This window comes from Methanolobus sp. (assembly GCF_016278365.1).
Taxonomy (GTDB): Archaea; Halobacteriota; Methanosarcinia; order Methanosarcinales; family Methanosarcinaceae; genus Methanolobus.
Map to the genome: position 1 here is coordinate 1 of NZ_JADQBZ010000008.1, position 56,988 is coordinate 56,988.

At 43.3% G+C, this 56,988-nt stretch carries 62 protein-coding genes and 1 tRNA gene (1 of these 63 only partly in view); 32 read left to right on the top strand and 31 right to left on the bottom strand.

Going from position 1 to position 56,988, the window contains the following annotated elements:
- Positions 1-164 precede the first annotated feature (164 nt).
- The 4 genes from QZZ22_RS08635 to eif1A all read right to left on the bottom strand — a co-directional run bounded on the left by QZZ22_RS08635 (position 165) and on the right by eif1A (position 4,426).
- A complete protein-coding gene (locus tag QZZ22_RS08635) occupies positions 165-1,067 on the bottom strand; it encodes a permease (protein ID WP_292464108.1) in 903 nt (300 codons plus the stop codon).
- The gene (locus tag QZZ22_RS08640; protein WP_292464110.1) at positions 1,060-2,073 is read right to left on the bottom strand and encodes a DUF362 domain-containing protein; all 1,014 of its coding nucleotides are present in this window, start codon (positions 2,071-2,073) and stop codon (positions 1,060-1,062) included. Before QZZ22_RS08640 ends, QZZ22_RS08635 begins: the two co-directional genes overlap by 8 nt.
- 204 nt (positions 2,074-2,277) lie before the next feature.
- Complete coding sequence (locus tag QZZ22_RS08645) at positions 2,278-2,853, bottom strand: TetR/AcrR family transcriptional regulator (protein WP_292464111.1); 576 nt, start codon at positions 2,851-2,853, stop codon at positions 2,278-2,280.
- Between the two features lie 1,225 nt (positions 2,854-4,078).
- Positions 4,079-4,426: a translation initiation factor eIF-1A gene (gene eif1A, locus QZZ22_RS08650; protein ID WP_292464789.1), complete on the bottom strand. Its 348-nt coding sequence runs from the start codon at positions 4,424-4,426 to the stop codon at positions 4,079-4,081.
- 517 nt (positions 4,427-4,943) lie between these two features.
- On the opposite strand from eif1A, the gene QZZ22_RS08655 reads away from it, so the two are divergent.
- The 3 genes from QZZ22_RS08655 (at position 4,944) to tnpB (ending at position 6,506) form a co-directional block, all read left to right on the top strand.
- The gene (locus tag QZZ22_RS08655; protein WP_292464112.1) at positions 4,944-5,081 is read left to right on the top strand and encodes a hypothetical protein; all 138 of its coding nucleotides are present in this window, start codon (positions 4,944-4,946) and stop codon (positions 5,079-5,081) included.
- A 14-nt stretch (positions 5,082-5,095) separates the two neighbouring features.
- The gene (locus tag QZZ22_RS08660; protein WP_292464113.1) at positions 5,096-5,242 is read left to right on the top strand and encodes a hypothetical protein; all 147 of its coding nucleotides are present in this window, start codon (positions 5,096-5,098) and stop codon (positions 5,240-5,242) included.
- A 151-nt stretch (positions 5,243-5,393) separates the two neighbouring features.
- The gene (gene tnpB, locus QZZ22_RS08665; protein ID WP_292464114.1) at positions 5,394-6,506 is read left to right on the top strand and encodes an IS200/IS605 family element RNA-guided endonuclease TnpB; all 1,113 of its coding nucleotides are present in this window, start codon (positions 5,394-5,396) and stop codon (positions 6,504-6,506) included.
- Between the two features lie 255 nt (positions 6,507-6,761).
- Here tnpB and QZZ22_RS08670 read toward each other — a convergent pair whose 3' ends face one another.
- The 7 genes from QZZ22_RS08670 to QZZ22_RS08700 form a co-directional block, all read right to left on the bottom strand.
- A complete protein-coding gene (locus QZZ22_RS08670) occupies positions 6,762-7,232 on the bottom strand; it encodes a YbhB/YbcL family Raf kinase inhibitor-like protein (RefSeq protein WP_292464116.1) in 471 nt (156 codons plus the stop codon).
- A 15-nt stretch (positions 7,233-7,247) separates the two neighbouring features.
- Positions 7,248-7,883 (bottom strand): phosphoribosyltransferase, encoded by a 636-nt coding sequence (locus QZZ22_RS08675; RefSeq protein ID WP_292464117.1) that lies wholly within the window; start codon positions 7,881-7,883, stop codon positions 7,248-7,250.
- A 32-nt stretch (positions 7,884-7,915) separates the two neighbouring features.
- Complete coding sequence (locus tag QZZ22_RS08680) at positions 7,916-8,614, bottom strand: SDR family oxidoreductase (protein WP_292464118.1); 699 nt, start codon at positions 8,612-8,614, stop codon at positions 7,916-7,918.
- A 27-nt stretch (positions 8,615-8,641) separates the two neighbouring features.
- Positions 8,642-8,995 (bottom strand): cupredoxin family copper-binding protein, encoded by a 354-nt coding sequence (locus tag QZZ22_RS08685; protein WP_292464120.1) that lies wholly within the window; start codon positions 8,993-8,995, stop codon positions 8,642-8,644.
- Between the two features lie 96 nt (positions 8,996-9,091).
- Positions 9,092-9,901: a plastocyanin/azurin family copper-binding protein gene (locus tag QZZ22_RS08690; protein WP_292464121.1), complete on the bottom strand. Its 810-nt coding sequence runs from the start codon at positions 9,899-9,901 to the stop codon at positions 9,092-9,094.
- Positions 9,902-10,073: 172 nt separating this feature from the next.
- Positions 10,074-10,253: a hypothetical protein gene (locus QZZ22_RS08695; RefSeq protein ID WP_292464122.1), complete on the bottom strand. Its 180-nt coding sequence runs from the start codon at positions 10,251-10,253 to the stop codon at positions 10,074-10,076.
- 411 nt (positions 10,254-10,664) lie between these two features.
- Entirely contained in the window at positions 10,665-11,285 is a 621-nt protein-coding gene (locus tag QZZ22_RS08700; RefSeq protein ID WP_292464123.1) for a CTP--2,3-di-O-geranylgeranyl-sn-glycero-1-phosphate cytidyltransferase, read from the bottom strand.
- Positions 11,286-11,532: 247 nt separating this feature from the next.
- Here QZZ22_RS08700 and QZZ22_RS08705 point away from each other — a divergent pair, with 247 nt between their 5' ends.
- Positions 11,533-12,903: an MBL fold metallo-hydrolase gene (locus QZZ22_RS08705; RefSeq protein ID WP_292464124.1), complete on the top strand. Its 1,371-nt coding sequence runs from the start codon at positions 11,533-11,535 to the stop codon at positions 12,901-12,903.
- A gap of 50 nt (positions 12,904-12,953) precedes the next feature.
- On the opposite strand, the gene QZZ22_RS08710 is transcribed toward QZZ22_RS08705, so the two are convergent.
- The gene (locus QZZ22_RS08710) at positions 12,954-14,126 is read right to left on the bottom strand and encodes a type III PLP-dependent enzyme (RefSeq protein WP_292464125.1); all 1,173 of its coding nucleotides are present in this window, start codon (positions 14,124-14,126) and stop codon (positions 12,954-12,956) included.
- Between the two features lie 614 nt (positions 14,127-14,740).
- Here QZZ22_RS08710 and QZZ22_RS08715 point away from each other — a divergent pair.
- Both QZZ22_RS08715 and thrC read left to right on the top strand, forming a co-directional pair.
- Positions 14,741-15,460, top strand: coding sequence for an endonuclease NucS domain-containing protein (locus tag QZZ22_RS08715; protein WP_292464127.1), 720 nt, complete (start codon positions 14,741-14,743; stop codon positions 15,458-15,460).
- Between the two features lie 151 nt (positions 15,461-15,611).
- Entirely contained in the window at positions 15,612-16,955 is a 1,344-nt protein-coding gene (gene thrC / locus QZZ22_RS08720; protein WP_292464128.1) for a threonine synthase, read from the top strand.
- Between the two features lie 47 nt (positions 16,956-17,002).
- Here thrC and QZZ22_RS08725 read toward each other — a convergent pair whose 3' ends face one another.
- The 4 genes from QZZ22_RS08725 to QZZ22_RS08740 form a co-directional block, all read right to left on the bottom strand.
- Positions 17,003-17,662 (bottom strand): LysE family transporter, encoded by a 660-nt coding sequence (locus QZZ22_RS08725; protein WP_292464130.1) that lies wholly within the window; start codon positions 17,660-17,662, stop codon positions 17,003-17,005.
- A gap of 160 nt (positions 17,663-17,822) precedes the next feature.
- Positions 17,823-18,695 (bottom strand): ATP phosphoribosyltransferase, encoded by an 873-nt coding sequence (gene hisG, locus QZZ22_RS08730; protein ID WP_292464131.1) that lies wholly within the window; start codon positions 18,693-18,695, stop codon positions 17,823-17,825.
- A gap of 504 nt (positions 18,696-19,199) precedes the next feature.
- Complete coding sequence (locus QZZ22_RS08735; protein ID WP_292464132.1) at positions 19,200-20,651, bottom strand: dicarboxylate/amino acid:cation symporter; 1,452 nt, start codon at positions 20,649-20,651, stop codon at positions 19,200-19,202.
- Positions 20,652-20,728: 77 nt separating this feature from the next.
- Complete coding sequence (locus QZZ22_RS08740) at positions 20,729-21,139, bottom strand: hypothetical protein (RefSeq protein WP_292464133.1); 411 nt, start codon at positions 21,137-21,139, stop codon at positions 20,729-20,731.
- Between the two features lie 205 nt (positions 21,140-21,344).
- Here QZZ22_RS08740 and QZZ22_RS08745 point away from each other — a divergent pair, with 205 nt between their 5' ends.
- Positions 21,345-21,719: a potassium channel family protein gene (locus tag QZZ22_RS08745; protein ID WP_292464134.1), complete on the top strand. Its 375-nt coding sequence runs from the start codon at positions 21,345-21,347 to the stop codon at positions 21,717-21,719.
- Between the two features lie 70 nt (positions 21,720-21,789).
- Positions 21,790-22,092, top strand: a complete 303-nt coding sequence (locus tag QZZ22_RS08750) for a carboxymuconolactone decarboxylase family protein (RefSeq protein WP_292464135.1) — start codon at positions 21,790-21,792, stop codon at positions 22,090-22,092.
- Positions 22,093-22,142: 50 nt separating this feature from the next.
- Here QZZ22_RS08750 and QZZ22_RS08755 read toward each other — a convergent pair whose 3' ends face one another.
- From QZZ22_RS08755 to QZZ22_RS08765, 3 genes are all read right to left on the bottom strand, one after another.
- Positions 22,143-23,252 carry a methylcobamide:CoM methyltransferase MtbA gene (locus QZZ22_RS08755; RefSeq protein ID WP_292464136.1) on the bottom strand — a complete coding sequence of 370 codons (1,110 nt, stop codon included), beginning with the start codon at positions 23,250-23,252 and terminating at the stop codon, positions 22,143-22,145.
- A gap of 124 nt (positions 23,253-23,376) precedes the next feature.
- A complete protein-coding gene (locus QZZ22_RS08760) occupies positions 23,377-23,979 on the bottom strand; it encodes a Maf family nucleotide pyrophosphatase (protein WP_292464137.1) in 603 nt (200 codons plus the stop codon).
- 88 nt (positions 23,980-24,067) lie between these two features.
- The gene (locus tag QZZ22_RS08765; RefSeq protein ID WP_292464138.1) at positions 24,068-25,153 is read right to left on the bottom strand and encodes a hypothetical protein; all 1,086 of its coding nucleotides are present in this window, start codon (positions 25,151-25,153) and stop codon (positions 24,068-24,070) included.
- Between the two features lie 335 nt (positions 25,154-25,488).
- Between QZZ22_RS08765 and QZZ22_RS08770 the strand changes: the two genes are divergently transcribed.
- The 4 genes from QZZ22_RS08770 (at position 25,489) to QZZ22_RS08785 (ending at position 32,899) form a co-directional block, all read left to right on the top strand.
- Positions 25,489-29,121: a methyl-accepting chemotaxis protein gene (locus QZZ22_RS08770; RefSeq protein WP_292464139.1), complete on the top strand. Its 3,633-nt coding sequence runs from the start codon at positions 25,489-25,491 to the stop codon at positions 29,119-29,121.
- 875 nt (positions 29,122-29,996) lie between these two features.
- Entirely contained in the window at positions 29,997-31,241 is a 1,245-nt protein-coding gene (locus QZZ22_RS08775) for a hypothetical protein (protein ID WP_292464140.1), read from the top strand.
- 719 nt (positions 31,242-31,960) lie between these two features.
- Positions 31,961-32,524, top strand: coding sequence for a toll/interleukin-1 receptor domain-containing protein (locus tag QZZ22_RS08780; protein WP_292464141.1), 564 nt, complete (start codon positions 31,961-31,963; stop codon positions 32,522-32,524).
- Between the two features lie 87 nt (positions 32,525-32,611).
- The gene (locus QZZ22_RS08785) at positions 32,612-32,899 is read left to right on the top strand and encodes a sugar-specific transcriptional regulator TrmB (RefSeq protein WP_292464143.1); all 288 of its coding nucleotides are present in this window, start codon (positions 32,612-32,614) and stop codon (positions 32,897-32,899) included.
- Positions 32,900-32,903: 4 nt separating this feature from the next.
- Here QZZ22_RS08785 and QZZ22_RS08790 read toward each other — a convergent pair whose 3' ends face one another.
- Positions 32,904-33,449 (bottom strand): carbonate dehydratase, encoded by a 546-nt coding sequence (locus QZZ22_RS08790; RefSeq protein WP_292464144.1) that lies wholly within the window; start codon positions 33,447-33,449, stop codon positions 32,904-32,906.
- Positions 33,450-33,815: 366 nt separating this feature from the next.
- On the opposite strand from QZZ22_RS08790, the gene msrA reads away from it, so the two are divergent.
- Entirely contained in the window at positions 33,816-34,421 is a 606-nt protein-coding gene (gene msrA / locus QZZ22_RS08795; RefSeq protein WP_342765095.1) for a peptide-methionine (S)-S-oxide reductase MsrA, read from the top strand.
- 243 nt (positions 34,422-34,664) lie between these two features.
- Positions 34,665-35,921: a hypothetical protein gene (locus QZZ22_RS08800; RefSeq protein WP_292464146.1), complete on the top strand. Its 1,257-nt coding sequence runs from the start codon at positions 34,665-34,667 to the stop codon at positions 35,919-35,921.
- Positions 35,922-35,992: 71 nt separating this feature from the next.
- On the opposite strand, the gene QZZ22_RS08805 is transcribed toward QZZ22_RS08800, so the two are convergent.
- The 6 genes from QZZ22_RS08805 to QZZ22_RS08830 form a co-directional block, all read right to left on the bottom strand.
- The gene (locus QZZ22_RS08805; RefSeq protein WP_292464148.1) at positions 35,993-36,628 is read right to left on the bottom strand and encodes an iron-sulfur cluster assembly scaffold protein; all 636 of its coding nucleotides are present in this window, start codon (positions 36,626-36,628) and stop codon (positions 35,993-35,995) included.
- A gap of 44 nt (positions 36,629-36,672) precedes the next feature.
- Positions 36,673-37,845: a cysteine desulfurase family protein gene (locus QZZ22_RS08810; protein WP_292464149.1), complete on the bottom strand. Its 1,173-nt coding sequence runs from the start codon at positions 37,843-37,845 to the stop codon at positions 36,673-36,675.
- 34 nt (positions 37,846-37,879) lie between these two features.
- Positions 37,880-38,299, bottom strand: coding sequence for a DsrE/DsrF/DrsH-like family protein (locus tag QZZ22_RS08815; RefSeq protein ID WP_292464152.1), 420 nt, complete (start codon positions 38,297-38,299; stop codon positions 37,880-37,882).
- 10 nt (positions 38,300-38,309) lie between these two features.
- The gene (locus QZZ22_RS08820) at positions 38,310-38,531 is read right to left on the bottom strand and encodes a sulfurtransferase TusA family protein (protein ID WP_292464153.1); all 222 of its coding nucleotides are present in this window, start codon (positions 38,529-38,531) and stop codon (positions 38,310-38,312) included.
- Between the two features lie 177 nt (positions 38,532-38,708).
- Positions 38,709-40,157 carry an alkaline phosphatase family protein gene (locus tag QZZ22_RS08825; RefSeq protein ID WP_292464154.1) on the bottom strand — a complete coding sequence of 483 codons (1,449 nt, stop codon included), beginning with the start codon at positions 40,155-40,157 and terminating at the stop codon, positions 38,709-38,711.
- Positions 40,158-40,315: 158 nt separating this feature from the next.
- Positions 40,316-40,639, bottom strand: coding sequence for a hypothetical protein (locus QZZ22_RS08830; RefSeq protein WP_292464155.1), 324 nt, complete (start codon positions 40,637-40,639; stop codon positions 40,316-40,318).
- 399 nt (positions 40,640-41,038) lie between these two features.
- On the opposite strand from QZZ22_RS08830, the gene QZZ22_RS08835 reads away from it, so the two are divergent.
- Both QZZ22_RS08835 and QZZ22_RS08840 read left to right on the top strand, forming a co-directional pair.
- Positions 41,039-41,275: a hypothetical protein gene (locus QZZ22_RS08835; protein ID WP_292464156.1), complete on the top strand. Its 237-nt coding sequence runs from the start codon at positions 41,039-41,041 to the stop codon at positions 41,273-41,275.
- Positions 41,275-41,538: a type II toxin-antitoxin system RelE/ParE family toxin gene (locus tag QZZ22_RS08840; RefSeq protein ID WP_292464158.1), complete on the top strand. Its 264-nt coding sequence runs from the start codon at positions 41,275-41,277 to the stop codon at positions 41,536-41,538. The genes QZZ22_RS08835 and QZZ22_RS08840 overlap by 1 nt, the downstream gene beginning before the upstream one ends.
- A gap of 69 nt (positions 41,539-41,607) precedes the next feature.
- On the opposite strand, the gene QZZ22_RS08845 is transcribed toward QZZ22_RS08840, so the two are convergent.
- From QZZ22_RS08845 to QZZ22_RS08855, 3 genes are all read right to left on the bottom strand, one after another.
- The gene (locus QZZ22_RS08845) at positions 41,608-42,399 is read right to left on the bottom strand and encodes a hypothetical protein (protein ID WP_292464160.1); all 792 of its coding nucleotides are present in this window, start codon (positions 42,397-42,399) and stop codon (positions 41,608-41,610) included.
- Positions 42,396-42,785, bottom strand: coding sequence for an RHS repeat protein (locus tag QZZ22_RS08850; RefSeq protein WP_292464162.1), 390 nt, complete (start codon positions 42,783-42,785; stop codon positions 42,396-42,398). The genes QZZ22_RS08845 and QZZ22_RS08850 overlap by 4 nt, the downstream gene beginning before the upstream one ends.
- Before the next feature lie 216 nt (positions 42,786-43,001).
- Positions 43,002-44,132 carry an MFS transporter gene (locus QZZ22_RS08855; RefSeq protein WP_292464163.1) on the bottom strand — a complete coding sequence of 377 codons (1,131 nt, stop codon included), beginning with the start codon at positions 44,130-44,132 and terminating at the stop codon, positions 43,002-43,004.
- A gap of 841 nt (positions 44,133-44,973) precedes the next feature.
- On the opposite strand from QZZ22_RS08855, the gene QZZ22_RS08860 reads away from it, so the two are divergent.
- From QZZ22_RS08860 to QZZ22_RS08915, 12 genes are all read left to right on the top strand, one after another.
- The gene (locus tag QZZ22_RS08860; RefSeq protein ID WP_292464164.1) at positions 44,974-46,110 is read left to right on the top strand and encodes a hypothetical protein; all 1,137 of its coding nucleotides are present in this window, start codon (positions 44,974-44,976) and stop codon (positions 46,108-46,110) included.
- A 39-nt stretch (positions 46,111-46,149) separates the two neighbouring features.
- Entirely contained in the window at positions 46,150-46,389 is a 240-nt protein-coding gene (locus QZZ22_RS08865) for a hypothetical protein (protein ID WP_292464165.1), read from the top strand.
- On the top strand, positions 46,383-46,694 hold the full coding sequence (locus QZZ22_RS08870) for a hypothetical protein (protein ID WP_292464166.1): 312 nt from the start codon (positions 46,383-46,385) through the stop codon (positions 46,692-46,694). The genes QZZ22_RS08865 and QZZ22_RS08870 overlap by 7 nt, the downstream gene beginning before the upstream one ends.
- Positions 46,691-46,831: a hypothetical protein gene (locus QZZ22_RS08875; RefSeq protein WP_292464167.1), complete on the top strand. Its 141-nt coding sequence runs from the start codon at positions 46,691-46,693 to the stop codon at positions 46,829-46,831. Before QZZ22_RS08870 ends, QZZ22_RS08875 begins: the two co-directional genes overlap by 4 nt.
- Positions 46,828-47,409 carry an AAA family ATPase gene (locus QZZ22_RS08880; protein ID WP_292464168.1) on the top strand — a complete coding sequence of 194 codons (582 nt, stop codon included), beginning with the start codon at positions 46,828-46,830 and terminating at the stop codon, positions 47,407-47,409. The genes QZZ22_RS08875 and QZZ22_RS08880 overlap by 4 nt, the downstream gene beginning before the upstream one ends.
- Before the next feature lie 619 nt (positions 47,410-48,028).
- A complete protein-coding gene (locus QZZ22_RS08885) occupies positions 48,029-48,283 on the top strand; it encodes a hypothetical protein (RefSeq protein ID WP_292464169.1) in 255 nt (84 codons plus the stop codon).
- Positions 48,283-48,825, top strand: a complete 543-nt coding sequence (locus QZZ22_RS08890) for a hypothetical protein (RefSeq protein ID WP_292464170.1) — start codon at positions 48,283-48,285, stop codon at positions 48,823-48,825. Before QZZ22_RS08885 ends, QZZ22_RS08890 begins: the two co-directional genes overlap by 1 nt.
- A gap of 108 nt (positions 48,826-48,933) precedes the next feature.
- Complete coding sequence (locus tag QZZ22_RS08895) at positions 48,934-49,326, top strand: hypothetical protein (protein ID WP_292464171.1); 393 nt, start codon at positions 48,934-48,936, stop codon at positions 49,324-49,326.
- Positions 49,323-50,069, top strand: a complete 747-nt coding sequence (locus QZZ22_RS08900) for a hypothetical protein (protein WP_292464172.1) — start codon at positions 49,323-49,325, stop codon at positions 50,067-50,069. The genes QZZ22_RS08895 and QZZ22_RS08900 overlap by 4 nt, the downstream gene beginning before the upstream one ends.
- On the top strand, positions 50,069-50,683 hold the full coding sequence (locus QZZ22_RS08905; protein ID WP_292464173.1) for a hypothetical protein: 615 nt from the start codon (positions 50,069-50,071) through the stop codon (positions 50,681-50,683). The genes QZZ22_RS08900 and QZZ22_RS08905 overlap by 1 nt, the downstream gene beginning before the upstream one ends.
- Positions 50,684-50,695: 12 nt before the next feature.
- A complete protein-coding gene (locus tag QZZ22_RS08910; protein ID WP_292464174.1) occupies positions 50,696-51,055 on the top strand; it encodes a hypothetical protein in 360 nt (119 codons plus the stop codon).
- Entirely contained in the window at positions 51,039-51,215 is a 177-nt protein-coding gene (locus QZZ22_RS08915) for a hypothetical protein (protein WP_292464175.1), read from the top strand. Before QZZ22_RS08910 ends, QZZ22_RS08915 begins: the two co-directional genes overlap by 17 nt.
- 1,446 nt (positions 51,216-52,661) lie before the next feature.
- Here QZZ22_RS08915 and QZZ22_RS08920 read toward each other — a convergent pair.
- Positions 52,662-53,159, bottom strand: a complete 498-nt coding sequence (locus QZZ22_RS08920; protein ID WP_292464176.1) for a hypothetical protein — start codon at positions 53,157-53,159, stop codon at positions 52,662-52,664.
- Positions 53,160-53,314: 155 nt separating this feature from the next.
- On the opposite strand from QZZ22_RS08920, the gene QZZ22_RS08925 reads away from it, so the two are divergent.
- From QZZ22_RS08925 to QZZ22_RS08935, 3 genes are all read left to right on the top strand, one after another.
- A complete protein-coding gene (locus tag QZZ22_RS08925) occupies positions 53,315-53,641 on the top strand; it encodes a DUF2551 domain-containing protein (protein ID WP_292464791.1) in 327 nt (108 codons plus the stop codon).
- A gap of 12 nt (positions 53,642-53,653) precedes the next feature.
- The gene (locus QZZ22_RS08930; protein WP_292464177.1) at positions 53,654-54,055 is read left to right on the top strand and encodes a hypothetical protein; all 402 of its coding nucleotides are present in this window, start codon (positions 53,654-53,656) and stop codon (positions 54,053-54,055) included.
- A 67-nt stretch (positions 54,056-54,122) separates the two neighbouring features.
- Positions 54,123-54,195: transfer RNA gene (locus QZZ22_RS08935), tRNA-Gln, on the top strand.
- A 376-nt stretch (positions 54,196-54,571) separates the two neighbouring features.
- On the opposite strand, the gene QZZ22_RS08940 is transcribed toward QZZ22_RS08935, so the two are convergent.
- Positions 54,572-56,041 (bottom strand): MFS transporter, encoded by a 1,470-nt coding sequence (locus QZZ22_RS08940; protein WP_292464794.1) that lies wholly within the window; start codon positions 56,039-56,041, stop codon positions 54,572-54,574.
- Positions 56,042-56,337: 296 nt separating this feature from the next.
- Here QZZ22_RS08940 and QZZ22_RS08945 point away from each other — a divergent pair, with 296 nt between their 5' ends.
- A protein-coding gene (locus QZZ22_RS08945) for an AI-2E family transporter (protein ID WP_292464178.1) crosses the window boundary here: on the top strand, positions 56,338-56,988 show its 5' portion. Its footprint extends 411 nt past the window's final position; 651 of the gene's 1,062 nt are visible here — the first part of the coding sequence; it begins with the start codon at positions 56,338-56,340; its stop codon lies off the right edge, out of view.

Here is a 56,988-nt window from a genome sequence, read left to right on the forward strand (position 1 = left end):
AAAGCCGGGTGTATGTTTATGAACAAAATAATGCCAATACCCGATAGAAGCAAAAGCAAGAATGTGTGTAACACGATCCTTCTGAGTTTGAACTTTTTTGCCCTTTCACCTAGAAGAACACCAATTTTTCTAAACGCCATTATAGCTCCACTAATACTATATAGTTATAGAGAATAATCTATAATCAGTCCTGTTGTAATTGCAAACACTATCGTATATACAAGAAAGATACTGAATTGCCGGGAACCAAGAACAATTTTTACGGCACCAAGATTTGTGATCTTTGTTGCGGGCCCGGTTATCATAAATGCTGCAGCAGCACCCAGGCTCATGCCATGGCGCAGCCATTCCAGAAGCAAAGGAATTGTCCCTCCACCACATACGTATAAAGGCACACCTATCGTTGCTGCCATTAATACTCCAAATCCTTGCTGGCTTCCAAAAATGCCAGCAAATGCATCTGGGGATACATAACGCTGGAAAAGTGCTGCTAGCACGATACCAAGGAAAAAGTAGCCTCCGGTTGCCTTGATATTTCTCCATATATTCTTTAGCAGGCGCATTAGCACATTGGGATCTGTGTCTCTGGTTCCAGGTAGGACAAGCATTGAGAAATTGAAAAATCCCTTGTCCCGGAAAAAGAACCTTACACAGAGACCGGCCAGTATCCCGCAAACGATACATGAAACTAAACGTATGATAAATGCTGTTCTGCCAAGTGCGGCGCTGTAAATGAGCAACTGAGGATTCAGTAAAATGGAACTCATCATGAACGCAGCCAGCCAGTCATCCCTCATTCCTTTTTCAGAGAATGAAGCTGCGATGGGGATGGTCCCATACATACAAAGGGGAGAAGCGATTCCGAGCAGGCTTGCCGGAACCACCCCGAATACTCCAAGCTTTTTGTTCTGTGTTGAAACAAACAAACTGTGTATCTTATCTTTGCCAAATACGGAAACTACCGAGCCAAGGACAATACCAAATATCCAGTATATTACGATCTGGTTGAACAGGATAGTGAAGTAATACCAGAGGTATATGAACTCCCTCTGGAATATATCAAGCATCCAGTATCACCAATTCATATTCCTGACTGCCCAGACCAAGTTCTGCTGCATAGTCAAGTATATGTGTACCATTTCTTGATTCCATACGCTCGATAAGATCCTGTCCGTCAGGAGCTGCGTATACAAGGTCCACAGAAGCCTTATCCAATGCTATCGGATCAAGTGATGCCAGAATGCCGATGTCTTCCATTGTAGGTTCAGCAGGACTTGCGTCACAATCACAGTCAATAGACAGATTGTTCAAAACATTGATGTAAACTACATTATCTCCTACTTCATTCATAAAGGCCCCATTCGCCTCTGCCATAGATTCTAAGAACTCATCCTGAGGAGTTTCTGAGATTCCAGCCCACAATTGCTCGACAACACTATTTCTTCCAGCTGTATGAACTAAAGTTTTTCCATTAGGAGATGAGATTCCAATAGCAACATTCTTTAATGCGCCACCAAAACCACCCATTGCATGACCTTTGAAATGAGAAAGGACAAGCCATGAATCATAATTTTCAAAATGAGAACCAACAATAGACTCATCAAGGTGTTTTCCAACTGGAACTGAAAGAGAGATCTCACCTTCTTCATCCATAATATCTGTTGGAGCGATTGCAGTAAACCCATGATCGATCATAACCTGTTTATGCATTGCTGTTTCAGCACGACCACCACCGTAAGCCGTATTAGATTCGACTATAGTCCCATTAACTGACTGTACAAGGTCTTTGATCAGATCAGGTGAAAGATAATAATGACCACCCGGTTCACCGGTACTGAGCTTTACCGCTACATTTCCGGGAAGATCACGGCCCATTGCTTCGTAAACTGCGATTAACCCTTCCGGGCTGATATCAGTGGTCATATAGACTTCAGGAACTTCATTTACTGCGTTGCCTGAAGTAGTTGTCATCTGAGACTCCTCATCAGGGTTGTTGCTTTCTAATTCCAATGATTCAGAAGCAGTTTCTGATGTGTCTTCATCTGTGATGCATCCTGCAACTAAAGAAAACATCAGGATAGCGGCTAACAGAATTGTTATGTGCTTTTTCATTTTAATTTTCTCTCCTTTCTATTCTATTTTTGAAATTATTACGAATGAGAAATCATCAAGTGATGCCTCTATTTGGGCTTTTGTTTCTTGTTTATCCTTGGAGTGGATACACCATTAAAAGGCACGTGAGTGACTGCTCACTCACCAGTGTGGCGAAAAAAAATATTATTTTTTGGCTAGACCCTCCCAGATGATCTGAAATCCGTCCTCAATAGCCTTATTTTTGTCATGTGGTTCTGAATAAAGGATAAAGTCCACTATTGTCCTGCTGGACTGGTAGAACATTGAAATGATCATTCCCTCGGGGTAATCTCCAAATTCACCACTCGCTATTCCTTCCATCACAAGGTCATGATAGAAAACATACTCTTCCATAACTACTTCACGCGTATAGTCAGTTATATAAGGAGATGAACAGAACTGATTGACAAAACGGAAATCTTCCTGATTGTTGAGTCCCCATTCAATAAGATTATACCACATTTTTCTGAACTTATCCTGAAAGGTATTCTGAGAATCCACATCTTTACTCATACCGCGGCTTAATTTACCCTTTACATCGAAATACAGGCCATTGATGAGATCCTCTTTAGTAGGGAAGTAGTTGAATAAAGTGCCTGTGGCTACACCTGCTTCTTTTGATATCTGGGCAGTGGATGTACCGTGGAAGCCTTTTTCAGTAAAAAGCTTCAGAGCCGCTTGCAAAAGGGCTGTTTTTTTGTCTTCGACCTTATCTTTCATGAATTATCTCTAGAATTGACTAAATAGTCATTCATACATCATAAGAAGGATTTGATGTATAAATACTTTCTGCACACTTTGAACTAAAAACTTGGAAGTAGTATTTGCAAAGCATGTCCAGCAAGAATCAATCAACAAAAAACTCGATGTCCATCAATTTAAAAAAATAAATACTTTCTTTGGTGTTTCTGCCTTTTCTTTCAAGCATTTTCTCTTTCATTGACTGATTAGCCATTTATTAGATCATACAAAATATAAATATCTCCCTATAGATGGCATGTGACAACCAATAACTTAAATCATCCTGTTGTCAGAATTTCAACAAAAAACGGTCAATCCTTTATATCAATATTAGTACAAATTTTTGCTCATTCCATCTTAGACCTATTCTTCCGAGGTTTGTTCCAGTAAGGAGACTTACATTTTGGACATATTACAGGATCTTCATTAATTTTAGTGCGTGGAATCCATTCATGCCCACATCTTCCACATTTATGTCCGTCTTTTTGTATTTTTATTTGTGTCATGTAACAAAAAAAACACTTATAATATTTACATGTTCCTAAACATAGTTTACATAAACTATACTTATAAAATCAATCAGAAAAAGTAAAAATCTGCCGCGGTCGGGATTAAGGAGAAAAACAATAAGACACGAAAAACAAATGCTGGTATCTTCTCTTTTTCAGGTTCCAGTGTATAGGAAGAACAAATACGTATGTTGACCAAAACCCATAGATTATAAAGATAAGCTGAAAGCAGGAAATAAAACGAAGCTCTCAAGTAAGATAGATTTAGGTTGAGGTGTGTGATAATTTGGGGAGTGGGGGTTGTGGGAGTGTTTAAAAACGAATCACACACCTCAGAACATTCAATGTTGTCAAGTTATAAGAGTGTAGCCCTGTTTTCGTCATCAGTCGAAACTATTTTATCGATTTTAGCTTAAATCGAAGGACCTATTAGATCGGCCCATACTTCCAATTTAAAAATAGTATTCATATCTGAGCTTGAATGGGAACTAGCCAAGTGCAATGTGGAAGTTGTCAAAATCAGGGAGAATCAGAGAATAAAAACAATAAGACAATTAAATTTCCAATCGAAATATTATATTATTAACATCGAATAATTGAACGGGTGATAAAGATTTTAGAAGACCATGTACAAATTATATTGTAAATAACATACATGGGAAAATGAATTTAAAGAAGAAATGGTAACCATTTCTTTATTTGAGATATCCTTTGTTCTCAAGCCAGTTAGCTTGTGGTCTTGTATATTTCCATACGACATCAGCCTTTTCATCCTGGAAGGACCATGGGGTCACTATTACAATGTCTCCCTCATGAACCCACATTCGCTTCTTCTTTGAGCCGGGGATCCTGCCCATGCGAATAGTACCGTCCACGCACTGCAATCTTACCCTGCTTGCTCCCAGCATGGTGGCTACAGTAGCCAGTACTTCATTCCGGTCTTTACGCGGTGTTCTGACACGAACTACTTCAGGTGCACCGGTCTGTGCTCCATTGCTTGCTCTACTTTGTCTTTTTCTGCTGTTATAATTAGCCAGATTAATTCCTCGTTCTCATTTATGTAATACGTTTTTTGCTTGATGTTTTATGAAAAATGGATATCAAATAGAATGCTAATACACGTAAAAGTGCAAAACACCTGAAAATCCGATTTATACAAAACCCATTTGCAATGGCCGTATTGCAATAAAAATCCCAAGTGAAGGCCATTTAGCTATCAAGTGTGGAATAAACTATGTTTTCACCATATATAAATAAACTGTTGGATAAAAATACATAGGTACTGGCTCCCATTATCGAATTATCCTGTAAACAGGTGATGTACCACTTTTTAAAATGAATAAGTTTCTGCTTTTTGTTTTTTTCTAAATTACATCCAGAAATAATAATCATTGAATAATTTAAAGCTTGCATATTTTAAAAGCGTCCTTGGATTTAACAATGGTTTAGATTAAATAAGAACATGTAGTTACATGTTAAGTGTCAGGGAAGTTTCCGGGGCATCCGTATATATGGATGGGGAACAAGCATATTTCCTGGTATGATTGGGGGGATGAATTGTTGAAACAGCTAAAAGAATGTCCTGAGTGTAAGGCACGTCTGCGTGACCTGTACCAGAATATACAGCATTGTGAGACTTGTGGATACTGGACACAAAAAGGAACTGCCAGACTGGATTCACTAATGGTGTTTGCATAAGGAGGAACTGTTCTATGTGCTATTGGATTAAATTCTGGAAAGGTGAAAATGAAAAAGTACTAAGAGAAGTACCTGTTCATGCCGATACTACAGAAGAGGCTAAAAATATATTCAAGCACGATTTTCCAGGTGTGAGGCAGTTTGAAGTAATACTACCTTAATTAACTTTTATTTTTATCACGTTGTAGTAAGAAGACCACCCAATTTATTGGGTGGATGAATTACGTCCATTTGTATTTGAAAGATGTCTGGAATTGTATACACAGTCAAACATTAAATATATCTGCTATTATAGCGTAAAAGACTTTAGTTATGTTAAGAGCCTACAAATATCGATTATACCCAAATGAATCACAGATAGATTTCTTTGAGAAACAGTTTGGTACGTGTAGGTTCATTTACAACTGGGCGTTGGAATTGAAGAGTACAACTTACACGGATGAGAACCAATCAATAAGTAAGAATGAGCTCAAGAACATGCTTCCTGGTCTCAAGACCCAATACAACTGGTTGAAAGATGTCAATTCCCAATCCTTACAGGCTTCTGTCGATAACCTGGATAACGCTTTTAAGAAGTTCTTCAGGAAAGAAGCAGACTATCCCACATTCAAGTCCAAGAATAACCCTGTTCAATCGTTCCAGATCCCACAGCATTATGTAGTGGACCTTGACAAAGGCACGGTTAAGCTGCCCAAACTTAAGGAGCCTATCAGGGTCAAGTTCCATCGTGGATTTGAAGGGGAAACAAGAACTGCTACGGTATCCAGAACACCGACTGGTAAGTATTTCATAAGCATACTGATTGAAGATCGTCGGGAAATCCCAGAGAAAGTTAGTTTGGGACCAAGCATCGGAGTTGATGTTGGTATCAGTCATTTTGCCATTCTTTCAACAGGTGAAAAGATCGAGAATCCTCGACATTTGAAAAAGTCAATGGCAAAACTTAAAGCCGAACAACGGTCGTTGTCCCGTAAGAAAAAGGGATCGAGTAACAGGAAGAAACAAAAGTTGGTTGTGGCTAAACTACACGAAAAGGTTGCCAACCAACGAAATGACTTTCAACATAAACTATCCAACAGGCTGGTAAACGAGAACCAAGTTATCGTCCTGGAGGATCTGAACATTTCAGGAATGGTCAAGAATCGCTGCTTAGCACAGGCAATCTCGGATGTTGCCTGGGGAAATTTCATAATGAAATTGAAATATAAAGCGGAGTGGTGTGGTAAGACCATTCAACAGATTGGTAGGTTTGTGCCAAGTTCCAAACTGTGTAATGTATGCGGACACAAGAATACCGACCTGACTTTGAACGATAGAAGCTGGGAATGTCCTTCGTGTCATACACAACATGACAGGGATATCAATGCCGCTATCAACATCCTGAATATCGCACTAAACAATACCGCCGCAGGGACTGCGGTTTGAGCTTGTGGATGTATTCTCACTGGAGAAACAGATGAAGCAAGAAGCCACCCATTTTAATGAGTGGTAGTTCACTAAATGATCTATGGGCGCACTATCATCAATCTTTCAAGGAATGGCTGAATGCTATAGACGTTCTTAAAACAACAAATTTAGAAAAATTAATTCTCTGCGTGCATCAGGTTTTACTCTTATGTGCCAAGCCTGTGGGTTTGCAGCCAGCTTTAGACAAATGAATTAAATAAGAGCTCACTTATCTCATCCTTTTTCCTTAATACCTGAAAGCGCATCCTGTCTTGCGTATTCTCCCATGAGTTCACCTTTGTCAAGTATATAGGGTTGCATAGCATCCTCAATTTCATTTCTGGCTGTCCCGGTTATGAAATCCAGCCTGGTCTCAAGAGCATAGGCTATGAAATAATACCTGTGCGTGCCTTCAGAGGGGCACGGACCGCAATAGCATACCTTGTTGAAGCCATTCATGCCCTCTACTCCCGGGACCGTATCTTCATCTATCCCTTCCACAAAGTCGATGTTCCATACTATCCAGTGGGTCATTGTGCCTGAGGAGGAATCAATACCATCCACCATCACAACAATGCTAACTGTGGTTGAAGGCACGTCATCAAAATCCAGTGGCGGACTGATATTGTCCCCGTCACACGTGTATCTGGCTGGGATCATCTCGCCATGTTTGAAAGCGCTGCTGGTAATTATCATTTCTTTCATTCACCTTCCAATCGTTTAACTTCTGGTGCAACCGTGTTCCATTATCGACAATACCTCATCGTCAGAGACATCATACCAGTTACTATAGACCTGGGCAACTGCCATGAAATTTGCAGGGGTCTCCAGAACGACGAGCTCGTCAACCATCCGGGAGATATCCTCAGCGACTTCCCTGCCTGCTACAGGCACAGCAACTACAATCTTCCCAGCACCCCTTTTCCTGCACAGCAGTAGAGAAGCGCGCATGGTAGAACCCATGGCAAGACCATCATCGATCAGTATAACCGTCCTGCCGGATAGTTCCGGCAAGGATCGGCCTCCTCTTAGCACCTGTATTCTCCTGCTGATCTCCTTTGACTGATCAATGATAATCCGGTCCATTTCATCCTGCGGCAGCCAGGCTGATGCATTTCTTGAAATGAAAACACTTCCATCTTCAGCTATAGCCCCGAACCCGGCTTCCGGGTTGTCAGGAAACGGCAGTTTCCTTGTCACAAGAAGAGAGAATGATGCATACAGGTGTTCTGCCACTATGCACCCGACCTCTACGCCACCCCGGGGAATAGCCAGCACCAGTACATTCTCATCCCGGTATTTTTCTAATTCACGGGCAAGTTTCTCACCCGCATCTTTCCTGTCCCTGAATATCATTCATACCTCAAAGACAAAACCCGACTTTTTACTTACCTGTGTCCATATATTGTAACACAGGATCCTGAAGAAACCCTTGAGCCCGGAAGACACAGCTCCACGATTTTGGCGGCTACATCTTCCGGTTTGAGGGATGGTTCATCATTATATAAAGAACGGTACATACCCGTATCGACACTTCCCGGACAGACAGCATATACCCCTACCTTTCCCGAAACTTCCTGAGCCAGCGATTCGGTCAGGCCGATAACTGCAAACTTTGATGCAGAGTATACTGAAAGTTCTTTAATCCCGGTTTTGCCTGCACCTGATGAAATATTTATCACTTTGCCCTGACCTTCCCTGAGCATATGGGGTAAAATATGTTTTGTGCACAGGAATAAGCCTCTTACATTGACATCCATTATATTATCAAATTCCCCGGCGCTGGTTTCTATCAGGGGTTTTCTTACCGCAAATCCGGCGTTATTCACAAGGATATCTATTCTTCCGAATTGTTTAACTGATTCAGACACCAAGCTAATGACATCCGACTCCTTGCGAATGTCTGCCGGGATGGCAAGTGATTTCCTGCCCATGCTCTTAACTTCTTCACGCACTGCTTCTAACTCACCCTGACTCCTTGCAGTTGCGATGATATCTGCACCTTCCCTTGCCAGCGCGAGACACGTGGCTCTTCCTATACCCCTGCCTCCCCCTGTCACAAGAGCTATCTGGCCCTTAAGTTTCAATTGGGTTCCCCTGTCAATTTTAAATATTCACTCTACTGTCACAGTACCGATCATACCGGGATGTATCGTGCAGGAATAACCAAAGATGCCTTCCTGCTCGTAGGTATAGCTGAAAGTCTCACCTGGCCCGAACTCACCTGAATCAAAGGCACCATTGTCCGCAGTCACAGTGTGGGTTACTCTGTCATCATTTGTCCAGGTAACCGTATCCCCCACAGAAACCCTGATATCCTGAGGCAGGAAGCGGTAATTTTGCATAATTACCTCTGTAGTTTCAACCTCTTCGGGTGGCCGGGCTTCCATTGGCGACAGGTAATCCGTGCACCCGGAAGTCAAAGCAACCGCTGCGATTAACGTAAAGATAAAAAGTACTCTTCTCATAATCCTCCCCTTAGTAGGATAGAGTGAGCATAATTAATAGCATTACCGGAACTAATGATGCCATGAAACCTGGACAAAAAGTAATGGCAAAGAGAATCAGCCTGTTACTATGACCTGCCCCGTTGTCTGGTAGGGATGCACAGTACACATATAATAATAGGTGCCTGCTTCTGTGAATGTGTAACTGTAGGATTCACCTTGCCCAAGCCCTCCTGACCGGAACATTCCACCGTCTATTGTATGTACGGCTGAATCCATATTGGTCCACCTTACTGAATCTCCCACTGCAATGGTGACCGAGGCCGGGTCAAAACTGAAATCCCTTATCTCTACATCGGTTATCGGGTAAAGAGTGTCTGTTATATATGCAGTATAAATATAGTCGTTATCCGCCTCTACCGAATGGCAATTCTGGCATGATTCCACTCTTCCTTCGACTATAACTTCTCCTTCGGGAGTGTAGGCAGCCCAGAACCAATCATTATGTTCGGGGTCATAACCTTCTACCTTATAGCGTACTCCTATTTCCCTCAGTTCCCTTTCAGCATCATAGCTTTCCCTTACCACAATGCTTTCATATGGCAGGGAACCTGCCCTGTTCTCAATGGCAGGTACTGCATTCTCTGATACGTATGTTGTGAGTAGCGGGCCATGGATACTAACGCTTGCATATATCTCCTCCTTCAAAGGCCATAGGTCCCAGTCCCTGTAATTATTCTCTTCAGTAATGTAATTGTACACTTCACTGCCTTGCGGCTCAGGAGTTCCCGCTTGCACAGGTTCAGGGTCGGCAGGCGGTATCTCCGGACTTTCGGTGCCTGCATCTTCATCATCCTGTGCACCGGTGCATCCAATAACTAAGAATACAGACATAAGAACCAAAAAGACCATCATTCCATTTCTCATTAACAAACCCCATAATAACATTGAGCGAATGAATAGAAATACCTTTATGTTACAAATAGCCCTGAAATGGGCCTGTTGAAAAATACAGCAAGTATTCTATGAAAGCATTATTGCAACAACAAAATCAGAAAGATCCAAATGGGAAAACAGAAAAGGAAATTATTAAAAAAAATCAGGTTTCAAGTATATCCAGTGGTCTTTTCAGGAAGGCTTTGGTCATTCCCTGATCATCTACATCACCTGAGAACTTCACCAGTTCCCAACCATCAACGCCAAGTTCGTTCAGGTCCTCTTTCATCAGGTCCCACTCGCCAAAGCGAACTGACTTTATTTCATATTCCCATGATGTCATATTGATTTACCTCTGATGTTTTCCGAAAAGATTGTTTTCGTATATAATATCCTATGCCATCGGCATATATATAACTTTTCAAAAAACTAATTTGCGAGATAACCAAGCTAACTTGATTTAGTTCAGGACTGTATACATATTTTGGGAACATATGATCAATTCAGCGAATGAATTTTTGATGTCATCAAAATATATGTGAGGATATGATTTGAAGTAGGTTTTAAACAAACTAATGCCACTATAAAATAAATATGGATTGATTTAAGTAAAAGAGATTACAATTATTTATTGCGGGTTATGCGAGTGGCGTAACAGAGGTATTGGGGAATATCTCGGATTCGTAAGGAGAGAGGCACCCTAAGCGTGGTGGTTTCGGGTGCCTTACCACCTTCTGTAATTATATCTTCTATTTTATAGTATGTGCCTTATGTATAAGAACGTTTCCACAACAAATCCTGAAAATACAGGGATTGTTAGGTTATCATCTATATTAACAAAAAAAGTTTCCACAAGGGTTGCTGTAAATGCCATTAACAGTGCAAGAGGCAAACTTGATAGGAAAATATATCCGATCAAAACATCGACAAAAATCTCAGCAGCACAACCTTCAATTGATTTTCCGCTGCTTAACCGATGTTTCCCAATCTTTCTGCCAACAAGTGCTGCACTCATATCTCCGAATGTGGTCATCAATATGGCAGCATAGGCAACCTCTTTACTAAAAACTGAAACAGCAACGAGTGCACCGAGTGTAAAAAATACATGAGAACCTATATTTGAGATTTCTTTCTGGCGGAACAGGTGCTTGACAAAAGGAAGTTCCAGGCCTCTGTCAAGACGGAAGTGCTCGATAATCAGAATAAGCACCAGATATGAGATAAGCAAGGTAAGAACAACCTGCTTGCCGTAGAAAGCATAGACCAGCACTATCAGTATAGATGTAAGATGGATACCTTTGCGCAGGAGCTCATTAACAAAGGAATAGTGGGTCACGAGGGTATAGTTTGTGCTGCCAGTATTTAAAAGGATCATATCTGGCTAAAAAATTAATGGCACAATATTTGTTTTTAGTGGAATAAGATTTTCAAGGCTTTCTGGTAAATGTTTCCGGTTCTCAATACAATGCAATAAGGAGATTAAAGAAAAAGATATGAAGCATGCAATTATACAACTAGATGGGGAATCAAAGTGGTCAGCGTAAAGTAATTTAAACTTATGCGAATCGTCTTGCTCTACAGGTGTGAAATTACATGAATGAAGTTCATGAGGGATAATCGAAATGATATTCAAGCGCATTAAATCAGAAGGCCTGGCTCATCTGTCCTATTTCATCGGCTCGGGTGATGAAGCAGTTGTCATCGATCCCAGGAGAGATTGCAGGATATATGCCGACACTGCAATGAATGAAGGTATGAAGATAAAATACATCTTCGAGACCCATCGTAATGAAGATTATGTGATAGGCTCTCTTGAACTGGAACGTCTTACCGGCGCAAAGATCTATCATGGCAGAGGCGTGGATTTCAAATACGGGAACTATGTGAATGATGGCCAGGAATTTAGTTTTGGCTCGCTGGGCCTGACAGCCCTGCATACTCCGGGTCATACTGATGAGAGTATGTCCTATGTTCTGACTGACCTTGAAGCAGGTGAAGAGCCGGTTATGGTCTTTACCGGTGATGCGCTGTTCATTGGCGATGTCGGAAGGACCGATCTCTATGGTCCGGACGAGGCACCGAGGATGGCGTCCAACCTGTATGACAGCATTTTCAATAAAATACTCCCTCTGGGAGATGAAGTGATATTATGCCCTGCGCATGGTGCAGGTTCGATGTGCGGGGGTGCTATCGGGACACGGGAGCATAGCACACTTGGACTTGAGCGCATTCAGAATCCTGCCCTCAGGAACACAACTAAAGAGGATTTTGTAAAATACAAACTTCAGGAGCGTCTGGAGTTTCCACCTTACTTCCGGCAGATGGAAAAATACAATCTTGAGGGTCCTCCTCTTTTGCAGGACGGACCGAACCCGGAACTTTTCTCACCCCAGGAGTTCAGGGAACAGATGGAAAACGGAGCCATAGTTGCGGATACACGTCTGCCACATTCGTTCGGAGGCGCTTATATAAGGGATACCTATAGCATCTGGCTTGGAGGCTTGCCCTCTTTTGCAGGCTGGGTACTCCCATACAGTACCCCTATTCTTCTGGTGCTGGAAGATAAAGAGCAACTGGAAACTGCAATAAAATACATGATCCGACTGGGCTACGACAACATTGCAGGTTTTCTCAATGGCGGGATTGCAGCCTGGTATATTGAGGCTTTGCCTGTGGAAGGCTTTAATCTCCTGTCGGTACATGACCTGAAAAGTAAACTTGATGCCGATGAGGAGCTATTCATCCTGGATGTTAGAGGTGACGAGGAATGGGAGAGCGGACATATAGAAGGTGCAAGACACATATACGTAGGGCATGTGGAAGAGAATCTCGATAAAGTACCAAAGAACTGCCAGGTGGTGGTTTACTGCGGCTCGGGACGGCGCTCTAATATTGCGGCTTCCATTCTGAAAAAGAACGGTTACAGGAAAGTCTTCAATGTGCTTGGAAGCATGAGCGCATGGAAGAGTGCAGGCTACGAAGTCGTAAAATAGGCTTCTACACGGCACTAAACTAAAAACAAAGGAAGGGGAGGCCAGCCCCTTCAGATGATATAAGCTTTCAGTGGAGGGAACCCGTTAAAAGCTATGGAACTGTAACTCTGGGTGTAGGCACCTGTGGTGAAAATATAGACACGGTTGCCTTCTTTGAGAGTATGAGGGAACGCATACTTGTGATGCTCGTAAAGGATATCCATACTATCACAGGTCGGACCTGCAAGGATCACTTCTTCAGCATAACCTTTCTTTTCGCAATATATGGGGTACTTGATGGCCTCCTCAAGTGTTTCGATAAGTCCGCCAAATTTCCCTATGTCAAGATACACCCAGCTATACTGGTTGTACCTGGCCTTCTGCGAGATCATGACAACCTCGGTTACGATGATGCCTGCATCTGCTGTAAGTGACCTGCCGGGTTCAATGATAATCTCAGGCAATTCATCGCCGAAATCCTCGTGCAGGAAGCGGCGTATCTCATCGGCATAGGTTTCAAGTTCATGTGCCGGAGATATATATTTTGCAGGGAAGCCGCCACCAAGGTTGATCATCTTCAGCTGGACGCCCTTTTCAGCTGCAGCCACAAAGAGATATTTGCACATAGAAATAGCACTGTCCCACTGTCCTATGTCACGCTGCTGTGAGCCCACATGGAAAGAGAGGCCATAAGGCTCCAGATTCATTTTTTTAGCCTTGAGGATAAGCTTGTATATTATATCCGGGTGAGCACCGAATTTGCGGGAGAGCGGCCAGTCTGCTCCATCACTTTCGGTGAGCACACGGAAAAAGACCCTTGAACCCGGTGCATTCTTTGACAGTTTCCGGAGGTCGTTCTCTGAATCAGTGACAAAGAGCCTTATTCCTTTTTCATATGCATAGGCAATATCCTTTTCTTTTTTGATGGTGTTCCCATAACTAATGCGCTCCGGCTCTATCCCGAGCCTTAAAAGCTGGTCGATCTCATAGACCGTTGCAGCATCAAAATTCGAGCCTTTGTTCTTGAGAGCAACAATGACCTCATCCATAGGGTTTGCCTTGACCGCGTAATGGACTTTCACAAAAGGCATATTGTCAATGATCAGATCGTACATTTTCTCGATCTTTTTCAAATCAATGATTAAAAAAGGGGTTTCTTTATCCTGGGCGAACCTTTTAATAGACCTGAAATCTTTTTCGGAAATGAAATCTGTCAGAGGGAATTCATACAACTCTTTTCTCATATCTACTCCTTTTTGCCTTTAAGGCTACTCATGATTTAGCACATGATCTATCCGGCCTGAATTTGGGAACTTCATGGCCGTATATTTTGGTAACGCGGGTATCACTGTGCTCAAATGAATTTCTAAGACGTTTTAATCCATTATTTTGATAACACGTAAGTGAATTTGTCTAAATTGGACTTCGAGTATTTAAAACTAATTCCTGAGATTTACAGGGATATAATAAGGTTTTAAAAACCATAATAACCACTAATAATTGTTTTAGTGAATAAAGAGCTCAATTAACCTCTATTTGTATCAAAAATGGCATTTTGGTGTTCTAGATGTATTTGTGCCCTTAAGATGACTCTCATCTTTCAAATAGGGTGCTTCAATACTTTAATTGGAATACCTGCCTGGAGGAAAGGCCACTTTTATCTGTTAAATTATGATTCACGGTACAAGAGAAACATTAATAGCATCTGATAGGATCGAACTGACCATTAATACAGAGATAACCTGGAGTTGCCGCGTATCTGATCATTGCCAAACCGGGATTAAATAGAAGTCATTAAATGGAATTAATATGTTCCATTGATGAGGAAGGATAATCGTTGCTGGAATACAAGTTATATGTGACTGATGAGACTGATGCCTCAAGCGTTGAACTCTATATGGCATTGCTTGAAGGAGTCAGAGAAAAGCACAAGATTCCCTATCAGATAATAGATGGCGCTACTCTGGAGGATGCAGAAAAGGAGGAACTTGTCGAATCGATCCGACTGGTCAGCAGAAGGAATGCCATTGGGGTTGTCAGCAAGGGCAGCGGAGCTCTTCCAATATCGCGCAACAAGAAAATAGGCAAGCAAGGCATTCTGGTCCAGCTTGAGGAAGGACGTATCAGGAACGTGTATCCACATGAGGTGAACAAGAAAAGAATGGATATCACCTCCCACCTTAACGCCCTTTTAAGAGCCGACAACCTGACTGATGCATTCGGCCAGGAGTCAATTTCCGAACAGGATATCTCCAGGATGATATCGACTTTCCCTGAGCTTATAGAAAGTGGGCTCAAATTTGTGGACACGGAGGTCGAACTTATTGGTGGGAGGATAGATGTTGTCTTCCTGAGTGAAACTGAGGATTATCTTCTTGTGGAGATCGAGATCGAAGCCCGGGATAATGCGATTGGGCAGGTTCAGAGATTCAGGCTGCCCTATTCGGAAAAATACAATATCCCGACTGACAGGATCAGGCTTGGAATTGTGTGCGCCAGGATTGCGGAAAGCAGGCTGATTGCCTGCAAAGGTGCGGGCATAGAGGTGTATACGCTTTCCCTGGAGAGGAAAGCCTGACTTGCCTGCTGTTGTGCACAGGATGGAAAAGCTCATAAATGAGCCACGCTTCTTGATACAAAAAGAGACAAAGATTATTGAAAACGAGCCATAGGAACTGCTTCATTCTTTGTTATGAATATCAACTGACCCTTATCGAGCCCTGATACCAATGAGACTCTATAGCACTAATCTCAAGGCAGAGGAAGTTTCTTTTGAAACTGCCCTGATAACCGGCCTTGCCCCTGACAAAGGCCTGTACATGCCAAGACAGCTTCCTTTATTCTCAAAGGAAGAACTCATGTCCCTCAAGGATGAAACCTACCCGGAGATAGCTTTCAGGTTACTTGGGAGGATACTGGAGGGCGAGGTTGATGAGGAATCCCTCAGGGCAATAGTATATGATGCCTACAACTACGACGTCCCTCTTGAGAAAGTAGACGATATCACGTATATAATGCGCCTTGACCGTGGCCCGACATCCTCTTTCAAGGACTTTGCAGCTCGTATGATGGCAAGGCTCATGCAGTATTATCTTAAGAAGGAGAACCGGAAGCTGACAATACTCACAGCGACCTCCGGAGATACCGGAAGTGCTGTTGCTCATGCATTCTATGGCCTGAACAATATAGACGTCATTGTGCTCTTCCCGCGGACCGAGGTATCTGACCGCCAGCGCAAGCAGATGACAACCCTGGGGAAGAATATAACCGCCCTGTCAGTAGAAGGCAAGTTCGATGACTGCCAGGCGATGGTGAAGCAGGCATTTGCGGATGATGAGCTGAAACACATGAATCTTTCGTCTGCAAACTCCATCAATATAGGCCGCCTCATACCCCAGTCCATTTATTATTTCTATTCATACCTGAAACTGAGGGATTACCCGGAAAAGATAGTTTTCTCGATACCTTCCGGGAACTTCGGGAACATGATGGGCTGTGTGCTTGCAAAGACCATGGGTCTGCCTGTCCAAAAAATAGTGGCTGCTGTTAACGAGAACGATGAAGTGCCATGCTTCCTGGATACAGGCAGGTACGGCAAGATAGAACCTTCAAGGAACTGTCTTTCCAATGCCATGAATGTGGGCCACCCAAGCAACCTGGCAAGGCTGATAACCATATACGGCGGGGAAATGGATGAAAAAGGCAACGTTCATAGCATGCCGGATATGGGGGAACTGAAGCATGACATATATTCAATTCCGGTGACAGATGAGGATACAAAGGCAACTATGAGGGAGTTCTATGAAAGGCACAACATTTTGATAGAGCCGCATGGGGCCGTCGGCATAAAGGGCCTCATGGAATATAGGAAAGCCACAAAAGACCAGACCCTTGCTGTAACTCTGGAAACCGCAGATCCTGCCAAATTCCCTGCAGAGGTGAAAGCAGTGATAGGTATCGAACCTGAACCTCCTCAGCATCTTAAGGAGATAGAAGCCAGACCCGAGCATATGGAGCACCTGACCACTGACTACGAGCAGTTCAAGGAATACCTTAAAAGAAAAATGGGTTAAGTGTAAGGGCAGGCAGCCTGCCGCATCCCTGTTTCAGATGAAGGGCTTCAGATCATTGCAGCAACGTTATTATAGCTGATAATGAAGAAGAAACCCATGGCTATAAGGAATGCTCCGCATGTGTAAAGCAGTCTCTTGTGGGTGCGGCGTGACAGGAATCCCTTGCCTCTGGAAAAGGATGAAGATACTGATACAAGGAACCCAAGGTCCGCCACCCAGTGACCGATGATGAATGCAACCACCGCGAGCACGCCTGCCAGGTATTGCTGCATGATTATGGCGCTTCCGGCTGTCAGCCACCAGAAAAGGTAAGTCGGATTCAATGCTGATGTGAGAATGCCTGCGGATATGGGACCGGAGGAAATATCGAGTTTACCGGCCGAAGCAGTGATGTCCATTGTCTGCGCTTCTTTTGCTTTTCGGATAATGATCGCCCCGAAAAGTATCATCGAAAGGCCACCTATTATAGCGATGTGAGATAGCATATCCTTCATAATCAAGGATGATGCACCCGCCAGGATGAGCAAGACTATAGTAATTTCTACCAGGGAGTGGCCACCAAAAACATAAAGTCCGGTTTTCCATCCTTTCTTAATGGATATGCTGATAGTCGCAAGCATCATAGGACCAGGTACAAGTGCGGCAGAAACACCTATAGTGAAACCAAGGATGAAAGCCTGGGCCAGAGTTATCGTATCTGTCAACATGAGGATTCAGGTGATTATATAATATCCCCGCTATATAACCAATTCATTCTAATAAAATATGGAAATTGGCATCTGCTCTTTCCACATTTCCACTTAAAAAAGAGAACTTGAAGATACCATGGTCAGGAAATCCTCTTCGAACCTCCTGTTTGCCAGTATATCAATAAACTATCTTTGAGATATCCATCTCCAGGATATCCTCAGCGCCCAGCGCCTTGAGTTTTGGTATCAACAGGTTGACCTCGCTCTTGTTGACAACAGTCTCCACAGCATAGAAATCGGATTTGTATAACTGGGATACTGTCGGACGCTTCATGGAAGGCAGGGCTTCGATAACTGAATCCAGCTTATCGGCCGGAACATTCATGTCCAGAAGCACTTTGCCTCTCGCCTCGATAACAGAAAGCAACAACGTCCTGATCTCTTCGATCTCCTGCCTTTTGACAGGGTCTTCCCAGCTCTTCCTATTGGCTATGAGCTTGGAGGAGGACTCCATGATGATATCCACTATCTTGAGGCCATTCTTGCGTAGCGTGGAGCCGGTCTCGGTCAGGTCCACAACGACATCCATGAGGTCGGGAACCTTCGCTTCGGTGGCACCATAGGAGAAGTGGACGTCCACAGGGACTCCGCGGTCTTCAAAGAACTTCTTTGTCAGGTTCGGGTATTCGGAAGCCACCCTGCTGCCCGGCTTCACATCCTTTGCGCTCTCAATATCGCTATCCTTGGGCACTGCGATGACTATCTTTACGTTGCCTGCTCCCTGCTTGCTGTAAGGGAGGTCTGCAACCTCCACAATATCGGCATTGGATTCCCTGACCCAGTCAAGCCCGGAGATGCCAAGGTCAAAGTAACCGTCGGACACGTAGCCAGGGATTTCCTGCGGCCGCAGGATCTTGATCTTTCCTATTCTCGGATCCCTGATGGTGGGATTGTAGTCCCTGTCGGTCTTCTTTATCTCCAGGTCCGCCTGCTTGAAAAGGAGGTAGGTCTGTTCCTCTAAACTGCCTTTGGGAAGAGCTATGCTTATCATTTTTACATCTCGCATGAGTTATGATCTTGTGAATGTAACATAAGGGATATGATTGTATTTAAAAAGTGTTTCTTGTGGGTGCTGAATCATAGCTCCATGCGTTTTGTATCTCCCATATAATGAATTCAAAAGTGTAATAGCAGAGCTAAAGGCTTTTATGTCACTATTTGGTTTTCAGAAGGAATTTAATCATCATAAATTTTAAGAAAAAGAGTGAGATTGTACGAAGACATCCAGAAGCATTTGTGAAAGGCAGTGGAAGACTTAAGTTTCACCTTGCTTCCTGTGTTGATCTTAATCAACTCTGCCTCTCACTTTCGAGATAGGGTCCTATCTTTCATGTCAGGGATAGAATCGATATCCCGACAGCCCCATTCGAATGAAATTTGAATGAAACTGCAATTAACAATAGATTTTCATCCTACTTAACATAACCGTTAATTAATCAAAAGCGGCTGCCTTTAATTTTCATGACGTTGAAATCCGGGGATGTATAGCGCTAAGTTAGTTGACAATCACATCCTCGCCCAGCTTTCTCCTCTGCCTTTCATCCCTTTCCGCATTCATTGCTTCCTCTATTGCGGTCTTCTTACCGCCGACCCATTTATCCATGACCACACAGGCGACAAGGTCTCCTGTGACATTGACAGCCGTGCGGCTCATATCCAGTATCCTGTCCACTCCTATTATAAGCGCAATCCCTGCAGTGGGTATGCCCACACTGGTCAGTATAAGTGCAAGGATGACAATTCCCACTCCCGGGGTCGAGGGAGTTCCAATGGAAGCTCCTACTACAGTTATCATCAACAATAACAGGGCTCCAAAACCAAGCTCGACACCGAACACTTGGGCAAGGAAGACCGCTGCAATGCTCTGGTAGAGGGCTGTGCCGTTCATGTTAATGGTCGCTCCAAGCGGTATAACGAATTGGGATATGGATGGTCTGACACCTATTTTTTCCTCAGCCGTCTTAATGGATAGCGGCATGACAGCGGCAGAGCTGGATGTAGAGAAAGCGAGCAGCAGCACGTCCCTTATAGACTGGATAAAGGTGAAAGGCCCTTTTTTTGAGACTGCATAGACTATGATCAGGTAGGTTACCAGCAGTATCAGAAGTCCAAGCAGCACAGTGCCCACATATACGAGCATACCCAGAAGAGCATCGATACCAAGGTTGATCGTGAATTTGCATATCAGCCCAAATACAGCAACCGGTGCAAGCAACATGCTCCAGCGGACAACTGTCATGCTGACCTCCTGTAGTGATCCCAGCAGTTCAAGAAGCGGTTTTGACTGCGCAGGGGCCATGGAAACAAGAGCTACACCTATGATTATAGAGAAGATGACCACCTGAAGCATCTGTCCCGTGGCAAGCGCACCCAGGGGATTTGTGGGGAGTATTGTAGTTATCATTCCAGGAACTTCCGCAACATTAAATGTGTTTACAGACGAGCTCATCAGCATGTCTGAGGTGCTATTCTGGGTTGAAATACCTCCTGTGCCCAGCGTCTGCTGAACCATTTCGCTACTGATATAATTGCCCGGGCCTATCAGCAGGGCCAGGGCAAGCCCGATAAGAATAGCAAATGCTGTTGTGACAAGGAAGTATCCCACTGTCCTAAGGCCTACCTGTCTTAACTGTTCCATATCCTCACCGGCAGCAATCCCGCGGATGATGGATGCAACGACAAGAGGAATAACGATCATCTGCAGCAGCGCAAGAAAAATGTAGCCAGGGAGCGCCAGCCATTCACCTATTATGTATGAGACTTCCCCGTCTACAAATCCGGTAGAGGGGCCAAGTGCAAGTCCTGTGATAATACCAAACGCCATCCCTAATAGTATCTTCAGCCACAGCCGACCTCTTATATGGGAATGGAGATGATGGCTGAGATTCTTCAGGGAGCGGGGATGTATAAGAGAAACAGGGTCTAAAGCAAGTTTTTTGCCTGGCATACCCTGAGATTCGACCTAATGTTTAAAGGTTCTTTTGGTACTGATAGGTGAAATATCTGATACTATGTTGAGAGGTATTAGATTCCATACAGCAACTTATCCAGCGGGCTGCCTGCCCCACTAATTACAAGCAGGTTATTTGTAACGACCAATATTCCCAGAATAGATAGAGAATGTCTCGTGATGTCCCATGTAGATGGATAATCCTGCATTTTAAGATACAGGTAGTCCAGGAAACAGAGAGTAAGAAATAGCATTTTGATCACTATAAGGCTGTAGTAGCCGTAATTGCTAAGAAAACCTGAAACGATGGAATTTGCTTCATACCCGAGTTCATTCTCAAGGGCAAATACAGTTGTTGATATATCACCTATTACATAAAAAAGGAAAATGTATCTGATGTCATGACAAAACTCCTTAATGCTCACCCGTGCATGCGACAGACACACTTTACAGTAAACCGTCTCAAATGTTGTAAACTGACCCAAATATATCTCTCCCCTTAATGATAGGAATCAGGGAAGCTTAAAACTTGAGAAACATAGTTACTGAAAAAACCTTTTTACTTGAATTATAAGCGCTTTTATATTCAGAAAATACAAATAGATATTATGGATTAAGTTAAGAGGAGGAACTGAATCTATAATCCCATTCATAGTGGCATTTATTGTCTTTCTAAGAACACTGGCACAGATGTTCAAGGAGGAGGGTTTCAGAAGTCTTTTCATACTTGTGGGAATCACCCTTGCCTTCGGGACAATAGTCTATCACAATATCGAAGGTTGGGGATGGCTGGATTCATTCTATTTCTGTGTCATTACTTTGACGACCATAGGATATGGTGACATTAGCCCTTCTACAGATCTCGGAAAAATATTCACTATCATGTACGTGTTCATGGGCTTGGGTATACTGGTTGGCTTTGTTACTGCAACAGGGGATTTTATACAGAAAAGACGGCAAAACAGAATTGCAAACCATAGCGCTCCGACACAATGGCTATTTTCACATGGAGATCAGGAAATACCTGATGAAGATGTGACCGCGCAGCCACAAGAGAAGGACTGATTGCAAGGATGATCATTTTTTGCTATAACTTTTTATGTGTTCGCTCCAATTGATTGGATGAGGAAACATCATGCAATTCCTGATAGACAGATTACCTGAAACCGCTGACGCCTTTGTTCAGATGCGTGCAACTATCTTCAAGGACAGTGCGCTTGATATTAAGACAAAAGAGATGATTGCTGTGGCCGCTTCTGTGCTGCTCAAATGCGAACGCTGCATTGAGGTCCACTCACAGAGGGCTATAGACAACGGAGCTACAAAAGATGAGCTTGCAGAGGCTATATCAGTTGCCATGTTCATATCAGCAGGCTCCACACTTCACTGGACAGATGTGTATAAAAAGGTTTTTGCGGAAGATGAGAGTAAAAAGTAAAGATAGGCAAAACCTGCCTTCCCCATAAATCTACGTAAATCAGATGGCTCCTATAGGAGTCCTTTTTCCTGGTAGTATTCGTCCCTTGCAGCCACAAAAGCCTTCAGGTTATCAAGAGGTGTCCGGGGTGCTATTCCACAGCCGGGAGCAAGGATGCCGATACCATCCTCGATACATTGTTTCGCTTCTCTTTTGATGACTTCCCGGGATTTGTATAGCAGTGTTTCCGCCGGGGATACATTACCTATCAGGCATATATCGTCACCGGCTATCTGGCTGGCATAGGCAACATCGACCTTCTCCTCGATGCTGAGTCCCTGAAAACCGGAGTCTGCCAGTGGTTCAAGAATTGCAGTGGCATCCCCGCACATGTGAAGCAGTTTCAACCCTTTCATTTTACTGGTAAGTGACTGATACACCGGAAGCACCAGTGATTCAAACAGCGGGGGAGGGAACAGGTCGGGACCGGCTTCTGAATCAATTACTATCACAGCATCTGCGCCATGATCATAGAGAGCATTTGCATATTCGGCACATATAGTTTCTCCTAGGTTCATCAGTTCCAGGAGAGCATCAGGGTCTGTTATGCACCATCTCAGGTAATTGTTTGCACCGGCAAGATAGAAGGCAGTGGCTGCAGGCCCGATCATTCCAGCTATCAACGGCACATCATCCCCTATCCTCTGTTTGATCATGTCAGTAGCTTCCAGCATTGTCCCAATCCTCCGCATATCCGGACTGCTGGCAGATATCCTTCCCATACAGTTGCTTTGGGATTCAAGTGCTGTCCTGATATTCCGGTTTTCCAGAAGGTCTTCAGAAATAGTTATTTTCTTGATATCCTCTTTTTTCTTGCAGGGGAAATCCAGCTGGTATGGTTGCGTATCAAAAGAACCCTCTGCGATAGTGCATCCAAGTGTTTCTGCGATCACTGTAGTGCAAAATGGATAGCGTACAGATTCAAAACCAGCGATCTCATAACCAGCTATAGCAAGTGTCGCCATCTGCCTGGGTTCATAATTAGCTTGCGGCCAGCTGGCACCGGATAGTTCCATAAGGTCAACAGTGCCAGTCTGGGTAACCGAACACACAGGCACTTTGTCAACCTCCTCCCTTTTTACAGAACGCACGAAACGCTCTTTCAATGTCATATCGTCCAAGATGCCATCCTCTTTATCTTTAAATATGAAGGTTCTAAATCTATATCTGTGGAATATGTTTTCATGCACGTACTTTAAGTTTGCGATAAAAGCAGGTGTATTCACGCCGGGGGAGAGGGCTTCATTACTCCGAATTACTCTTGTCCCAGAGCATGCTCTCAGCATGAATCTGTTCTAACATCCTACCCAGTCTGAACAGGGGCAGTCCCACTACATTGAAGTAATCGCCTTCTATACGTTTCACAAACAGAGCGCCTTTTCCCTGGATGGCGAACGAGCCCGCCTTTCCGAAAGGCTCTCCTGTATTAACGTAGGAATCAATCTCTCCGGCTGACAGGATTTTCATAAATACCAGAGTGGTCTCATATTCGCTGATCTCAAGACCTTTGCCGGTATCCAGCAAAGTGATTCCTGTGATGACCTTTACCTTCTGACCGCTTATTTTCTGCAGGGTTGCTTTTGCCATATTCTCAGAAGAGGGCTTGCCTAATATTTCACCAGAGCAGACCACAAAAGTATCAGCGGATATGATCAGTCCTTCCCTGAAATGCCTTGCTGCATCCTTTGCCTTTTCACGGGAATGATGGACAGCAAGCTCCTCAGGCGTAAGGCCTTCCACCGGCTCTTCTTCATAAGAGCTGCTATATACCTCAAACCGGTTGCCTAATAACTGTTCCAGCAATTCCTTCCTTCGAGGGGAGGCTGAGGCAAGTATCACTTTTCCCATGCGCTTATTTCGCGGATAAAGAATATATTCCTGCTGAATCTGTAATCTTTGAGAATGTTTACTATCTTTCTTCTAGCACATGTCAGCTTTATTGGGGAGGAGTTCGCACCGATGCAGGCGCGTCCTCATAACCTGTGCTCTTGGAATCATCAAAGATAGGTATCGTGATTTCAGGATACCACAGCTGCAGGAAGGTGAGCAGATGATATCTGAGGAATACCTGACCAGGCATGCTCACAAAGGCTATTGCGAGTATTAGGATCACCAGTTGGATGAATATCAAAGGTACTAAGACGATCCACACCACTGACGACCCCGGCCAGAGAGCTGTAAGAACTAGGTAAAGCAAGCCATTTATTACCAATGCGACCAGCACAGCTAAAATGATAACTATCAATGCCACAATTCCAACTATAATAGCTACCACAAGGCTTAGCACTATCCTTCCGATCCAGTAGAGGACTATCTGCCAGGGATCACGTCTGAGATTCCTCAGTACCATCGTGAATGCCCGGAATATATTATTTCCTGTGTAGAGGGCAACAGGTATAGAGAGGCCGATCAAGGAACTAACTACGCCGCCAACGATAGCAAGTATAAAGATCAAAGCGAACAGCAGGAGCAGGAAAATGAAGACGTTGGAAGCCGTGAAACCTGGTGCTGTCGAAGCCGGAGAATCTATGACAGCGTATATGAATGGTAAAGTTACAGCGGCGATGATGAACAACAGAATCAGGGCAAACAGTAATCGCAATAGGAAGAGCCCGAACCCTTTACTAAGATACCTGCGGGAGTATTCCCAGAACCTCACATCATTTTTCACAAGGGATTCAACTAAAACGAACTCCATTACACTTGAAATATAAGAAAACAAAAGCACCAGAAGTATGAATAATATAATCAGCACAAATGCGATCTCTAACATATTGGAAGAGAACCAGCTAAAAGCCTGCTGGAATGTATCCGTTGCGCCTCCCGGAACGTCGGGAACGGAAGATATGTCGGAATCATCAAAAGAGTAGTTGCTACCGCTTCCTCCATTGAAACCCGATCCACCTATGAGCAGGACTATTATGGCCAGCTTCATCCATTTCCAGAAATCAAAGGGCTCCAGTAAACATTCTTTTGTTCGCCCAATAGCCCTGTCAATAGCATCTGCCACATACCAGCTCATAATAAGTAATAGAGTAGGTGTCCATAAATAATTTACTATTTTGCTTAAGAGATTCGGGAATTAATTATTCTTATATATTAACATTACGCTAATCTTCATAATAGTGTCATAATAGTGTAATATTTCTATCATAATATATTTACTATAGGTCAACTCCTGCATATTTCTTTCAAAATATGCAACAAGGAGTTATAATTTTTTTATATATGGCGTTAAGTAACTTTTCGCAATTTAAAAAGAATCATGTTTTTATACAATAAAGTAAAATGTATATTTTAGTAATTATTTATTTAGTTAGCATAATAATTATTTTTATAATCAGGATGGTGTGAAATATGTTTAACGATAGAAGAAAGGTACAGGAAGAAATGATTAAAGTACTGGATGAGTTCAGGCGGGGAAATATTGAAACCCGCATGAATGAACAATCTAACCAGTTAAACAAGAAGTTAAGTGGAGACTTGAACCTCCTGCTTGATGACTATCAAAACTTAAGATCCCAGCTAGATATATTAGAAACATCCGGCAGGAAGACAATGGAAGAATCAAGAGCCAGAGTTGAAATGCTCAATGAGATACCCACACCTGTCATGGCAGTTGACAAAGAGTTCAATGTCACCTTCATGAATGCAAGCGGTGCTGCTGCTGTGAGGAAGACACCCGAAGGATGCCTGGGACAGAAATGCTACACTCTTTTTAATACTCCTCATTGTAATACTGAGAATTGCCAGGTAGCAAAAGCTATGAAAACCGGCACAGTCTGTACGGCAGATACAATCGCAAAACTGCCAGGTGGTGAGATTCCCATCCGCTATACAGGTACTTCTCTTAAAGATGTGAATGGTAATGTTATAGGCGCGCTGGAGTATGTGCTGGATATAACTGCAGAGACAAATGTTACTGCTGAAGTCCAGAAACTGGCAGAAGCTGCTGTAAACGGCAGGCTGGATACAAGGGCAGACCCGGACAAGTTCTCAGGTAATAACAGGGAGATAATTTTGGGCTTCAATGAAACCCTTGACTCGGTAATAGATCCCCTCAATGTCGCTGCCGAATATATTGACCGCATATCCAAGGGGGAGATACCTAATAGGGTCACCGATGAATACAAGGGTGATTTCAACGAGATAAAGAACAACCTTAACCAGTGTATCGATGCAATAAATGCGCTGGTCACAGATGCAAATCTGCTCTCAAAGGCTGCAGTTGAGGGTAAACTTGATACCCGTGCTGATGCTTCCAGGCATCAGGGGGACTACAAGGCAATTGTTGAAGGTGTCAATGATGCTCTTGATTCAGTGATAGGTCCACTTAACGTGGCTGCTGAATATGTTGACCGGATATCTCATGGGGAAATCCCGGAAAAAATCACTGATAATTATAATGGAGATTTCAACGAGATAAAGAACAATCTCAACCAGTGTATCGATGCAGTAAGTGCACTTGTTGGTGATGCCAATATGCTTTCCAAGGCTGCTGTTGATGGTAAACTTGATACTCGTGCTGATGCTTCCAGGCATCAGGGAGATTACAGGGCTATCGTTGAAGGCGTCAACGCCACTCTGGACGCTGTCATTGGTCCGCTTAATGTGGCTGCAGAATATGTAGACAGGATATCACATGGAGAGCTCCCCGACAAGATCACTGACAATTACAATGGTGATTTCAATGAGATCAAGAACAACCTGAATCGTTGCATAGATGCAATAAATGCACTGGTTGCTGATGCTAATATGCTTTCTAGGGCTGCGGTTGAGGGAAAGCTCGATACCCGTGCCGATGTCACCGGGCATAGGGGAGATTACAGGGCTATTGTAGAAGGTGTCAATGCTACCCTGGATGCTGTTATCGGTCCGCTCAATGTAGCTGCAGAATATGTTGACCGGATTGGGAAAGGTGAGATGCCGGACAAGATTACTGATGATTACAATGGTGATTTCAATGAGATCAAGAATAACCTCAACCAATGTATCGAGGGATTAGGTGCTCTTGTAGAGTGCAATAATGTCCTTCAGAGGCTTGCAATGAATGACTATACCCAGAAGATAGAGGGTAGCCACACCGGAATTTTCGGGGAGATAGCGAAGGCTTCAAATGAAGTGCTGGGTCATTCCATTGTGATTCAGGATACTGTAAAACAGATCTCGGTGGGCAACCTTGGAATGTTGGACACTTATAGGAAGATCCAGAGACGGTCAGAGAACGATCAACTCATGCCAGCATTCATTTCCATGATGGAGAATATAGAAGGACTTGCAGATGAATTCATGAAAATGGGTACTGCTGCAATGGAAGGCAGGCTTGAACACAGAGCTAATGCAAGTGTGTTCGAAGGCAAATATCATGAAGCTATAATGGCAGTCAATAATTCATTTGATGCTGTCATCTGCCCACTCAATGTTGCTTCTGAATACTTTGAAAGGATTTCCGTAGGCGATATACCTAAAGAGATAACAGATGTTTATTGTGGGGACTTTGACAAGATCAAGAGTAACCTCAACAGATGTATCTTTGCAATTAAAGCCTTGGTAGATGACGCTGAAATGCTGGCACTGGCAGGAGCTAGCGGCCAGTTAAGTACCCGCGCAGACACTTCTAACCATCAGGGAGATTACCGCAAGATCGTAGAAGGTGTTAACAGTTGTCTGGATGCCGTCATAGGTCCCCTGAACGAAGCTTCAAGGGTGATCACAGCTTATTCCGAAGGAGACCTGAGCACAAGAGTGACAATTAATGCAAAAGGTGACTTCAAATTATTAGGCGATACCTTAGATGGATTTGGTGATACACTGCAGAGCATTATCAATGATTCATGCCAAGTTCTGGCTTTGGTTGCATCTAATGACCTTACAAGAGCTGTGCAGGTTCATGGAGTTGGGGATTTCATACAACTTACTGATGGTGTGGAAAATTGCAGGCTTTCCTTAAATGAGGTCGTTGCCATTGTAAAAAAACAATCCGAGAATATAGCAGCAGCAGCCCAAGAAATATCAAGTTCGAGCGAGGAACTGTCAGCTACCAGCGAGCAGATAACCGGCACGGTTGGTGAGATATCTAAAGGTGCTCAGGAACAGGCCATCAAGGTCGAAGAGGTTTCCCGTACAATGAGTGATATGAGTAAAAGTGTTCAGGAAGTAGCATGCCACTCTCAGCAGGCAGCAGGGAACACTGTAGAGTCTAATAATCTCATGAAAAACCTGGGAAATATGTCTAAAGACCTGCTACTGAAAATGGATAACATAAAATCTGCAGTTGGAGAATCATCCAATGTTATCATGGAACTTGACGATAAATCAAAGCAAATAGAAGAGATTGTTAGTTTAATCACAAGCATTGCAGATCAGACAAACCTGCTGGCTCTCAACGCAGCCATCGAGGCGGCGAGGGCAGGGGAACACGGACGGGGATTTGCTGTTGTAGCAGATGAGGTGCGCAAACTTGCCGAGGACTCCGGCAACGCAGCTAAAGAAATCGCAAAACTGATCAATTACATACAAACCGGGACTCAGAACGCAGTTTCATCAATGAAAGTGGGAACTGACGAGGTTTCAATTGGTGCAGTCTCTCTTGAAAAAGCAGTCACTGAGATTGAAAAAGTAGTTGGGACAGGAGAGAATATAATGAGGATGGTGCAGGAGATAGCCGCAGCTTCAGAACAACAAGCTGCATCGATAGAAGAAGTCACCAGTTCGGTGGAAGAAGTGTCCGCCATTTCTGAGGAGACTGCCGGAAGTACTACAGAGGCTTCTGCTTCGGTTCAGGAGCAAACAGCTTCTATGAATGAACTTTCAAGATCAGCTCAGGAACTGGCTGATATAGCTTCAGATATGCAGAATGTGGTGTCTAAGTTTAGTTTGGATACAAGTCAGAGTAAAAATGCGGATACCAGAAAGGAAAGCACGAATAATAAAGGCACTGTAAAAACATTAACAAGACAAAAAGTAGACTCTAAGGGAATGCTAGCATGAGCAAGACTAGATGCAGGTGACTGTAATATCTCGTAAAAGTGGCAGCTATCAGCAGAAGTGCTGCTGCATACTTTATTTCATTTGAGCAGGTGAACTACCACCGGTTAAAACCGGTGGCTTCCTTTGTTTGGGACGCAATTCATCCACCTGTTCCATTTCATAGAAATGGAACTCCCATCAAATCGAAGATTTAATGCGAGGTTAAAACCGGAGGTCTTCTTGCTTCACGCTGATAAAACGGAATAGGTTTTAAATAATTGACAATAACCCGTACATTCCGGCAGTGCCGGAATGTATCGTACCCACGCTCATACTCCCCCACTCCCGGGAACCCACTCATCTCTTCCTGACCACTCATACCCACTATCCCCTACTAACTTACTCATAATCCATCGTTTCCCACTGAACCACCACAGTCCATCGTTTCCCACTAAACCGCTCATACTCCAATTGATGTGTGTTACTGCACGGATAAGGATAAAGTTCAATGTTTTGAGGGAAATGCTGAGGGGACGGATCTTTACCCTTATTCCATTGTGCAGTTGCATTCGTTTTTCCGTTTTACTTGTCCGGAGATCCCGGTTAAGTTACATATCGCACCTATGCTAATTGGTCATTGCAGTTTCCTGCATTGCAGATGTTATACCTGCAAAACCTACTAATCAATAATAATATATAAATATTTCTATACTCTGTTATATAATGATTGTAATCATTATGAGAACTTGACTTTACAAAGTGATCACACATTCTGCTAAAGAGGGAACTCTGCCATAATATGGATTACTTTCATTTCACGGATATGCCGTCAATCCACAGAAGTTCATTCACCCAAAAAAGAGATATCAGAACAAGTCCACAACTAGAGCATCAGTATGAAGCTAGATGAAAGGATATACGGCTCGCAGATGAGCACTTTAGAGAGGGAGCTCCTCTTCAATCGGGAGAATACCGGTTTTGTCAGATTTGATGGCAATAGCAGACGTACATTCTATCTCGATCCATCCCCATTTTTAGCATTGGACAAAAACGAGGTGTTCTATCTTATCAGTGGCAAGGCACCAGGCAAAAACGAACTTGTAAGGGTTGAGGTGGCAGACTCCGAGATAATTCACAGGGGAGGAAAGGGCAGATTCTCTAAAACGAAAGTCAATTTTGTCAAGAGCTGGGAGGCCATCGATCCTAACTCGATCTCAAAGGCCAGAAGCCTCCTGGACTTTGAAGAAGTCATTGATTACCTGAAAATGCCTTACATTGGAGATAAGGGTGTACTTGACTGTATCGGCATGGGAAGCGCCCTATACATTTCCTCTACTCCTCCATGTACCCGGCAGGTCGGAGGCATTAATGCAGCAGTGCTTGGAAAACAGAAAAACTGGAATGCGTACACCAGTTCAATGAACGCTGTGATTCCTTCAGACTTCAGAAGAGCGTCTTCAAATTATTACTATAAGCTCTCAGAGCAGGACCGGGAGTTTGAAACGGGAGCGAGAAGAGAGGTCAGCCTGTCATACCTGAATCCGGCGGTGACACCAATGCAGCTACCTGTAATACTTGATATCGAGGACGTGAAAAGCAAGAGCAAGATCAACGCATATTGTAAAGAGGATTACTCCGTGCTGAATGCGCACCTTCTTGATACCCTTTTAATGAATCCATCTATACCTGGAGATCTGGACCCGTACATCACTGAGAAGACCTACGAACTCAAGAACGACCTTCTCGACATGGGTGGACTTCCTTATAATCAGGACCTGGGTTCTTCCATCTCTCTTATGAGCCTTGCTTATGCACGGCTGCAGCATAAAACAGAATGCTCAAAAGATGATGTTAAAGAGGTTTTTGAATTCTGGGTGGATATGACCCACAATGCCAGCAGGGAGTTGTCAACTCCTGTTACACTTAATGAACTCTACAGTCTCAGGAGAAGTGAAAAAACCCTTTATACGGACCTGTGTAATGCCTTTGGCACAGATGTTGATGTGTCTTTAGAAGAGGCAAAAAAAGCGACAGCTCTAAAAGAGTCACAATTTGAGGCTGCATTAGAAAAACTCAATCTCAAGGGTTATGTGCTCCTTATGAGCAATTACCAGAGGATACGCATATTATGTAAAATATAAGGAATAATCAAATCCTTGTATATCCTTCATTATCCAATATGGAAACAAAATCTAATATATCCGGAAAGAATGATCTTTACAGCCCTTTTTTTTAGTGCTTAAGCTTAAGTGTTTAAACTTCAGTGCGCAAATGAAAGTTCAATGCCATTGAAATGAATAAGCGTTTTAGAAAATCACTCATAGTGTCATCTTCAATCGCAATGGCAAATTAACCAAGGTTTAGGTTAAATAAAAACAGGTTCTAGTATGTGTTGCGGGTCGTGGGGAAAATGAACCGCAACACGGGAGTGGATCAATTGAGAGATGTTGGGGAACATCTCGGATTCGCAAGGAGAGAGGCGCCTTAAAGCGTGGTGGTTTCCAGGCGTCTCATCCTCTATTCACAACAGGGTTGTGGATGTTGGTGGTTGAAGAGATATTGGGGAATATCTTGGATTCGTAAGGAGAGAGGCACCTTAGGGCGTGGTGGTTTTCAGGTGTCTCACCTTATCCTTTACTAGTCCTACAAAGTCAAAGCTAGTATAAAACCCATTCCCTTTAGCCGGAAGGTGTTTTCCGACAAAGAAAATAAACTGTTCTTTTCTGATGGCTTTTTACCTTAATGTCTTTTCTCATATTTCTCATCAGGATATTCTGTTTTCAAATGACGCTAATGAATAAGATATTCTTCCCGTAGTCGTGAACCTATTATATCAGTAAAGATATCATTTTATCTCTGTATGATTGACAGGATATACATTTCCTATACTGAAAATGACGAACTCCTTGCGCAGGAACTGGCGCAGGCGCTATGGGCTGTGAACCTGGAGAGTTCCTCTTCCATGTACAGTAAAGTTCTTTATATTTCCATGGCGCAACGTATCCGTTTTGGTATCAGCCATTCAGACTGCATGATAGTTATTCTAACCAGGGAGAGCGCCCTGTCACCGCGCGTCAACCAGGAAATAGGTCTGGCTGCATCAGAATGTGACAGGCTGGTTATTGTCCTTGCAGAAAAGGGTGTTGAGCTTCCCATACTAGTCCAAGATATAAAACCAATATTGTTCTCGCAGGATACCTATACGGATGCTCTGGGATACCTGATATATACTTTGAGGAACCTTACCAGATTCGAATGGCTCAGGATACAATGCCCCCATTGCGGGGAGGAAATGACCCAGTACATCACGCCGCAGGATGAAGTGGACAGGTCCCTGATGACAGGAACTCAGCTAAACACGATGTGCAACTACTGTGAAAGTGAGCTATTTCTTGATCCAAGGACATTCAAGCCTGTCCTATGATACAAATACCTTACATCGAAGTCCGCATAGCGATAAGTATTATTAATTAGAAATGATACGTCGTCTGATATTTGTGATGGAAAGAATATGGTTGAAGATTCGATAGACGAACTGCTCAGGTGGATAGTAAGTGTCGACCGCCGTGTAATATTGATGGACTACCTGAAAGAACACTCAATAGCAAAAGCATCGGATATTGCTCATCAGACTAACCGGTCTACGCAGAATATAAGTCGCGCTCTGAAAGAATATGAGGACAGGGGAATCATCGAATGCCTGACTCCCGAAAAAACAACATGGAAAAGATATGTTCTTACAGCTTACGGCAAGGCACTTATTGAAAAATGGAAGGAAAATAATTCGGATCCGTTCTAAAGCCCTATGCTTCTGTAGCAAGATTCTTGTAGCCGTTCACAAGGTTGACATTTGCCTTCACAACTGAATCCTTGAACTTCACAAGCTCAGAACTTACATCTTCAAGACATTCCACCGCATCCTGGCTGGTTATGCTCATGCCATCAGGCACTACCTTGCCGGGAGGAATCCGGACCTTGCGTACAGTCGCATTATGAAGAACAAGAGTATCATCACCTACAATACAGTCAAATACCACTGATCCGAATCCCACAAAGCAACCCTCGCCTATTACACAGGGGCCGTGCACTATGCATCCATGTGCGAGGGATGTGTTACTGTTGACTACCACATCGGAGTTGGAAAGAGAGTGAATAATAACATTATCTTGGATGTTGCAGTTGTCACCAATTATAACAGATGAGCCAGGCTCGTCTGCCCTGACGATCGCATTGTGAGCCACAAACACATTATCCCCAATAGTGACATTCCCGACAATGATGGCGGTTTCGGAAACCCATGCATTTTCACTTATCTGGGGCATCTGGTTCTGGGGGTTTGGGTATAGCATTTAGTTCACCTTCTTTAATTTACTTTATCATCAAGGCACGAGGAATCTAATCGTACGACTATTTTCTCGTACGACTATTTTCTGAGAGCTTGCTTTCTCGCACTTTTTGACTCAACGTAATGTTAATATGAGAATTTATGACAATTTATTTAAACCTGTTGATTCGAACATGCTGTTTACTCAGAAGACATCATATTTGCTTATTCAAAGTCGGGTTTGAAGATGATGGGTCCTGTAAATTATAATTAATCCATGTATAAGCAGCAACGTCAAGTCTCATGGTATTGGATGGGAAGAGACAGATATGTTTATTGCAGGTAAAACCAAAACCTTAAATCAACTCATATTGGATATAAGTGTTATACTATGTACACAAAGCGCAATCACAGTCTGTCAACAATATCTGATACTCTCATGAAGCAGGACGCTGAGATTCCTTCATTCGAGAGAGTAGATAGTACTGAGCAGAGTCTCCACGACCAGTTATTGGCTGGTGATTACGAGATAGCAACCTTTGGCGCCGGAAGTTTCTGGAGAGTCGAAGCCATATTCCGTCAGGTAGCAGGTGTTATAGGCACAGCAGTGGGTTATATTGGAGGTACGGTCGATTATCCCACATATGAGCAGGTCAGTACCGGCAAGACAGGTCACGTAGAAGCTGTACAGGTGATCTTTGACCCGGAAATCGTTCCTTACGATAAACTGCTGGAACTCTTCTGGGAACTGCATAATCCGACAGCCCCCAATAAGGACCATGAAACCCTTTCCAGCCAGTACAGGTCTATGATATTCTATCATAATGAAAGGCAGCGTAAAATAGCTGCAGATTCAAAAAAAGAAAAGCAGGATGCCGGATATTTCAAAAGGGATATCATTACTGAAATATTGCCAGCGAGCCGTTTTTACAGGGCAAAGGAATATCATCAGCAATATTATGAAAAAATGGATTCAGGCGGGCATTTCATTAAATAATCTCCTAATCTATTTCCTTCAGAGGCTATTTTACCAAACTTACCACGTTTAGCTGCAGTACTATTCTACTAAGGATTACTATAAAATCACTATTGTAAGCAATAGTCATGAAGTATGTTCAAGGCTACTATATATGTGGTGAGGTGCAAATTTAAACCACCTGATATACACGATGTGATTTAGACATCGGCGAAAGATCCGCATAAATTTCTGCGGATCGCAGGAAATAGTGGGGGAATATAATTGCCAAGTTACAAACCATTCGAAATACCTTATGATACAGAAGGTATTCCATTAGAAGACCAGTTTATGAGCTGGAATGAAATGATCAAGGCTCCTTATGATAAGAACTCTGTTGATGCGTACACCAGGACACGTATTATCCTGATGAACGGGATTGAGAATGCTTCTGTCCTTATGTCTCACTGTATGGAAAGGATGACTGAGGATCCCGAGATAAAACGTCAGATGGCCTTGATCAGGCGGGCTGATTCCCAGCAGCAGCAGACCATCAACTGGCTGAACCCGGCTGACCAGACTGTAATTGAGTCCACCCTTGGTTATGAGCAGGTGGCTGTTGATCTGACTGCGAATCTGGCCAAGAACGAGCCTGATTCATATGTCAAACAGACACTGGATTTTGCATTGCTTGAGGATTTCGATCACCTCTACAGGTACAGTTGCCTGTACGACTATCTCGAGGAAGGTGATTCTGACAACGTTGTTCAGGGCAAGACCGAGGTCAAACCAGGAAGGCCAACGGTTATCGAGCACAGACATCCTGACGACAGCATGCGCAAACACTACGATAAAGACACGGCGGACATCAAGACCAAGATGAATTATCTAACCATCGTTGCAGGTGAGCAGCAGACCGAACTCTTCTATAAGTCACATGGGTTCATGTATGCCGATGACCTCGCACGAAAGATATACGCCGAGATCGCTGAGATCGAAGAGCAGCATGTGACTCAGTACGGGTTGCTTGGGGACCCGCGGGAAACCATGCTTGAGAAGCTGACCATGATGCAGTTGTGTGAAGCTTACATCTATCACTCCTGCGCTCAGAGTGAAAAGGATCCCAGGATAAAGGATATCTGGGAAAAGTTCACGCGTATGGAAATGACCCAGTTCCAGGCCTGCGCTAAACTCCTTGAGAGATATGAGGGCAGGGACATCAGAGATGTCGTGAAGGCTGATGTGATTAAGCCACTTGTCATCTTTGAACCCAACAAGGAATACGTCAACGACGTCATTGAAAAGCAGTTGGACCTGTCGCCCCACAACATGGAGTTCAAGAGGATTCGTGATCTTCCTGATAGCTGGTCCAGTTTTAGCTACCAGAGCAAGGTAAACAAAGGAGGCGTCCCCAGCGAAGATGTTGTGAGCAAGGCAAAAAGCGAACTGGCTCAGAAGGATCAGGCTGAGAAGATCAAACAGGTCAAGCAGGAAATGGCACAGAGAATCCAGAAGGGCCTGTCCGGCACAAAGACATTTTAAGCTGGCACGGGGGTTCTAAGTCCCCCTTATCCTTTAATTTAGTTTAGCCAAAAAAGTGAAAGTGATCGCCTTTACTCAGTAAAGACGACCTTTACCTCATTGACATCCCAGAGGGATTCTATCTTTTCTATTATATCTTCTTTTATGGCCGCGGCGAACTGGTGGTTGGAGGGCAGGTCAAGCAGTATCCTGACAGACCCTTCCTTTACATCTATTTTTGTTACCAGTTCGGTCCTGATAATATCCAGCCCTGCCATAGGATTCATAACATGCTTAAGCCGGCTTCTGACCACAATCTCCGTGGTGGGCTCCTTTGCGCTTACAAGTCCGTGCTTCTCCTCATAATCGCGTATCGCAGACCTGAGACCTTCAACGGCAAGCACTGAACAGTGGGCTTTGACCGGAGGGAGTCCTCCAAGTTCTTCGGTGGCTTCTTTCCAGGTTATCTTCTTTGCTTCTTCTACGGTCTTGCCTTTGGCCAGTTCGGTGATTATTGAAGCTGTAGCGATATTAGATGCACATCCGTATGATTCGAACTTCACGTCATCTATGACCTTGGTTTCCGGATTGACCTGTAAGTAAACTGCAACCATGTCACCACAGGCCGGACTGCCTTCCAAACCCTTGCCATCCGGATTCTCCATTTTTCCTACATTTCTTGGGTTTTTGAAATGCTCAAGAACTTTCTCACTGTATGGGAACTTCATTGTATTACCTCGATGTATAACTTCAAATTGGCTTTCAAGCAATTTCACTTATTTTTCTCATAAAGCGGGCTGATAGCCCTGAGTCGTGCCACTATCTCTTTTACAGCATCTATTATGCTGTCAACGTCTTCCATGGTGTTATACCTGCCAAAGGTAAAACGCAGGGAACCGTGCGCTCTTTCATGGTTTCCGCCTATGCCCATGATCACATGGCTTGCTTCAAGTGACCGACTGAAGCATGCTGAGCCTGTGCTCACTGCAAATCCTCTCATGTCCAGATGCAATGTCATTGACTCACCTTCAACATAATGGAAAGTTATGTTCGCGTTCTGCGGTACACGCTGATGCCTGCTGCCATTGAGTATCACATGGGGCACTTCTTCTTCGGCTCTCTTTATCGTATGGTCCCTCAGCGACGCAAGGAATTTATTTTCCTCCGGTGTCACAAGCTCCACTGCCTTTGCAAAACCAACAGCTCCAGGGATGTTCTCAAGTCCTGCACGACGATTGGATTCCTGGAATCCTCCATCCATCCACTTGTGAATGGGTGTGCCCTCCCTGATATACAATGCTCCGACGCCCCTTGGGCCGTGAATGGTATGTGCTGACATCGTTACAAGGTCAACTGGTATCTTGCTGACATCGATAGGCACTCTGGTGAAACTATGGGTCGCATCCGTATGCAGCAGCACATCCTTCTCTTTACATATCTCCGCAATTGCCTTGAGATCCTGGAGAGTTCCAATCTCCTGGTTGGCATGCTGTATGGAAACAAGGGTGGTGTTCTCGTTGATGGCGCTTTCCAGCTCTTCCAGGTTAAGCACACCTTCGGGACTCACACTAATATAATCTGCCTTGTAACCTTGTTTTTCCAGGGCTCTGGCAGTATTGAGCACCGGGAAATCCTCGATCTTAGAGACAATTATGTGGTTGCCCTTCTTCTTTGCGAGGGCAGAGACGACCCCTTTGATTGCCATATTGCTTGATTCTGTTTCACCGGAAGTTAGCACGATCTCATCCGGAGTTGCCCCCAGGGATGAAGCTATCGTTGCACGTGCATCCTCAAGCCCTTCCTTGGCATCGATACCCATAGAATAACCGAACTCTGAAGTGGCTACTGCATAAGTATCAAAGTAGTATGGCTTCATAGCATCCAGCACCCTTTCATCAAGGCGGGTACTGGCAGCGTTATCAAGATAAACTGTCTTATCCAACATTTAACCTCCAACAACTAAATATTAACATATCGATCTAAATAAAAAGTGTGATACTGGCGTCTTTTGCTTCATGGATATAAGTACCGACTGCTCCGTAATCATCTATCCATTCCCTGCGAAGTTCCTCAGGTTTAATCCCCATTATTTCCATTGTCATCTCGCAGGCTATGATCTTGCCACCAAGTTCCTTATAGTCCTCCATAAGCTTTTCAAGCGGTGCGACATTGGCTTTCTTCATCCTCTTGCCGATCATCCATTTTCCAAGCCCCAGCATGTGCATTTTCGATAGAGGCCCTTTGTCAAGGCCCCCTTTTTTCAGCCGCTGCAGGCCCCAGAATGTGAAATACAGGGATGCTTCCATTCCCATGGATAAAGCACCGTTGCCGATGATAAGGGCACTGTATATCTTGTCCAGATCTCCGCTATGGACTACGATAACTGTCTTTCCTGTCATTTTTACCGCCCTATCTTTTAATCTTTATCTTCCACTCGTTGTCCTTATCTTCAATATCGACAACTTCAAGCCCCATGGCTTCACAGGCCATAGGTATCTCTTTTTTGGAAGCAGGATGTGTTCCAATGATCACAACCTCATCTCCAGGCGATGCTTTTCTCAGTGCTTTACGGCATTCTACGAGAGGGACAGGACATGTCTGACCCCTTACATCGATTTCCACTTTTGCCATAATAATCCCCTTTGAAATGGATGCAACAGCAGGTTAACGCTGTTAACATCTCTATACTATGTACAATAATATAGTTCTAACCCTTGGCAGATATCTATACTGATATTAATCAGTACTTTATATCTATCACTATATTCTTTGCAGTATTTAACAGTGCAGCACGAATTGTCCAGGAATCTATTCTCTCAGTATCTTCTTTATCAGAACGAAACCCCCTATATTGATAATTACTATCAGGACACTGCCAACAAGATAACGTGGGTTCCTGAAAAACACATCACTTTTGGAATTTGCCGCAGGCAGGCTGAAATCAATATGTTCGCTTCCGGTAAGAAATATCTCTTTTTCCATAGTTGACATGGAGCTATCATCAGATGTGAAGCGGATATTGTAACTATAACCGGTTTCCACTCCCCGGAGCAGGCTGCTTTCAGAGAGGGTGGTAGAATAAATGGTGTCCCCACTTCTAATGATCTCCAGGCTGCCTTTATGAGGCACTGATATTTTCAGAGCTGTATTGTCTCTTAGTGGGATTGCATCTCCATCGGATAATCTGAGTTCGTTTGGCAGGTATAATATATCAAGTATTGTAGGTGCAATATCTTCCTGCCCGTAACTGCCTTCTACAACATTATTTGCAATGCCGGGTAAAGATATCGAAAAAGGAATCATTTGTGCTTCATTTGATTTGGAATATTTAGCTGCCTGATGGCCACCGCGGGAATCCGGGCTTGGAAAAGCCATGCCATGGTCTGCCGTGAAGATAAAGGCAAGTTTGTTCTCTTTGCATTTTATGTAAAGATCCATACAGGCTGCATCAATGCCATCAATAGATGCAATATAACCCGTATCTTTTTTGTAGTGACCTGCCGAATCAACAGCGCCTACATTAATTGTAAGCAGGTAGTGTTCTTTTGGATAGTTGGCCTGCATATGGTCAATTACATCTATTGCGGTGTGGATAGCCCAGTTATTATATATGTCGTATCGCTGCTGAGAACCTTCCGGGAATTGCTTAAGCTGGTCATTCAGTACCGGAATGCTGTCCTGCATGAGAGCAGCCACTTCCATTGTTATTTGTTTTTGTCCCCCGGCTGGGATGTTTTTCATGACGAGCATTTCCGGCTGATTGACAGAATTGGAGACATCACGAACGATAACATCCTGCTTGGAGCAAAGGCTCGCGAAATCGCCTTTGTGCATTACTGCGAAAGTGTAATAATCGTATTCATGGGCTACATCGTAGATGGTAGTGCCCGAGCCTGCTATTACGTCAGACAGGGCATTTGAGTAACCCGTAACAAGGACAGAGTGCCCGGCTTCCGTATAGGTCTGGGGAGCTCGCACATCCAGTACTCTGTAACTCTGGCTTAAAATGAGTGAAAGATTACCGCCCTGAGATTTCGGAAGCATCTGGCCATCCAGCGCGTAAGGTGTTAAATCTGGATAGATATAGGGTGATCCCAGTCCATCAATGATTAGGATTACTGCTCCTTGTGGTATATCGACTGGGTTTACATCCAGTATATCTGTTGCGCTGGCCGGCTGTAGCGCGAAGACGAGTAAAAAAACAATTAGCAGAACTCTTGAGTATGTTAACAGTGATGTTTTTTGTATCTTTTGCATGTCTGCTGTGAGGAGAGGTCACTATAATAAAGTTTCTATTTGAAACGCATTTTTATAAAATGACCCTAAATAAACTCTTGTTTCTCAGAAGGAATCGGAATTTTAGATGCCGTATTTATATGGTTCTGAATAGCTTTTTCGTATAAATCTCCGTTTGCTCAATTCCATTTGCCATCTATTCCAAAATCACTTGCATGCTTCCATTCATGTTGCAATTTCTGTGTTGTGATTTTTGTACTAGGTAAATCTGTTCTTAGAATGTTTTTCCCAGCATCAACAACATTGTCTGCACTTCTGCTTGCATCAAGTGTATTATCCATTCCCTTCCCGGCATCTCCTGTTTTATCCAAGAAGTTGAATAAATCTCCAACATCATTCGCATGGGTGACTCCTTCCTCCAGAGCTTTAACTGCAAGCCTGCCACCCGTCACCCCTGGCAGAAGCAGACATGCAACATCAGCTCCAAGACCTATTAAGTCCATTTATTAGCGTTGCCTGTACGGATATCGTTCAGATCCATTGCAAGGAAAGCAATGTCTATTGCACTCTCAACATAATGCCCGCTCGGATCAGTATACTTCACCGGATTGTTCAATGTATAAGCATATCTGTTCAATGCCTACGGGTTATACAGGTCCGGCAGCATAGTATCCGGTTGCACGAAAATCCTGTACTCAGGTGAGTAGTACCTTGCTCCATAGTACATCAACCCGGTATCAATATCATTCTCCTGTCCGGTAAATCCATATTTTTCCAGCCCACCTGACTGCACCTGACCGTACGGGTAGTACTCGGTGCTTTCAACCTCAAAGACGCAGCTATAGAATAGATAATATGTTTTTAAAAATTGATTTATAGTATACCATATTATACTGTAGTATATGACTGCAGCTACAACTATAAAAATAGACCCGCGCCTGAAAGATAGCCTTGATAAACTAAAATTGTTCCCCAGGGAAACCTATAATGAAGTGGTTTCCCGCCTTGTGGATATGGCATACGACCAGGAGCCTCTGAGTGATGAGACAATCAGCAGGATAGAAGAGGCACTGGAAGACTTCAAACGTGGAAGATATTACACACAGGAAGAAGTAGAGGCTGAACTGGGGCTTCGGTGATGTACTCGATCCTCTATTCTCACGCTGCACTGAAGGACCTTAAAGGTCTTCCCCAGGACGTTGCGGAAAAAGTAGTAAAATCGATCAAAGAGATCAGTGAAAATCCGAAAACACACGTCAAAAAACTCAAAGGATTTCCGAACACCCCACTTTACTCCCTGAGGGTTGGAGATTATCGTGTCATTATGAGTATTGAAGGAGAGAAACTGGTCATTTTTGTTATTGAAGTGGGACATAGGAGTAAAATCTACCGTAAGTATTGATTAAGGACAGATTCTTTGAAATACACGAGGGTGTAGAGGGGACAAGACGTTAAGCTGTTTTTTCTTTAATCAGTCCAGACCGCCGGACTGTACCTGACCGTATGGATAGTACCCGGTGCGCTCTACCTCAAGGCCGCTCTCATTAACGAACAAAGTAGTACTGCCCAGATGATCGGAAAGATACCACTCCATGCCTTCGGCTGTCTGCTTAGCTATGCGCTCGTCGTCGCGGAAGAAGTAGCTGGTTGCTACCCTATTGTCCACTTCATAGAACTTATTGATATAGTAACTAAACTGACCGTCAGCATTCTGCTTCTTGATCCTCTTACCGTTAGCATCATACCAGTACTTCTCCACAAGGGAACTGTTACCGGAATAGCGTACCTCGCTTAACTGGTTCGCATTATTGTAGACGTAGATGAAATCCTCGTCCTCGACCAAGTTACCGTTTGCATCATATTCGAGGTCATTGCCGTTATAGGTCACTGGAGCGTGGAACGGTGTTACATCATAACTATAAGAGGATATTGTGACACTGTTCTCATCTACCTGATGGATGCAGCCATACTGATCGTAGGTAAAATCTCTCTGGTACGTCGGCACGTTGTTGACCGACATTCCCGCACTGGTCAGCCTGTCCAGATCATCGTATCCGTAGGTTTTCACAGAACTCAGGACATTATCCTCGATCTCAAGGATATTGCCGACGTTGTCGAAATCATAGTTCAGGTCCTGGAGATTCTGAGTGTATATCCTGTCCAGCAGGAGCTTCTGACTATCATAGGTATAGTTAGTGACCACGCCGTTGGAAAGCTCTTTAGTGGTGATCTGGTTCCTTGCATTGTAGTCCAGGTTGTTCACAACACCCTCAACACTATCCAGCAAAGTCTGAGCGTTGTAGGTAAGGCCAACGCTGGAAGCGTCCGGATAGGTGATCTTCGTTCCCTGTCCATGCTGTCATACTCGTAAGACGTGGTGTAGGGTGTACTGTCAAGTGTTACAGTCTCGTCCACAATTCTATAACGCTGATCGTAGTCATAGTTTGATGAGATGCTTCCTCTGATGACCTGTGAGAGTGTGCTGTTGTATTCAAGGTCGTACGTGAAACTGACATCCGCGTCGGTAGGATAGTCTATGGCAATGACACGGTCAAGGGCATTGTAGCTGAGGCTTGTAGTAACTCCTCTGGCGTCTGTCTGGTTGATGAGGTTGCCGTTGAGGTCATACTCATAGACCCAATTGCCCATGTCCGGATCGCTCATGGCCACTTTTTGGCCAAGGGAATCATAGGTGAAGCAGACATGTAAGGTAAGAGACGTTGGTGATAAAAATTTATGTTTTAGATAGCCTTGCATTTCCCAAGTATAACTAAAATCCCATCCTGTAAAAGTCAACTGGGTCTGCATCTGGCAGTTGTCTTAGGTGTACCTTTGCCTGTATCCGAACAACCAGTTATTTCAGACTCATAAACTTTTTAGTCTATCCTTAGCAAGCAATGATAATAAGAGTACAATAGCGCAGGCTGTAAAGATAGCTTCGAATCCAAGAATGCCAAGAAAAACACCTGCAAGTATCGGCATCGTTCCAATGCCTGCATAAGTGCAGGTATTAAAGATACCCATTGCAAGCCCTCTCTGGATCTTCATATTGGAGACTGCCAGCGGTAAACCTACCATTCCTGTACCTGAGCCTGCACCGATCAGCGCAAATCCGGGCAAGGGGTAAGCTATAGAGATTAAAGTGCCAGTCGCAGCGATTGCTACTCCTGCCCGGATCATTTGGTTATAGTGTAAATTCATCCTGCCTACCGCTATATTTGCTATCATTGCGCTGACATACATTGCTGCAATAGAGAGCCCCAGTGTTGTTTTACTAAGTGTTTCCTGGCTGTAGTCCGGATAGAATGCTGTCAGCACTCCACTTATTCCAAAGAGCAGGAATGAGATGAGCCATATACGGGAGTATCTTGCATTTGTGAAGTGACCGGCAATTGTGCGCACGCCGGGTATCTCCGGTTCCTCTATTCTCACTTTCTGGCCCCTTTCATAGTTCCTGTTCCCTTGCTTGAGAATCATTACTCCGGTTATCAGAAATGGTATTGCCATTAAGGTAAAAATGAAGATTCCACCCTTGATGTACCAATGCGCCAGATAGCCTGCCAGTGCGACTCCCAGTGCCAGACCTGCATTCAGGAGGAAGTTGAACTCGCCAATATACCGGCTCCTCTCTTCGTATTCCGACAGCATTGCATAAGCTACAGGGAAAAAAGCCCCACATGCAACTCCCTCTGCCAGTCTTGCAAGCACAAGCACGACCAGGTTCTCGCTGACAAGGAGCACTATACCGGAAACAAGTGTCAACAGGATTGAAAATACAATCAGCCGAGTACCGTCATACCTGTCAGAAAGTAGGCCAAAAGGTATCATCATGACCAATGCCCCTATAAAATACCCCGAGAACAGCAAGCCCGATGCAAGAGCCCCCGCACTCCCCTCCCCTGAAGCCGCTATCTCCGGCAGTACAGGTATAACTGCATTGGACAGACCCATTATCAAGAATACAGTAAGATAAAGCAACAGCCTGTTTTTGTCCATATCCCTTTGTCACCACTCCACAGTGATTAGCTCTGAGCTTAATAGCCTTTATCGTAAACGCTTGTACAATTGCCAACTCTCACTTTTCCAGGATCAGAACAAGTGCACTTCCAGTAAGAATCTCTTAGGGTATATGCAATCTGTAACATGTGCGATTTATGGGTTGATTTCCAAAAAACCCGCCAAATTTGAATTGATGTATAAAAGGAATTTACATTAGTAATTTATGATCTCACAATATCAATTTTTATCTATGGAAAACAGACTTCTTCTATTAGATACTAGGGGATATATAATGAAGTATAATAAACCAAAAACAAACACCCTATTAAATTTTTAAGAGGACCATCAAAAAATGGGAAATCAATTAAAAAATAATAAATGTTGGTAATATTATGCAACTATTCTTATAATATACTTTTTAATCCACAACCTCTATACTCGACAGATCGACAATATTTATATAAAATTGTCTGCATATTAATTAAACTTTGTCACCTTTTTCTAGAGTACTTTTAAATAAATTTACAACTGCATATTTGATTGACTCAAAAAGTGAGAGTTCATGGAATGAAAATATTGGACTTTCATCTTTTGGATTCACAAGATATCTAGGTTTCAATTTAACGGGTACTTACAACAAACAATATAAGATAATGAATCGATACTTTTCAACCCTATCAAAAATTTAAATTCTAGAAAATGGAGCATATGAAAGCAAAAGCACTAGTTCGGGATGCCTTCAAAAGAACCACCGAAACCACCACCAATAAGAGAGGCTTAAACGGTCACATCAGGGCCCATAAAGAGCCACAAAAACTTAGTGGATGCTGTGCGGAACTTGATTAAGGGACAGGCAAAACTCAAACCAATACCAAAAAGCGCAACAGCAGCCTATACAAAAATAGACAATAATTGGCGAGAGCATAAAATACCGGATAACATAGGGTGGGAAAGAAAGCAGGCCCTACGAAAGATCGCAACTATAAACGGATTCGGCCAGAGCGTGAGCACCCAGGACAAAAAGGGCAAGAAAAAAGGACATTTCGAGTTCTTCAGCGACTACCATAAAAAGGTCTATAATGAATGTTTAGATTTGTTCATTCAGTACGTAGATAAAATCAATCACATGGAGCTATGTTTTGAACCTTTGGAGGGTCTTTTCGGTGATACTATGGTATTGCCCTACTCAACCCGGTTTAACTCAGTCCCCAAGCAAATAACCTTAAGGGAAAACTATGAAAAAGCATGGAAGGGCGGCGAAAAGCAATATACTAAGGCTTCTTTTGTCACTCTGACCACTGACCCCAAAAAATTTAAAAATCTCTGGGAATCAAATAAACACTTTCAAGAGAACTGGAACAAATTAATAACTCGGCTCAGGAAGCAAACAAAGCAAGACCTACCTTATGTTTGTGTCCGGGAGTTCCAGAAAAACGGGCGGGTACATTTCCATATTGCTATTTTCGGTATTCACCTACCCCGGACTCCTGAAAGTGCCAAGGATAAACACTTTATTTCCTGCATCTGGAACGATTACGGGCAGGGTAAAATAACTGATGTAAAGAACCTGACCTTAAAAGATGGGGTCTTTCAGTGGGCGCGACATACAGATAAGCCGAAGGACTGCAAAAGAGATCAATCCCCAATGAGCTATCTTAAAAAGTATCTCATCAAGGCACAGTTTGACGAAACCGCACAGTTTCAATACTGGATTTACAACGCACGATACTATACTTATTCTCAAAGCCTGCACAAGACCCCAAAAAGAAGGCGCTACAAAGCTCTTTATCAGTATGTCGGGACCATTGACCGGGAAGCAGGCAAATTTTACAGGCGAAAAGGGACAAAAGGCAAGCAAAATCACATACTAGCGCGGGGTACTCTCGCAACTCCAAAGCCACCACCTGTTAAAGAGGACTTACCAACCGGGTTTTTGATGGCCCTTTTACTAGAAAATAGGCGCAAAAAAATGTAAAAATACTCAAATTTGCATACAAAGAGCTGAGGCTAAATTATGGCAGCAGATATAAAAACTAAAATTCCCTGCCCAATCTGCGGGGAACTGTTCGATAAGCGGGGCTTAAACGGTCACATCAGGACCCATAAAGAGCCACAAAAAGAAACCGTGGGCTATGAGTTTGATGAGGTCCCGGAGGAAGAAGAACCGGATAAGCTCACCTGTGGAGCCTGCGGGACTGAGATAAAAGAAGGTATTCCCACCTGTCCCGGCTGCGGGGGTGGTTTTGAATGGTAGATATAACCCCGGAGCAACTTTTCGATAAAAGGCCAGTACCCGCAACAGCAGCAGGCGGGGAACCTGATTATTTGGGTTCACTAGAGCGCATTCTTGACAAGGCCGACCAGCTCCTTAGTAAAGTAGCTATGTCGCGGGGCATGTCCCTACAACCCGGAAAGCAGGCAGGGGGCGGGGTAGGTATTGGAGAGATAAAAACGGCATTGGAAACCGTCAAAAGTGTAAAAGGAGATATCCCGATAAGCGAACTGCTTAAGCTGCTGTCTGAGAATGCCGCACTTGTCGAGGGGGTTCTTAAAAAATGAACCTCGCTTTATTAATGGCAATGGGAGCGGCTAGAACTCAGATAGCGGCCTTATCTGATGATGATTTTCTATTACTGGCTGCCAATATGAAAGAGTACTTCGGGGAAGAAAGCAAAAGGCGGGGGCTTGTCCTGTGAACATTAACCTTACAGGTAAAAGGCTCTGTATATTCGGCCTGCCGGGGTCCGGTAAAACCAACTTTACCAAGGCCCTTTTAGCATCTACAAAAAAGGCCCTGATCTATGACACCCTGCACGAGTACAAAGGCTTTGATAGGTATTTACCCAAGTACCGGGACTACTCCGAAGAATCCCAGGACGAATTAAACGCATTTATCCGTAAATATGTGACAGTCAAGCAAAAAAGGCCGCAGTTCTTCATAATTGATGAAGCAAACCGCTATTGCCCGAATAGAAAGCCACTGCCTGACCAAGTGGGCGAACTCAACGACTTTAACCGTCACTTTAGGTTAGCTACTGGCTATATTTCCCGCAGGCCCACACAACTAAATACTGATCTTGTCGAGCTTGCACATTATCTGGTTTTCTTCCGGCTTGTGGGTAAAAACGATTATCAGTATATGGAATCCATAAGTGAGGGCTTAGGGGATGCTGTGCGGGCTCTAGAACCTTACCATTATGTCTTGGTTGATGAATCCCGGAGCTTTAAAACCTGTCCGCCAGTTAAGGACATGGGCACTACACCACTAATGTGACCAAACATAGTTTCAACAAGAGTATATAACATGCTACAAGAGATTGTTTGGTGGCACAGGAAGTTATCCCCGCGTCATTAAGGGCACCTTGATACAGGAGGTGCCCATTCCTCCAAGTTTATTTGTCTGAAATCTGTTTCAATAAGGGGATATAACATACTGCAAGATATTAAATCGATGATTAGGAAGTGAGCCCCCCCAGTCATCATGGGCACCATCAACTTATGATGCCCCAAAACGGTTCTTTTTTTCAGAAATTAGTTTCAATAATGGCATATACTTTGAAGCGAGAAATATCTATGTACATCAGTCATTGTACAGCAGCGCACGGCCATATCGGGGCATAGTAGTTACCCTCCTATGCCCCGCACCTTAACTTAACTGCGCGTCAAAAAAGTTTTAAAATACCTGTCTGCCAGTTAAGGACATGGGCGCAACCCCTGTTCTTTAACCTTTTTAGGCAATTTTTTCCTGAGAATTTGCTATGATCTCACCGGGAAGCTTTCCTTATCAGGCAAATATTAGCTTTTGCTTATATATGCGTCAAAAAAACTTTTTCTAGTTGGTATTGTATAATAGTTCGTAACCTATAAAACAAGGTGTAGAAATGAGTACAAAAATGCCAACAATACCAAGTACAGCCGCAGTTAAAAAGCTCGGCGTAAAGTCACTTATCGCAGGTGTAGCGGGTGGCGTGGGTGTCTCCCTCGGCTCTGCTATTCTGGGCCCTGTCCTCGGTGCTCCTCTGGGTGCAATCGTAGCAGGTGCAGCAATAGGCGGAGATGATGGAAACATAGTCGCCATTAACGGCACTATGGATGGAATGGTTACCCTCTTCATGGGTGGAAGCTCAAGCAATGCGGGGACGATGTAATGGGACTTCTTGCAAGACTAAATCTTAATGGCCTTGGCGGTGGCTTCGGTGGCTCTGCAGGTTCCAGAGGTGGGAAGCCTTTCCCGCGTACCCTGACAATACAGGACTTCGCAGCAGGTGACATTGAGTGCAAAGCGGGCCAGTGGACCAAGATTGGGGAGTATGTCGTACCCTTCCAGAATGAAATTTCATGGGGTCAGGGTTCCGATAATGTCCCGGATACCCTCGGCTTTGTTTATGTTGATCTGCATGACGACACAGCAACCACAGCCGTACAGGTTGAAGGGCTTATCAGGTTCGTACAGAAAACCGCAAACGATACCGATGATAAGATAGCCCTTGAGGAACGCACGGAAATGCTCAGAGGCTCCAAGACTGACAAGAAGAACAAAATCGCACTGCCCTTGCAATCACAGCTTCCAAGGGTTGGCGCTCAGTCTAAGCTAGTGATCGAGATCAAGACCGATGCAAACATAATAATCTCCCTCACTCCTGCAAGCGGTGAATCTACGGTGCTCGCTCCTATTACTGTATTCCAGTAAAGGGGCAACCCTCTTTTTTTGAGGTGCTACTATGGCGGCTAAACAATCAAAGCTTAACAGCCGTGTATATGTCCGTTCTCATACACGGAAAAAGGCCAGGAGGAAATAATGAGCGATATTAAGGACGGTTCCCCGCTTTTTCAGTGGCGAAACCCTGAGATTGCAGCCGGGGATTTTGTTATTCATGACATGAGGAATACTACAGAATACGGCCCTTACCTGCCTATTGATTCTATCTATATTGTCAATAACTCCGATGAAAAGATAAAAATCACTTTCAACGGCGGGGGAAATACGCGGGTAATATTCCCCAAGCAGCAAAAGGGCTATGAAGGCCAGAGCATCACAGCCTTTAAGGTTGAAAATCTCGGCTTGTCTGCCATCTCTGCGGAACTTATCGAAATTGAGTACCAACACAGCCCCTACAATGCTGACAAGTACGCACGGGACAAAATGAAGCCCGTTAATCGTATCCTTGGACTCTTCGGGGTGAGTGTATGAGCGACAACAATAACGGGCTATATCTTGGCGTTGCCCTTCTGGGTGGCGCTTACCTTCTTTCCCAATCAGAGGGCGGTATATCTGGCGGTGGTTTAGGTGAAACCTTCCGGGAACAGATAGAAAAGATAGTTGCCGTCCCTCAAAATATCAGTTATCGTATAACTGAGGCCATCGATAAGACAACTGACAACTTAACCCCAGACTGGCCGGACTTTCCCGGATGGGTCCCGGACTTCTCAGGCGTTCCCACATCCATAAATGAAGGGGCTGGCAATGTTGGGGAGGGTGTCGGCGGTGTCTTAGGTTCTGCCTTCCTGAATGGCTTTACCGGACTCTATAGGGGCGCTATGGCTGCCGGGGCTAACTTTGTAGGACGCAATGACGTAAACGCAGATAATGTCTTAAGCGAGTTTTCACAGTCGCTAGGGTACATTAAGGACAATTCCTTAAGGTCTGTATATACGGGTGTTCCTGCGGTTGCTGGTGGCCTCCTCAAAGGTGCTCTTATGGGCGGGGATGCTAGCGAAGCTGCAAAGATTCTGAGTTCAGGCGGTAACAAAGGCACGGGAAATAGCAAGCTTTCAGCGTTCAAGGCTGCATCACCTGTAACAATAGGAAACGTTACCTATAGGCCCGGCTCGATGACAAATAACGGGGTTACTTTTTCAGGCAAGGACATAGTAAACCGGATAAGCCCAACTACTGCAAAGAATCCTTTAAACAAGTTTACGGGGTTGTTCTGATGATTACGGGCGGGTCACTTCCAAGCAATGTAAGCCTTAGCTATGGTCTTGATGAGGATAAAACGGAGACTCCAAAAGAAGGGGCTATTTACCTTGCGACAGATACCAATATTGTTTATGTGTGCTATGTCGCGGGTTCATGGAGTAATTCCAGTCCTGCAATTCCTATTATGACAGAAGACAGACTTAATATATTTAGAGTCTATAGCCTGTCTACTGCTGTTCTGATATCAAGTAGTGCTACAAGAGAACTGACAACAACTTATGAAAAGGTCGCACAGTTCATTATTCCTGATAATTTCATTCATGCCAACAGGACTAAAACAGGATTAATTAAAGTGGCTTTTTCCTATTATGGCTCGTGGAGTGGTAGAACCATCTATGCACAATTTAGACGTAATGGGGAAATAAACGGCTCTGATCTTAGTTATGCTACTGATGCTTCTTTCAACTGGTACGAAAAGACTGCAGATAGGGAGTATTCAGCGGGTGATACGGTTGAATTGTGGGTACGAGCAAGCACAAACAGCACAGGAGGAGGAATGCAAGCCGGGCGGCTTAAGATTATGGGTGATGTATCAGGCGAACCATACTTGCCGGTAGTATTCTCATAAAGGGGTGGCCTGATGTACGACATAAAAATAATGGGTCCTCTGTCCTATTTCCGATATCAGCTTAAGCGCCATGGGTTCAAAAACCTATTAAGACTTACTGATAGCGGTTACCCTCGCATCCTTGCTTTAGGGGTGTGCTATCATTCCAAAAAAGAAATAGTGATCTGCAAGGCTCTTAACTGGAAATTGCGCTTACTGCATGAATTAGGCCATGAATGCGGCCTTAAGCATGTCAGGGCAAAAGGCCGGGTTATGCATCCGTGGGGCTTCCTGCGGGGTGGCCTGATAGATCGGGCTGAATGTGACACTTACACAGCTTCAAGGATTAAAAAGCGATTTCAGGAGGTCTTAAAAAATGAGCAATGCGTTTAAGCTTCCCCGGCGTAGCATCCGGGCAGGTCTGGCGGTTATGTTGGTAGGTGCAAGCATAGCCTTTACAGCCACACAAACACCCTGTTCGGAGATCCTCACATTAACCGGATCCGTGGTGGCTTACTACTTTGCTACAGGGGACGGGGATAATGGAGCCTGAAACTATTATCCTTACCTTAACAACTAGCGCAAGCCTTTTGCTTAATGCTAGTGTCTGGTACAAAATGGGCCGGATTGCTGACCGTGTAGAAAATTGCGAGAATTATAAAATAACTCCAAAACTTTAGGTTGTAACTTTTGTAACTAAAATTAGTTACATTCTAAACAACTTAATTTCTATACAGTCTAGTGTATAATCAGAGATTGTTAGTTTAGTTACGAACGTTTACTTAGTAATTTTAATTGCAAAGTAAATTTCATGAGTGAAAGTAATATGAAAGTAATATTTTTTGATAGAGTTAATGTACAAAAATGTACAATTATAATTGTTTAAGCCTATATTTATATTAATGTTTTTGATGCGTCTAGGCTACCATCTACAGGCTTAAAGCATCAATATAAAATTAGCGCAATAATAATTCTGTTAGATTTTCTTTACTCAGTTCTAATTTTGCTGTTGATTTGACAAAATGAGTTTTTTATAATATCTCAGTACCAGATTATAACTTTGAGTAATAGTGTTTCTTCTTAGTCAACATGTTTTCAAATTTGTAATAAGGATTTAATTAAAAATAACTAATAGTAATATAGCTCAATTCCGTAAAGCGCAAAAATTTTACAATGCTTGATATTCCTATAAACTATATGTATGGATTTTGCTACCATTCCAGACCCTATACTTTTCTCAACTCGTCCATTTCAAAGACTATAGGAATAGAAGAATACCCACCTTCAACCCTGTGATGATCTACAAGAAAAGATTCAAAATACATACATCCGATTTTATCAAAACTTTATTCATATAGTGTATGTAATGATAGCAAGCGACCTTATTTCTTTAAAGCCCCTTTTTTGGAGAACTCCTTGTTGAAATGAATGGATAACATGTGCGTGAATTAAGAACTGTGTTGGATTATTATGAGCTCGCACGAAAAAAGACTCGAAGTCATTAAGAAATTAATACAGTTGCTAATTTTAGAGTTATAATGATTGCTCAATTTGCCTATGTGTATTAGTGCAAATTATGGTTGCATAGTATAGACTAAACATGCAGAAAGTACTAATATAAAAATAGTACTATAATATAGGGCCATGAGCTGTCTTAATTATGTAATATTACTAAAAAGCATAATATTATCGCTCATTATTACATGACTCCTCACTTTTTTAGGAGGGATACGACGGGTAATTGGTTTGTACGCCGACGAACAAAGTATTGAAATATGTCTAAATATATAATATTCAAATTATAATTTTAATTAAATATTATCAATTATATTCATACCCGTAAATTTATAGTAACTACTTTTAGTTACATTCTATTAGATATTACAATATACTCATTCCGCAATAGATATTGACTATTTTCTATGTACTGTATGAATTTAATTTTAAACTGGTTGACGAGTACATAAATATATGATATACTTAATTTTATTCATACTGTTTAAATTTGTAAATATATATCAAAAAGTTCCCCAAACTTCTGATACTTTTTACGTGCCCTGTAGAGATATTGACGAACGTATTTTTTACCGTTTGCTTTTGCAAACAGAGTTTTGATCTCAGCCTGGGTGAATGTGGTTTCCATTTTTTTTAGCGGAATTGCCTGCAAAGCTAGTAACTCTTCAGTGGGTTCAGTAGTTTCCTCACTTATGCTATCTGCATTTTCAGAATCCTCCTGCTCTGAGGAAGTAACTTCTTTGAGAATATGCTCCCCAAGCCATACCCAGTATTCATCGTACAGGATAGCATACATTTGCCCACATGCAGAGCATCTGGAGGCAACCACAGTCCGCTCATCCTGTAGATGATAACTTATACTGACAACATCAGCATTACATTTACTACAAGTACCAACAAGGTTCTGCTCAAGATCATCAAGGGGAAGTTCGGTCTTGTTGGCTTTCAGGATATTGTTTTGCAGGTCATAAGTATAAGCCATAGCTTCACCAAAAACTGAGAGATTATTGGGAGTGTATTTTTTGCAATCATGCTATAAGGACTTTTAGTTCCTCACGGCATTAAACTTTAAAAACCTATTTATAGATAGAAATTCATATAAAAACAAGCTATATCAATATAGTAAGAGGTGTGACTATAGAATCAATTCGATCAAAAATAATACGAAGACTACAACGCTTTATCGAACTTGATGTCAATGGTCTTCGCAGCTGTATACTATCTAAATTTCTGAATGTAAAGGAAACCACCGTAGACGAATTGCATGCAGCTATTACTGAAAAATATGAGGTTTCACGCAGCGCTGTTGCATCAATGGTAGGATACATATATTCAAAAATTGGGATTCTCAGATCCCACAAACAATCCTACAAGACCCCTATAGTATATTCCCTGAAAGAAGAGTATGTGGACCTTATCCGAAGTGCTCTTGAATCCAGCAACACCGCACAGCCTGTTGTGTAAGTCCTGAATGCCATGACCATCGTCAAGAATGCGCCACGGACATCTACCACCATCGTTATACGTTCCGATGCTAATGCCCGCATAACTCATTCCAGGGACCCCTATTATAATCTCATGAGGCGGCTCTTCCAGGAAGAGGCTACTGCCGTGCGCGGCCAGAAATTCCTTTTCATGGTAGAAGAGCGACAAAAGAGTGGCAACCCCATAAAGATCAGCGAATGGGAAAAACTACTGGAGGAACTTGATATCGGACGCGCCTCATTTTATTCCATGCGCAATAAGCTATTGGGAGCGGGTCTGATATCTAATCGCAATGGAGAGTATCGCTTATCCGGCCAGTTCAGCAAGGATCTCATCGACCTGGCGAGGTGGTGGTGGACAGCCGTCCTTAATGAGAATCCTGAAAGCCTTTAAAAACTTCGGAGACTTCGACCGATATCTTAATATCTTACTATTGCAATTTAGGGAATACTTTCGTAGAAGCCCGGTAGTGTAGTGGTCAATCATGCAGGACTCTGGATCCCGCAACCTCGGTTCGAATCCGTGCCGGGCTATCAAAATATTTTCCGTATTCCTATTTATTGAGTACTTTTTTGTTCAGAACGAAATCCTTAGGAAGCCACCGTAGTTATCGAACATACATTTGTCTGAGTCACCAGTTTGATTTGCACCTATAAATGGATTTCATAATAGTGGACATAATCCTTTAACATGACATCCTTGTTCTCTTAGTCCTTGCTCTCTTCGTCCACTGAAAAAGCCAGCACGGAATGCCCCATTCAAGAGGAGAACTACAAAGAACTTGTAAAGTACAGCTGCAAAGTCGTTACTGAAAGTAAGGACGAATATGCCTACTACATATCATTGATGTGGCTTGAAACAGCAGAGCAGAAAATTCGTTCATATTTCTGTTAGAACAGTTGTTTTTTGTTAATGGGTATCTGGGAATGTCTTTCCCCTCACAAGAGAAGCAAAAACTCCCACAACGCAGAATATCGTGAAGAGAGTAAACGCATAGTGCAGGCTTGTAGCAAACTGTGGGTAATACTCAGGCGTGATAACTACAGGGCCTGTAACGATTGCAAGGATCATCATTGCAATGCCCATTGAGAGCATCTGACCAAGAAGCCGCATGGTCCCGCTCATGCCGGATGCAACGCCGTAATATTTTTTATCGACCGAGCTCATGATTACATTCGTGTTAGGAGATGAAAAGAGCCCGAAACCTGTGCCAAGTATCAGGAGAGCGAGTACCATGTACCATATAGGTGTCGTTTCTGTAATGAATATCAGCAGGAAGAGTCCCGTCGAAATAATGGCCATTCCCAGAGATGCAATGAACCGAGGCTCAACTCTGTCAGAGAGCCGGCCGGCAATGGGTGAGATTATAGCCTGGACAGCAGGCTGCGCTATAAGAATAAATCCGGCCTGCTGGGGAGTGAAGCCTTTTGTGTACTGCAGGTCAAGGCTCAGAAGGAAAGTAACTGCAAATGTTGCACTGTAACTGATCAGTGCAGACAGGTTTGACAGGGCAAAGACCCGGTTTTTAGTAAGGAGTCTGATGTCAAGGACAGGATAAGGTATTCTCATCTCATACAGAACAAAGATTATTACCCCGACAATTCCTGTTGCAATGAGGAAAGCGCCTTCCATGTCAGGGAGAATTGAGAAGCCATACATAACGGTAACAATCGCTGAGCCATAGATAACCGAACCCGTTAAGTCGAATTTCTCTCCTTTGCACTCGGTCCATTCACCTTTAAGCTTCCATTTGATAAGGAGGATTGTTATAATGCCTATCGGGACATTTACAAAGAAGATACTCCGCCATCCAAGATGCTGGGTCATTATGCCTCCAATAAAGGGACCGCTGGAAAGCCCGATATAGACCGCAGTGATATAAATACCCAGAGCCATGCCCCTTTCTCCCGGAGGGAAGGCAGAAGTGACAATAGCAGCTCCCGTCCCAAAGATCATTGCACTTCCCAGACCCTGGATAATACGGATAGCGATCAATATCTCTGTTGAAGCAACCATGGTCATTGCCAGGGATGCAAGACTGAAAACTGCAATACCATAGAGAAATATTTTTTTTCTTCCGTAGATATCTGCTATCTTCCCAAACGGAACAAGGAATACCGCTGAAGAAAGCAGGTATGCAGTCGCAACCCATGATAGGGCAATAGCATCCATATGAAATTCCGCTCCCAATGTCGGTAGCGCAATATTTACCGCAGAGCCATCAAAAGGAGTTATGAATCCTGCAAGTACGGCAATAAAGAGCACAATTCGCTTTTCGGAATTGGGAAGAACATCAGGAGTACGACATATTCCTGATACTTCAGAAGTTAGACTGGCATTTCCTGCAGGCGGACCGGAATTACTTGCTTTCTCCATCATGCGCACCCAATCAACAAAGGCATTATTTATTGAAAACATCAAAATATAAAAGCATATAGTTACGATTCTTCCAAGATTATGTGGACTTGAAAATATTGAGAATATTTGTTTTGTTTCATAGTTTCCTATTAGTTATAGTTATTTTAGAGCAAATAGCAGAGTATAGTAATTTAAATCGCTGCAAGCCCCGCAAGTAACTGATGCGCAAAACGTGTGGTAACTCTACTACCGGATGTTTTGAAAATGCGGGAAATCGATTAGAAAGTATCTGAAGTGAAAATAATTGAAGTGAAATAATGCAACAAAGTTATACACTTTCAAAGCCTGTAAAGCTTTTTCTGCTAATTATCGGCTTAGTATTCCTGACAAGGGAAATGCAAAATATCTCTTCAATACTAATCACATTCATTTTTTCATTCTTTGCCGCACTTATCTTTGCTCCTCTTGTTCACTGGCTCCAAAGGAAAAGGGTTCCTACAATATTAAGCGTTGGCGTGGTTGTTTTCCTGTTCATCCTGATTATTGCAGTTCTCGGAATTGTGATCGCAGTCACTATTACCCAGCTAAGTGGCAGGATACCAGCTTATGAGACAGAATTAACAGGTTATATGGAAAGCCTTACACAATATCTTCCTTCTACTGAAGAGCTATCTCTTAACATGGTCCTTCGTGAATTCGGAGGATCTGTTATATCTATTTCCATGGGTTTTCTCAATGGAGTCATAAATGCTACTACAACAGTAGTACTTATCATTATCATAACAGCGTTCCTTTTAATGGATGCTGCCGGAACTCCGAAACCGATTCAGAAAGAGTTGGAAGATGAGTTCGTATTGCTGGCAAAACTCCATGCTTTTAGCAAAGTTGTTGTGGATTATGTCAGAGTAAGGACAGAGGCAAACCTGATCACAGGAGGAGGAGTCGCTGTAGCTCTTCTCATAGGAGGT

Coding starts and splice junctions, on each gene's coding strand:
- QZZ22_RS08865 (WP_292464165.1), top strand. CDS start 46,150: ATGGCAGCAGATATAAAAACTAAAATTCCCTGCCCAATCTGCGGGGAA.
- QZZ22_RS08805 (WP_292464148.1), bottom strand. CDS start 36,628: ATGAAGTTCCCATACAGTGAGAAAGTTCTTGAGCATTTCAAAAACCCA.
- QZZ22_RS08705 (WP_292464124.1), top strand. CDS start 11,533: ATGATATTCAAGCGCATTAAATCAGAAGGCCTGGCTCATCTGTCCTAT.
- QZZ22_RS08875 (WP_292464167.1), top strand. CDS start 46,691: ATGAACCTCGCTTTATTAATGGCAATGGGAGCGGCTAGAACTCAGATA.
- QZZ22_RS08670 (WP_292464116.1), bottom strand. CDS start 7,232: ATGAAAGAAATGATAATTACCAGCAGCGCTTTCAAACATGGCGAGATG.
- QZZ22_RS08640 (WP_292464110.1), bottom strand. CDS start 2,073: ATGTTTTCTTTAGTTGCAGGATGCATCACAGATGAAGACACATCAGAA.
- QZZ22_RS08775 (WP_292464140.1), top strand. CDS start 29,997: ATGAAGCTAGATGAAAGGATATACGGCTCGCAGATGAGCACTTTAGAG.
- QZZ22_RS08815 (WP_292464152.1), bottom strand. CDS start 38,299: ATGACAGGAAAGACAGTTATCGTAGTCCATAGCGGAGATCTGGACAAG.
- QZZ22_RS08810 (WP_292464149.1), bottom strand. CDS start 37,845: ATGTTGGATAAGACAGTTTATCTTGATAACGCTGCCAGTACCCGCCTT.
- QZZ22_RS08765 (WP_292464138.1), bottom strand. CDS start 25,153: ATGAGCTGGTATGTGGCAGATGCTATTGACAGGGCTATTGGGCGAACA.
- QZZ22_RS08635 (WP_292464108.1), bottom strand. CDS start 1,067: ATGCTTGATATATTCCAGAGGGAGTTCATATACCTCTGGTATTACTTC.
- QZZ22_RS08840 (WP_292464158.1), top strand. CDS start 41,275: ATGTACTCGATCCTCTATTCTCACGCTGCACTGAAGGACCTTAAAGGT.
- QZZ22_RS08770 (WP_292464139.1), top strand. CDS start 25,489: ATGTTTAACGATAGAAGAAAGGTACAGGAAGAAATGATTAAAGTACTG.
- QZZ22_RS08690 (WP_292464121.1), bottom strand. CDS start 9,901: ATGAGAAATGGAATGATGGTCTTTTTGGTTCTTATGTCTGTATTCTTA.
- thrC (WP_292464128.1), top strand. CDS start 15,612: ATGAGACTCTATAGCACTAATCTCAAGGCAGAGGAAGTTTCTTTTGAA.
- QZZ22_RS08645 (WP_292464111.1), bottom strand. CDS start 2,853: ATGAAAGATAAGGTCGAAGACAAAAAAACAGCCCTTTTGCAAGCGGCT.
- QZZ22_RS08920 (WP_292464176.1), bottom strand. CDS start 53,159: ATGGCTTATACTTATGACCTGCAAAACAATATCCTGAAAGCCAACAAG.
- QZZ22_RS08820 (WP_292464153.1), bottom strand. CDS start 38,531: ATGGCAAAAGTGGAAATCGATGTAAGGGGTCAGACATGTCCTGTCCCT.
- QZZ22_RS08695 (WP_292464122.1), bottom strand. CDS start 10,253: ATGACATCATGGGAATATGAAATAAAGTCAGTTCGCTTTGGCGAGTGG.
- QZZ22_RS08675 (WP_292464117.1), bottom strand. CDS start 7,883: ATGATATTCAGGGACAGGAAAGATGCGGGTGAGAAACTTGCCCGTGAA.
- QZZ22_RS08900 (WP_292464172.1), top strand. CDS start 49,323: ATGAGCGACAACAATAACGGGCTATATCTTGGCGTTGCCCTTCTGGGT.
- QZZ22_RS08660 (WP_292464113.1), top strand. CDS start 5,096: ATGTGCTATTGGATTAAATTCTGGAAAGGTGAAAATGAAAAAGTACTA.
- QZZ22_RS08790 (WP_292464144.1), bottom strand. CDS start 33,449: ATGCTATACCCAAACCCCCAGAACCAGATGCCCCAGATAAGTGAAAAT.
- QZZ22_RS08895 (WP_292464171.1), top strand. CDS start 48,934: ATGAGCGATATTAAGGACGGTTCCCCGCTTTTTCAGTGGCGAAACCCT.
- QZZ22_RS08710 (WP_292464125.1), bottom strand. CDS start 14,126: ATGAGAAAAGAGTTGTATGAATTCCCTCTGACAGATTTCATTTCCGAA.
- QZZ22_RS08725 (WP_292464130.1), bottom strand. CDS start 17,662: ATGTTGACAGATACGATAACTCTGGCCCAGGCTTTCATCCTTGGTTTC.
- QZZ22_RS08825 (WP_292464154.1), bottom strand. CDS start 40,157: ATGCAAAAGATACAAAAAACATCACTGTTAACATACTCAAGAGTTCTG.
- QZZ22_RS08930 (WP_292464177.1), top strand. CDS start 53,654: ATGACCATCGTCAAGAATGCGCCACGGACATCTACCACCATCGTTATA.
- QZZ22_RS08735 (WP_292464132.1), bottom strand. CDS start 20,651: ATGCCAGGCAAAAAACTTGCTTTAGACCCTGTTTCTCTTATACATCCC.
- QZZ22_RS08850 (WP_292464162.1), bottom strand. CDS start 42,785: ATGGGCAATTGGGTCTATGAGTATGACCTCAACGGCAACCTCATCAAC.
- QZZ22_RS08910 (WP_292464174.1), top strand. CDS start 50,696: ATGTACGACATAAAAATAATGGGTCCTCTGTCCTATTTCCGATATCAG.
- QZZ22_RS08760 (WP_292464137.1), bottom strand. CDS start 23,979: ATGGGAAAAGTGATACTTGCCTCAGCCTCCCCTCGAAGGAAGGAATTG.
- QZZ22_RS08830 (WP_292464155.1), bottom strand. CDS start 40,639: ATGGACTTAATAGGTCTTGGAGCTGATGTTGCATGTCTGCTTCTGCCA.
- QZZ22_RS08905 (WP_292464173.1), top strand. CDS start 50,069: ATGATTACGGGCGGGTCACTTCCAAGCAATGTAAGCCTTAGCTATGGT.
- msrA (WP_342765095.1), top strand. CDS start 33,816: ATGTACACAAAGCGCAATCACAGTCTGTCAACAATATCTGATACTCTC.
- QZZ22_RS08915 (WP_292464175.1), top strand. CDS start 51,039: ATGAGCAATGCGTTTAAGCTTCCCCGGCGTAGCATCCGGGCAGGTCTG.
- QZZ22_RS08785 (WP_292464143.1), top strand. CDS start 32,612: ATGGTTGAAGATTCGATAGACGAACTGCTCAGGTGGATAGTAAGTGTC.
- QZZ22_RS08890 (WP_292464170.1), top strand. CDS start 48,283: ATGGGACTTCTTGCAAGACTAAATCTTAATGGCCTTGGCGGTGGCTTC.
- QZZ22_RS08835 (WP_292464156.1), top strand. CDS start 41,039: ATGACTGCAGCTACAACTATAAAAATAGACCCGCGCCTGAAAGATAGC.
- QZZ22_RS08750 (WP_292464135.1), top strand. CDS start 21,790: ATGCAATTCCTGATAGACAGATTACCTGAAACCGCTGACGCCTTTGTT.
- QZZ22_RS08885 (WP_292464169.1), top strand. CDS start 48,029: ATGCCAACAATACCAAGTACAGCCGCAGTTAAAAAGCTCGGCGTAAAG.
- QZZ22_RS08870 (WP_292464166.1), top strand. CDS start 46,383: ATGGTAGATATAACCCCGGAGCAACTTTTCGATAAAAGGCCAGTACCC.
- QZZ22_RS08685 (WP_292464120.1), bottom strand. CDS start 8,995: ATGAGAAGAGTACTTTTTATCTTTACGTTAATCGCAGCGGTTGCTTTG.
- QZZ22_RS08940 (WP_292464794.1), bottom strand. CDS start 56,041: ATGATGGAGAAAGCAAGTAATTCCGGTCCGCCTGCAGGAAATGCCAGT.
- QZZ22_RS08855 (WP_292464163.1), bottom strand. CDS start 44,132: ATGGACAAAAACAGGCTGTTGCTTTATCTTACTGTATTCTTGATAATG.
- hisG (WP_292464131.1), bottom strand. CDS start 18,695: ATGATAAGCATAGCTCTTCCCAAAGGCAGTTTAGAGGAACAGACCTAC.
- QZZ22_RS08745 (WP_292464134.1), top strand. CDS start 21,345: ATGTTCAAGGAGGAGGGTTTCAGAAGTCTTTTCATACTTGTGGGAATC.
- tnpB (WP_292464114.1), top strand. CDS start 5,394: ATGTTAAGAGCCTACAAATATCGATTATACCCAAATGAATCACAGATA.
- QZZ22_RS08700 (WP_292464123.1), bottom strand. CDS start 11,285: ATGATCCTTTTAAATACTGGCAGCACAAACTATACCCTCGTGACCCAC.
- QZZ22_RS08780 (WP_292464141.1), top strand. CDS start 31,961: ATGATTGACAGGATATACATTTCCTATACTGAAAATGACGAACTCCTT.